Origin of the sequence: Opitutus sp. GAS368 (assembly GCF_900104925.1) — a bacterium.
Lineage (GTDB): Bacteria > Verrucomicrobiota > Verrucomicrobiia > Opitutales > Opitutaceae > Lacunisphaera.
The window spans coordinates 3,978,603-4,034,041 of sequence record NZ_LT629735.1 but is presented as its reverse complement, the minus strand read 5'-3'; the positions used below and the strand labels follow the sequence as shown (position 1 = coordinate 4,034,041).

53 protein-coding genes and 1 tRNA gene (2 of these 54 cut by a window edge) are annotated in these 55,439 nt (G+C 66.5%); 20 read left to right on the top strand and 34 right to left on the bottom strand.

All coding sequences use genetic code 11. From position 1 onward, the window contains the following. The 18 genes from BLU29_RS17225 to BLU29_RS17145 all read right to left on the bottom strand — a co-directional run. Positions 1-519: the 5' portion of a PIG-L family deacetylase gene (locus tag BLU29_RS17225; RefSeq protein ID WP_091060562.1), read on the bottom strand. It extends 207 nt beyond the left edge of the window; the window shows 519 of its 726 coding nt (coding positions 1-519); the start codon lies at positions 517-519; the stop codon falls past the left edge of the window. After that, positions 516-1,880 carry a glycosyltransferase gene (locus BLU29_RS17220; protein WP_091060560.1) on the bottom strand — a complete coding sequence of 455 codons (1,365 nt, stop codon included), beginning with the start codon at positions 1,878-1,880 and terminating at the stop codon, positions 516-518. The genes BLU29_RS17225 and BLU29_RS17220 overlap by 4 nt, the downstream gene beginning before the upstream one ends. 14 nt (positions 1,881-1,894) lie before the next feature. Beyond that, entirely contained in the window at positions 1,895-3,109 is a 1,215-nt protein-coding gene (locus BLU29_RS17215) for a glycosyltransferase (RefSeq protein WP_172830292.1), read from the bottom strand. A 4-nt stretch (positions 3,110-3,113) separates the two neighbouring features. Next, complete coding sequence (locus BLU29_RS17210; RefSeq protein WP_091060555.1) at positions 3,114-4,076, bottom strand: glycosyltransferase family 2 protein; 963 nt, start codon at positions 4,074-4,076, stop codon at positions 3,114-3,116. Continuing rightward, the gene (locus tag BLU29_RS17205) at positions 4,073-5,050 is read right to left on the bottom strand and encodes a hypothetical protein (protein ID WP_091060553.1); all 978 of its coding nucleotides are present in this window, start codon (positions 5,048-5,050) and stop codon (positions 4,073-4,075) included. Before BLU29_RS17205 ends, BLU29_RS17210 begins: the two co-directional genes overlap by 4 nt. Continuing rightward, the gene (locus BLU29_RS17200; RefSeq protein ID WP_091060550.1) at positions 5,047-6,270 is read right to left on the bottom strand and encodes an acyltransferase; all 1,224 of its coding nucleotides are present in this window, start codon (positions 6,268-6,270) and stop codon (positions 5,047-5,049) included. Before BLU29_RS17200 ends, BLU29_RS17205 begins: the two co-directional genes overlap by 4 nt. Further along, a complete protein-coding gene (locus BLU29_RS17195; RefSeq protein ID WP_157693967.1) occupies positions 6,267-7,424 on the bottom strand; it encodes a glycosyltransferase in 1,158 nt (385 codons plus the stop codon). The genes BLU29_RS17200 and BLU29_RS17195 overlap by 4 nt, the downstream gene beginning before the upstream one ends. 11 nt (positions 7,425-7,435) lie before the next feature. Next, positions 7,436-8,149, bottom strand: coding sequence for a hypothetical protein (locus tag BLU29_RS18225; protein WP_157693966.1), 714 nt, complete (start codon positions 8,147-8,149; stop codon positions 7,436-7,438). Positions 8,150-8,153: 4 nt separating this feature from the next. After that, entirely contained in the window at positions 8,154-9,107 is a 954-nt protein-coding gene (locus BLU29_RS17190) for a glycosyltransferase family 2 protein (RefSeq protein WP_091060545.1), read from the bottom strand. After that, positions 9,104-10,165: a hypothetical protein gene (locus BLU29_RS17185; RefSeq protein ID WP_091060543.1), complete on the bottom strand. Its 1,062-nt coding sequence runs from the start codon at positions 10,163-10,165 to the stop codon at positions 9,104-9,106. The genes BLU29_RS17190 and BLU29_RS17185 overlap by 4 nt, the downstream gene beginning before the upstream one ends. Then, on the bottom strand, positions 10,162-11,142 hold the full coding sequence (locus BLU29_RS17180; RefSeq protein WP_157693965.1) for a glycosyltransferase family 2 protein: 981 nt from the start codon (positions 11,140-11,142) through the stop codon (positions 10,162-10,164). The genes BLU29_RS17185 and BLU29_RS17180 overlap by 4 nt, the downstream gene beginning before the upstream one ends. Continuing rightward, a complete protein-coding gene (locus tag BLU29_RS17175) occupies positions 11,139-12,065 on the bottom strand; it encodes a glycosyltransferase family 2 protein (RefSeq protein ID WP_091060538.1) in 927 nt (308 codons plus the stop codon). The genes BLU29_RS17180 and BLU29_RS17175 overlap by 4 nt, the downstream gene beginning before the upstream one ends. 80 nt (positions 12,066-12,145) lie before the next feature. Further along, entirely contained in the window at positions 12,146-12,625 is a 480-nt protein-coding gene (locus BLU29_RS18770; RefSeq protein WP_091060535.1) for a DapH/DapD/GlmU-related protein, read from the bottom strand. Further along, entirely contained in the window at positions 12,622-13,860 is a 1,239-nt protein-coding gene (locus BLU29_RS17165) for an ABC transporter ATP-binding protein (protein ID WP_091060532.1), read from the bottom strand. The genes BLU29_RS18770 and BLU29_RS17165 overlap by 4 nt, the downstream gene beginning before the upstream one ends. A gap of 2 nt (positions 13,861-13,862) precedes the next feature. Then, positions 13,863-14,693 carry an ABC transporter permease gene (locus BLU29_RS17160; RefSeq protein WP_091060530.1) on the bottom strand — a complete coding sequence of 277 codons (831 nt, stop codon included), beginning with the start codon at positions 14,691-14,693 and terminating at the stop codon, positions 13,863-13,865. A 4-nt stretch (positions 14,694-14,697) separates the two neighbouring features. Next, the gene (locus BLU29_RS17155; protein WP_091060527.1) at positions 14,698-15,777 is read right to left on the bottom strand and encodes a glycosyltransferase family 4 protein; all 1,080 of its coding nucleotides are present in this window, start codon (positions 15,775-15,777) and stop codon (positions 14,698-14,700) included. Beyond that, on the bottom strand, positions 15,774-17,669 hold the full coding sequence (gene asnB / locus BLU29_RS17150; protein ID WP_091060524.1) for an asparagine synthase (glutamine-hydrolyzing): 1,896 nt from the start codon (positions 17,667-17,669) through the stop codon (positions 15,774-15,776). Before asnB ends, BLU29_RS17155 begins: the two co-directional genes overlap by 4 nt. Before the next feature lie 162 nt (positions 17,670-17,831). Continuing rightward, the gene (locus BLU29_RS17145) at positions 17,832-18,371 is read right to left on the bottom strand and encodes a DJ-1 family glyoxalase III (RefSeq protein WP_091060522.1); all 540 of its coding nucleotides are present in this window, start codon (positions 18,369-18,371) and stop codon (positions 17,832-17,834) included. A 185-nt stretch (positions 18,372-18,556) separates the two neighbouring features. Between BLU29_RS17145 and BLU29_RS17140 the strand changes: the two genes are divergently transcribed. From BLU29_RS17140 to BLU29_RS17120, 5 genes are all read left to right on the top strand, one after another. Beyond that, on the top strand, positions 18,557-19,465 hold the full coding sequence (locus BLU29_RS17140) for an NAD-dependent epimerase/dehydratase family protein (protein WP_091060519.1): 909 nt from the start codon (positions 18,557-18,559) through the stop codon (positions 19,463-19,465). A 267-nt stretch (positions 19,466-19,732) separates the two neighbouring features. Then, entirely contained in the window at positions 19,733-20,041 is a 309-nt protein-coding gene (locus BLU29_RS17135; RefSeq protein ID WP_091060516.1) for a YbaB/EbfC family nucleoid-associated protein, read from the top strand. A gap of 107 nt (positions 20,042-20,148) precedes the next feature. Next, positions 20,149-20,742: a recombination mediator RecR gene (gene recR / locus BLU29_RS17130; RefSeq protein WP_091060513.1), complete on the top strand. Its 594-nt coding sequence runs from the start codon at positions 20,149-20,151 to the stop codon at positions 20,740-20,742. A 154-nt stretch (positions 20,743-20,896) separates the two neighbouring features. Continuing rightward, positions 20,897-20,970: transfer RNA gene (locus tag BLU29_RS17125), tRNA-Gly, on the top strand. Between the two features lie 81 nt (positions 20,971-21,051). Continuing rightward, positions 21,052-21,270, top strand: coding sequence for a hypothetical protein (locus BLU29_RS17120; RefSeq protein WP_091060510.1), 219 nt, complete (start codon positions 21,052-21,054; stop codon positions 21,268-21,270). 137 nt (positions 21,271-21,407) lie between these two features. Here the strand turns inward: BLU29_RS17120 and dxs are convergent, their stop codons facing one another. Continuing rightward, positions 21,408-23,339: a 1-deoxy-D-xylulose-5-phosphate synthase gene (gene dxs, locus BLU29_RS17115; protein ID WP_091060507.1), complete on the bottom strand. Its 1,932-nt coding sequence runs from the start codon at positions 23,337-23,339 to the stop codon at positions 21,408-21,410. A 21-nt stretch (positions 23,340-23,360) separates the two neighbouring features. After that, entirely contained in the window at positions 23,361-23,609 is a 249-nt protein-coding gene (xseB, locus tag BLU29_RS17110; RefSeq protein WP_091060505.1) for an exodeoxyribonuclease VII small subunit, read from the bottom strand. Between the two features lie 278 nt (positions 23,610-23,887). On the opposite strand from xseB, the gene BLU29_RS17105 reads away from it, so the two are divergent. Together BLU29_RS17105 and BLU29_RS17100 are read left to right on the top strand one after the other, a co-directional pair. Beyond that, complete coding sequence (locus tag BLU29_RS17105; RefSeq protein WP_091060502.1) at positions 23,888-25,126, top strand: M48 family metallopeptidase; 1,239 nt, start codon at positions 23,888-23,890, stop codon at positions 25,124-25,126. Positions 25,127-25,398: 272 nt separating this feature from the next. After that, positions 25,399-26,292 carry an endonuclease/exonuclease/phosphatase family protein gene (locus tag BLU29_RS17100; RefSeq protein ID WP_091060499.1) on the top strand — a complete coding sequence of 298 codons (894 nt, stop codon included), beginning with the start codon at positions 25,399-25,401 and terminating at the stop codon, positions 26,290-26,292. On the opposite strand, the gene BLU29_RS17095 is transcribed toward BLU29_RS17100, so the two are convergent. Then, positions 26,270-26,725 (bottom strand): hypothetical protein, encoded by a 456-nt coding sequence (locus BLU29_RS17095; protein WP_091060497.1) that lies wholly within the window; start codon positions 26,723-26,725, stop codon positions 26,270-26,272. The genes BLU29_RS17100 and BLU29_RS17095 overlap by 23 nt on opposite strands. Positions 26,726-26,798: 73 nt before the next feature. After that, positions 26,799-27,197: a hypothetical protein gene (locus BLU29_RS18220; RefSeq protein ID WP_157693962.1), complete on the bottom strand. Its 399-nt coding sequence runs from the start codon at positions 27,195-27,197 to the stop codon at positions 26,799-26,801. Positions 27,198-27,360: 163 nt separating this feature from the next. Here BLU29_RS18220 and BLU29_RS17090 point away from each other — a divergent pair, with 163 nt between their 5' ends. Both BLU29_RS17090 and BLU29_RS17085 read left to right on the top strand, forming a co-directional pair. Continuing rightward, positions 27,361-28,596, top strand: coding sequence for an MFS transporter (locus tag BLU29_RS17090; RefSeq protein ID WP_091060495.1), 1,236 nt, complete (start codon positions 27,361-27,363; stop codon positions 28,594-28,596). 168 nt (positions 28,597-28,764) lie between these two features. Then, the gene (locus tag BLU29_RS17085; RefSeq protein WP_172830291.1) at positions 28,765-29,454 is read left to right on the top strand and encodes an energy transducer TonB; all 690 of its coding nucleotides are present in this window, start codon (positions 28,765-28,767) and stop codon (positions 29,452-29,454) included. Positions 29,455-29,635: 181 nt separating this feature from the next. Here BLU29_RS17085 and BLU29_RS17080 read toward each other — a convergent pair whose 3' ends face one another. Both BLU29_RS17080 and mntR read right to left on the bottom strand, forming a co-directional pair. Then, positions 29,636-31,330: an iron ABC transporter permease gene (locus BLU29_RS17080; RefSeq protein ID WP_172830290.1), complete on the bottom strand. Its 1,695-nt coding sequence runs from the start codon at positions 31,328-31,330 to the stop codon at positions 29,636-29,638. Positions 31,331-31,498: 168 nt separating this feature from the next. Next, positions 31,499-31,942, bottom strand: a complete 444-nt coding sequence (mntR, locus tag BLU29_RS17075) for a manganese-binding transcriptional regulator MntR (protein WP_231962270.1) — start codon at positions 31,940-31,942, stop codon at positions 31,499-31,501. Between the two features lie 68 nt (positions 31,943-32,010). On the opposite strand from mntR, the gene BLU29_RS17070 reads away from it, so the two are divergent. The 3 genes from BLU29_RS17070 to BLU29_RS17060 are packed head-to-tail and all read left to right on the top strand — an operon-like array spanning position 32,011 to position 34,579. Beyond that, entirely contained in the window at positions 32,011-32,754 is a 744-nt protein-coding gene (locus tag BLU29_RS17070; RefSeq protein ID WP_157693961.1) for a transporter, read from the top strand. Positions 32,755-32,768: 14 nt separating this feature from the next. After that, positions 32,769-34,130: an Nramp family divalent metal transporter gene (locus BLU29_RS17065; protein WP_091060484.1), complete on the top strand. Its 1,362-nt coding sequence runs from the start codon at positions 32,769-32,771 to the stop codon at positions 34,128-34,130. A gap of 2 nt (positions 34,131-34,132) precedes the next feature. Beyond that, entirely contained in the window at positions 34,133-34,579 is a 447-nt protein-coding gene (locus BLU29_RS17060; protein ID WP_091060482.1) for a universal stress protein, read from the top strand. Between the two features lie 130 nt (positions 34,580-34,709). On the opposite strand, the gene BLU29_RS17055 is transcribed toward BLU29_RS17060, so the two are convergent. From BLU29_RS17055 to BLU29_RS17040, 4 genes are all read right to left on the bottom strand, one after another. Then, positions 34,710-35,153 carry a hypothetical protein gene (locus tag BLU29_RS17055; RefSeq protein ID WP_091060480.1) on the bottom strand — a complete coding sequence of 148 codons (444 nt, stop codon included), beginning with the start codon at positions 35,151-35,153 and terminating at the stop codon, positions 34,710-34,712. Positions 35,154-35,282: 129 nt separating this feature from the next. After that, entirely contained in the window at positions 35,283-36,683 is a 1,401-nt protein-coding gene (locus BLU29_RS17050; RefSeq protein WP_157693960.1) for an adenosine deaminase, read from the bottom strand. 183 nt (positions 36,684-36,866) lie between these two features. Next, positions 36,867-38,201: an NCS2 family permease gene (locus BLU29_RS17045; protein WP_091061259.1), complete on the bottom strand. Its 1,335-nt coding sequence runs from the start codon at positions 38,199-38,201 to the stop codon at positions 36,867-36,869. A gap of 15 nt (positions 38,202-38,216) precedes the next feature. Next, complete coding sequence (locus BLU29_RS17040; protein ID WP_091060476.1) at positions 38,217-39,290, bottom strand: purine nucleoside permease; 1,074 nt, start codon at positions 39,288-39,290, stop codon at positions 38,217-38,219. Positions 39,291-39,417: 127 nt separating this feature from the next. On the opposite strand from BLU29_RS17040, the gene BLU29_RS17035 reads away from it, so the two are divergent. The 3 genes from BLU29_RS17035 to BLU29_RS17025 all read left to right on the top strand — a co-directional run bounded on the left by BLU29_RS17035 (position 39,418) and on the right by BLU29_RS17025 (position 44,310). After that, complete coding sequence (locus BLU29_RS17035; protein ID WP_157693959.1) at positions 39,418-41,763, top strand: TonB-dependent receptor; 2,346 nt, start codon at positions 39,418-39,420, stop codon at positions 41,761-41,763. A 181-nt stretch (positions 41,764-41,944) separates the two neighbouring features. Continuing rightward, positions 41,945-42,862 carry an S-adenosyl-l-methionine hydroxide adenosyltransferase family protein gene (locus BLU29_RS17030; protein WP_091060471.1) on the top strand — a complete coding sequence of 306 codons (918 nt, stop codon included), beginning with the start codon at positions 41,945-41,947 and terminating at the stop codon, positions 42,860-42,862. Positions 42,863-42,963: 101 nt separating this feature from the next. Then, complete coding sequence (locus tag BLU29_RS17025) at positions 42,964-44,310, top strand: solute carrier family 23 protein (RefSeq protein ID WP_091060469.1); 1,347 nt, start codon at positions 42,964-42,966, stop codon at positions 44,308-44,310. A gap of 15 nt (positions 44,311-44,325) precedes the next feature. Here BLU29_RS17025 and BLU29_RS17020 read toward each other — a convergent pair whose 3' ends face one another. From BLU29_RS17020 to BLU29_RS17010, 3 genes are read right to left on the bottom strand one after another with little or no spacing between them, the layout of a single operon-like run. Continuing rightward, entirely contained in the window at positions 44,326-45,336 is a 1,011-nt protein-coding gene (locus BLU29_RS17020) for an aromatic ring-hydroxylating dioxygenase subunit alpha (protein WP_091060467.1), read from the bottom strand. Between the two features lie 6 nt (positions 45,337-45,342). Beyond that, the gene (locus tag BLU29_RS17015) at positions 45,343-46,917 is read right to left on the bottom strand and encodes a hypothetical protein (protein ID WP_091060465.1); all 1,575 of its coding nucleotides are present in this window, start codon (positions 46,915-46,917) and stop codon (positions 45,343-45,345) included. Further along, positions 46,914-47,960 carry an aromatic ring-hydroxylating dioxygenase subunit alpha gene (locus BLU29_RS17010; protein WP_157693958.1) on the bottom strand — a complete coding sequence of 349 codons (1,047 nt, stop codon included), beginning with the start codon at positions 47,958-47,960 and terminating at the stop codon, positions 46,914-46,916. The genes BLU29_RS17015 and BLU29_RS17010 overlap by 4 nt, the downstream gene beginning before the upstream one ends. Before the next feature lie 98 nt (positions 47,961-48,058). On the opposite strand from BLU29_RS17010, the gene BLU29_RS17005 reads away from it, so the two are divergent. Continuing rightward, positions 48,059-48,913 (top strand): amidohydrolase family protein, encoded by an 855-nt coding sequence (locus BLU29_RS17005; RefSeq protein ID WP_091060460.1) that lies wholly within the window; start codon positions 48,059-48,061, stop codon positions 48,911-48,913. Positions 48,914-48,940: 27 nt separating this feature from the next. On the opposite strand, the gene BLU29_RS17000 is transcribed toward BLU29_RS17005, so the two are convergent. Next, positions 48,941-50,293 carry an amidase gene (locus BLU29_RS17000; protein ID WP_231962268.1) on the bottom strand — a complete coding sequence of 451 codons (1,353 nt, stop codon included), beginning with the start codon at positions 50,291-50,293 and terminating at the stop codon, positions 48,941-48,943. A gap of 69 nt (positions 50,294-50,362) precedes the next feature. Here BLU29_RS17000 and BLU29_RS16995 point away from each other — a divergent pair, with 69 nt between their 5' ends. The 4 genes from BLU29_RS16995 (at position 50,363) to BLU29_RS16980 (ending at position 53,700) form a co-directional block, all read left to right on the top strand. Continuing rightward, positions 50,363-51,139, top strand: a complete 777-nt coding sequence (locus BLU29_RS16995; RefSeq protein WP_091060456.1) for an ABC transporter ATP-binding protein — start codon at positions 50,363-50,365, stop codon at positions 51,137-51,139. 157 nt (positions 51,140-51,296) lie between these two features. Next, positions 51,297-52,058 carry an ABC transporter permease gene (locus tag BLU29_RS16990; RefSeq protein ID WP_157693957.1) on the top strand — a complete coding sequence of 254 codons (762 nt, stop codon included), beginning with the start codon at positions 51,297-51,299 and terminating at the stop codon, positions 52,056-52,058. A gap of 15 nt (positions 52,059-52,073) precedes the next feature. After that, on the top strand, positions 52,074-53,120 hold the full coding sequence (locus BLU29_RS16985; protein ID WP_091060451.1) for an ABC transporter substrate-binding protein: 1,047 nt from the start codon (positions 52,074-52,076) through the stop codon (positions 53,118-53,120). Positions 53,121-53,208: 88 nt separating this feature from the next. Next, a complete protein-coding gene (locus BLU29_RS16980; protein ID WP_091060449.1) occupies positions 53,209-53,700 on the top strand; it encodes a RidA family protein in 492 nt (163 codons plus the stop codon). Positions 53,701-53,780: 80 nt separating this feature from the next. Here BLU29_RS16980 and argA read toward each other — a convergent pair whose 3' ends face one another. Together argA and BLU29_RS16970 are read right to left on the bottom strand one after the other, a co-directional pair. After that, positions 53,781-55,079 carry an amino-acid N-acetyltransferase gene (gene argA / locus BLU29_RS16975; protein WP_091060447.1) on the bottom strand — a complete coding sequence of 433 codons (1,299 nt, stop codon included), beginning with the start codon at positions 55,077-55,079 and terminating at the stop codon, positions 53,781-53,783. Positions 55,080-55,146: 67 nt separating this feature from the next. Further along, positions 55,147-55,439 carry the 3' portion of a GIY-YIG nuclease family protein gene (locus tag BLU29_RS16970; protein WP_091060445.1) on the bottom strand. 46 nt of this gene lie beyond the right edge of the window, so the window shows 293 of its 339 coding nt (coding positions 47-339); its start codon lies beyond the right edge, outside the window — the gene reads right to left on this strand; its stop codon occupies positions 55,147-55,149.

The following is a 55,439-nucleotide window of genomic DNA, read 5'->3' as shown; positions in this document are numbered from 1 at the left end:
CCACACGGGATACTCCCAGACCCGCGGGGACATTCCCGCCGACGCGAGGGCCACCCGGGCAAGCTGGACGGTGGCATCGTGCTCGCTGCTGCCGCCGCCGAGATAGGGGACGAAGACTTCCGCGGGCTGGAGTTTTGCCAGCAGCGCCGCGAGGGCGGCGGTCAGTCTCGCCCCCTCCGCCGGGGCCAGAGAGTTCAACCGCCCGTCGGGGGCGCCGAGGAAATGAGCGCAGTCGTGCGCGAGCCCGAGCGTTGCCAGCGCGGCGAGGGCCTCGTCCCGGCGCCGGGCGGACAGCCCGGGCACCGCCGGCGAGCCGGCGCTGTCCGTGACAAATACCACCCGGACCGCGTCGCCCCGCGCTTGCTTGAGCGCCAGCAGGCCGCCGCATCCGAGGGTTTCGTCATCCGCATGCGGAGCCAGCACGAGTGCCACCCCGGGCGGAAAGGGATAGGGCTGGCTGCGCAGGCGCAGCAACCAGGCCAGTCCGACGCCGAGCACCCGACGGAGGACGTTCTTCATGGCTGGAGGGGCGGCAAGGTGGGCCAATATTCCGCCACTGGCAGAGGGGGTGGGGTGGTGCGGGATCGCGCAATCAAGCGGTTGAAAACCTCCAGCTGGCGCCGGGCGATGGCGGCCGCCGAATATTGCTGCTCCAGCACGGCCAGCTGCGGAGGGGCGCCGAGCGGCCGGCCGGGATTCCCGGCGAAACCGGCCAGCAGCGCCGACAGGTTTTGCGCGGCGTCGGCCGCCCCGCCCGCGCCCGGCGCAAAGGTGATCAGCGCCGCCCCGCCCAGTTCCTGGATCTTGGCTTCCAGCACGCTGTTGGCGGGGGCGACCGCCAGCGTCGGCCGGCTCGCGAGCAGCGTGGGATAGACCTTCGAAGGAGAATAGGCGCGATCTTCGGAGCCGAGCAGGAGCGCCAGATCGGTCTCCAGCATGATGCGGAGCGAATCGATGTAGCCGATGCGCGCCGTTTTTTCGTGCACGAGGTGGCTGATGCCATGGCGGGCCGCCAGGTCGGTCGTCGACGCCGCGCCCTGGCCCGCCGGAGCATAGGAAGTGCCGAAAAAGAACAGCTCAAACGGCCGGGGCGCGTCCTTGAATCGCGCGATGGCGGCAAAGAGGACGTCGAGGGCCGGGCGCATGTCCGGGCCCAGCCGGCCGGCGTAGGCGATCTTGATGCTGGCGGTGGCGGGCAGCAGGGCCGGCGCTGTCGTCCGTTTTTCCCGCGCGACGGCAAAATCCTCGTCCGGCGCGCCAAAGGTCAGCACGGAGCCGGAATCCTCGTGAAACCAGCGGTAGCGCTGGCGCAGGGCGAGCAGGTAATGCCCGGAAACGCTGACGACGTGCGCGCACTGGCGCAGCGTCCAGCGCTCGAGGTGCTTGGCCAGTGCATGCGAGAAGTGGTATTTCCAGCCGCCCGGCGGCGGTGGCGCGCCCGGCTGCTGGTAGTAGTCGCTCAGCCAGGGATCCTGCAGGTCGATGACGTAGGGCGTGTCGAATTCCATGTGCCAGACCCGGCCGAGGACGCAGACGATGAACTGGGTGGTGGAAAAATAGACGAGGTCGAAGGCTTCCTTCTTGAGCAGCTGCCGGCCGCGGAGGTAGAGGTGAGGCAGCGTGCGCAAGCCGAGGTTGTTCATGCCGAGGTAACGCGACCAGTTGCGGGAAAAGGCCCCCGTCCGCACCACGCGGACCGGCCGCGGCACGGTGGCGAGCAGGTCGGGCTCCACGGGAGCGAGCGGCTGCCGGTCGTCGACGGTGAGGACCACCACCTCCCAGCCCGCATCGACAAAATACGGCAGGCTCATCCGCACGCGCTGCATGTCCGGCGTGTTCACCGGGGGAAAGTGCGGGGAGACAATCAGGAGCCGGGGCATGGTCCGGGGTAATGTCAGGGTTTGCGGCGGGGCGGCGCAAGCGCCGCCTCCACCCGCGCGATCAGCCGGGGCGATTCTTTTTCCCAGCAATAGACGGTCTCAGCGGCCCGCCGGGCGGCGGCGCCCATCGCTCCGATTTGCGCCCGGTCGGCGAGCAGGGTGTCGAGCTGCCGGGTGAACGCCTCGCGCTGGGCCGGATCCACGGCCAGGCCCGCACCGGGGGCGCGGGCCAACACCTCGCGCTGGCCGGCCGTGCCCGAGGCGATCACCGCCAGGCCCGCATTGAGGTATTGCAGGATCTTGTTCGTGATCGTGAGGTCGCGGCTGGGAATGGCCGGCTGCTCGAGGGCGAGGCCGATGTCGTGCCGGGCGATGACCGCGGGCAGATCGCCGGGGGGCACCAGCGGCAGGAACGCGAGGCGGGGGCGGAAGGCCGCCGGCAGGCCCGCCCGCAGCCGCTCGGCGAAGCTCCCGCGGATTTGCCCCAACAGCACCAGACGGCTGGGATGCGTCGTCCGGGCCCACGCGGCGCAAAATTCCTCGAGCCCCCGCCCGGGCCCGATGGTTTGGGAGAACCAGAAAAACGCAGGCGGCTGGCCGGCCGGCCCGGAGCGCGGCTCCGATTGGAGCGGGAACGCATTGGTGATCACCACCGGCGGCGGACTGTCGTAGCGCGCCGCGAGCGCCGCGCTGAGCGCCGCGGACGTGGTCGAGACGTAGGCGGCCTCGTGCAGCAGCCGGCGCTCGACTTCGCGCAGGCGTGCAAGCGGCCGGCCGCGGCGGTCGGCCGGCAGCAAATCCTCGGAGTGCCAGTCCTCGAAATCCGCGGCGACGCGGCGGCCCTCGTCCAACAGGATGCAGCCGATCCAGTGGGGCAGCTCGTTGTGCACGATGGTCAGGTCGGCGGGAATGGCCCGGGCGCGACGGCGCAGCGCCGCGACCGCGCCAAGGGCATGGAGCGTCTCGAAGCCGGCGATGGTCGCCTGCACCGCCAGCCGGATGCCCACCCGCTGGAGCAGCTTCGCCACACGAGACGGGTCCCGGCCGACCGTTTCGTGCCGGTAGGCCGCACCCGCGGTGAGGTTCTTTTCCAGGACATCCAGCTCGGGCGACTCGCTCACGGTAAGCAGCACCACATCATGTCCGGCCGCGCCCAGCGTCTGCGCCTCCTTGACGGGGCGCGGATTGCGGCACGGGCTGCCGGGGCTGACAATGAGGATGCGGGCCATGCGGCTATTTTTTCTCCCGGAGACGGCGCCACCAGCGGCGCTCGGCGAGCCGCTGCCGGCCCTCGGACCAGTCGACGAGCTGGTCGCAGACGTCATGGAAGCCCAGCTGCTCCGGTGGCATGTCGCCGGCTTCGACGCGGCGGACCAGTGCCGGCAGTTTCGCAAAGAAGTCCGCGCCACGGTAAGGGGGATGCAGCGACCACATGCCGGGGGCCTGGCCGAGAAAATCGATCCGGCGCAGGTGGCGGCGCTCCAGCTCGGCCGCCAGCAGCCGCTCGGGCAGCTGCCGCGGGGGGTTGCCCTCGAGGAGCGCCAGGATGAATCCGCGGGGCGCGGCCAAACCGGGCCGCAGTGCGCCGAGCCGGTCGCGCCACCGGTTGCGGTCCAGCAGGAACACCCGCGTGCTGACGTCGGGAAACTCGTAGGCAAACTCCGGGCGGGCGAGCCGCCGGCCGGGCAATTCGCGCAGGCGGCCGTCCGGCGCCGGAGGTCCCGGCAGCGGCGCCGTGAGCAGCACGTCGGGGTTTTCGTCGAGCAGGGCGCAGGCCTCGGCGACCCAGGTCGGCGAACCTCCGCCAAACATCATGTCGGCGTCGCAATGCAGCACCCGCGGGTGAGTCGCGGCATGCAACGCGAAGAAATAGGAATAATAGGGCCCGCCGCGGTGATCCTTGCGCGGGATCGGGCGGCCGCCGAAGAACTCGCGCGAAACCGCCGCCATGGCCTCCGGGCCGTCGTCGACCGCGACCACCCGGGCGCCCGCGATGGAATTTGCCAGCGCGAGGATGGCGTCGCGGCCCCCGGCCCAGCCGTCGGCGAACCGCCCGCGGCTGCGGTGCAGGTCGATGGTCAGGAGGATTTCCGCCACCTGCCCGCGCCACGTGCGGATCTGGTGCGGCAGGATTTCAGCGGCCAGCCGGTGGTCCGACGGGGCGAGGCTGATCTGGAGGGTGACGGGCGGCGTCATGGGCGGGCGGCTTGCGCGGCATCGACGATCCCGACGAAATGGCGTGAACACTTCTCCAGGGTCAGGTTTTCCAGGATGTAGTCGCGGGGCGAGAAGCGCGTGGCAAGAAACGCCGGCAGTTGCGCGGCGAATTCCCGGGCGTCGCGAAACGTGAGACCGCAGCGCGCATCGAAATACGGCACCGAGGTCGCGGGGATCTCGGCCTGGCCCCACCGGAAGCGCTCGGGATCCTCCAGAAACCCGGGGTCCCACGCGAGCAAGGGGACGCCGGCGGCCATGGCCTCCTCGGCCGCGATCCCCTGGCTTTCGTGGGCGGAGAGGAAGAGCATCGCCCGGCAACGCTGGAGCGATTCGCGATAGGCGCCGGGCTGGTAGAAGCCGTAGCGCAGCGTCTCATGGGTGCAGCCCCGCCGCGCGAGTTCCGCGCGCAGCGGCGCCAGCAATTCGGTTTCACGTCGTTCCCGGTCCCAGTGGATCTTGTCGTAGATCAGGAAATCGGTCGTCTTGGCGCCGGCCGGTCCCGGTTGCCAGCGGTCGGTGTCGATCCCGACCGGCCAGATCGCGCAGCGGTCGCCGAAGAAGGGCCGGTAGACGGCGTCGCACCAGGCGCTGTGCTGCAGGTAGCGCACGACGGGATAGTCGGTGCAGAGGGTGGGCCATTCCGAGGGATGCGTCATGAGCCCGATGCCGGCGACGATGGGGTTGGGCTGGGCGTAGCCGTCGAGGCAGTGGCGGCCGAGGCCGAGGATGGCGACACGGTCGTCCCCGCGGAGCTTGCGAAAGGGAAGATTAACCTCGTGGCGCACGCCGAGGCGGTCGAGCCCCAGCCGGAGGTTGAGGAAGACCTTGGCCAGGCCGCCTGGCCGCGGTTGGCCGCGGACCAGCCGCCGCACGACGGGACGCACGAAGCGGTCGCCGGGCACCCAGCGATCGCGCTCGGGCTCGGGAACATAGTAGAGGCAGAGGCGGCTCACGTCAGGGCAGAACGGGGCGGGGACAGGCGGGCCTTGGCCCAGGGCTGGAGGCGTAGCTCGAGGAAACAGGCCAACGCGAGGGAGGTAACGGCCCAGACAAGCACGCGCCCCAGATAGGCGGGCAGGGTGCCGCCGGGCAACGGCAGCAGGAGCACGAGGAAGAGCATCGGAAAGTGCACCACGTAGAAGGCGTAGGAAATGCGCCCCAGCCCGGCCAAGGATTTCAACCAGCCCGTGCTCCGGATGGGAAGCGCCGCGACGGCGAGGAGGACCGCGATCCCGCCATTGATCCAACCGGGCTCGCTCCACAGCCGGCCCGTCCACAACATGCCGGCCAGCGGTACCACACAGGATATCCAGGCCAGCGCGGCGAGCCAGACCGCACCGGGCAACCGGCGCCGGGTGACCGCCGCGAGCAGCAGCAGGATCGCCGGCAGCCCCCCCAGCTGGCCCAATGTCACCATGCCGGCATCCTGACTGTGCAAGCCGAGGGCATTGAGGACACGCACCATCCCGCCGATCTGGTGGCCGGCAAAGACCAGCAGCAGCCAGGTGACCGCGGCCGGGGCCGGCGCGGTCGCCGGCAATTCCGGCAGGCGGGCGAGCCACCAGCCGGCGGCCCAATACAGCCAGCCGCAGGCATAGCTGGCGAGGAACAGCGGCATCCATTGCGGCGTGAACCAGCCGAGCACCGTGGCCACCGCCGCCGGGAGAAAAACCCAGCCCAGGCGCGGTGAGAAACGCCACAGGAGGATGAACAGGCCGTAATACAGGATTTCGTAGTTCAAGCTCCACAGCGGACCGTTGACCATCGGCGGAGGCACATGCAGGCCGAAGTAGTCGTTGAAATTATGCGCGCCGGCCAGCAGCGCGATTACCATGGAAGGAGGCGCCGGGTCCCGGCGCCAGAAAAGCACCGCAAATGTCAGGGCCAGGGCGGCGTAGTAGATGGGGCCCAATCGGACGAAGCGACGCCACAGGTAGGCGCGGCGATTCTCCGCCGTGCAGTCGCCGGGATTGGTCCAGCTGATCAGGTAACCCGAAAGCACAAAGAAGACGAGCACACCGGTCTGTCCGGCCTCGAGGTGGTGCAGCCAGCCCGGCAGCGTCACCGTCGGGTCGAGATGGGTGACATAAAAGACGTGGCTGCAGGCGACCATCAGGCAGGCCAGCCCGCGCACTCCTTCCAGCTCGGCATTGAGAGGACGGGCCGCGGTCATGCGGGAAGACCGAGACGTTCGCCGATGCGGGTGAGGGTGCGGGCCAAAGTGTGATCGGACAGCGCGCGCCGCTGGCCGAGGCGGCGCAGCCCAGCCCGCAATCCGGGATCGCGGGCGAGCCGGCCGGCCTTCTCGACGAGTTCGGCGGCGTTGTCGTAGGTCTCGATCTCCCGACCCGGCTCATAGAGATCCTCCAGGCCCGGCGCTTTTTCCACCAGATAGCAGGCGCCCAGCATCGGCGCCTCGATGTCGCGCAGGCGGGAATAGCGGCCGGGATGGGAAAACGAATGCCGGAAGCTTGGGTAGCGGTTGATGCCGATGACCACGGCGCTCTCGCGGGTGCCGCGGAAATAGTCGTCCCCCAAGAGGGCCGGCTGCCAGCAGCGGTCGATCCAGGCGGGATTTCGCGGACGGTGGTGCTGGTAGGTGGCGCGCATCGCAAGGCCGCGCAGGCCGTGGTCCCGGAGAAAGGCGAACTGGTTCTGGAGCGTCCGCCACGGGGAGCCGCGGGGCGGGGCGGACGTGGTGCCACCATCGCGCCAGCCGGCGCCGTGCAGGCGCAGCGGCAGGCCGCGTTCAACGGCGTCGCCGAGCAGGTCCTCGCGGAGCAGGTCGTGCGAACCGAGGAAGATGATGTCGGATTCCTCGCGCTCCGGCGGAGTGCGGTAGGCCGGCGGAATCCACAGCGCCATCGGGGCATAGATGAGCGGCAGCCCGGCGTCCGCATACATGGCCCGCGCCCCGGCTTCCGGCACCCAGTGCAGGTCGAAGGGCCGGAAGCTGGCGGGCACGCGCGTGAACTCGCGGACGTTGTCGCAGAAAAAATTCACGCACGGGATGCCCAGGACGCGGATGGCATCTACGGCGGACGGTTCCACCTGGTTGGGGAAAAGGTAGCCGAGAAACATCCCGATGGGCCGGCGGGCATGTTCCGCCCGGATGAAATCCACGGTGCGTCCCCAGGTGTCGGCCAGCCAGCGCTGCCGTGCCACGGGCGCCATGGTCGTCAGGCCTTCAGCCCAGTCGACGCCGGGGGCCTCGACGATCTCGTGACCGGCTTCGAGCAGGCCGTTCCGGAAATAGTATTCCCAAAAGGCGTAGGCCGGCACGGCGTGCCGGCGGAGGGCCTGCTGGCTGGAGAGAAAGATGCGCATCGCGCGGGGCGTTATTCCGTCACGACCTCGTTGATCCAGCTGCCCATGATGCCCTCGACGTCGAGGTGCTCGACCTCGCGCAGGCGCAGGGACAGGTGGCGGATGGCGTGGTAGATCGCCGTCTCGACGGCCGCAGTCGGATCGCCATAACGCAGCCGGTCCCGGGCCGGCCGCAACGAACTCTGCAGGATGCGCAGCAACGAGCGCGGGCCGTGGATGCGGGCCGCCTCGGCGTAGATTTCGTCCAGCGTCCGTTCCCATAACCGCGCCGCGACCGCCCGGTCGCGCATCAGGTAGCAACGCGTGGAAAGGCTGCGCACGCGGCCGTGGACGTAGAGCTTGCCGACGACGTCGTCGCCCTCGCGCAGTTTCAGTTCCGTGGCCGGGCCGACCCGGTAGCGGCCGGAGATCTTCAGGACCGGCTCGTTTTCGGGCAAGTGTTGGAGGACGCCGAGCAGCAACCACATCTCGCCGATACCCTTGTTGCGGATGGGTGGTTGCGTGAAGGGGATGATGCGGGCGGGCGCAAGTTCGGCGGCGCGGTCGACCAGCCACGAACCGGCGGAGTTGTCCGTGACGAAGATCTGCTTCACGCCGAGGGCGAGCAGGGAGTCGACCGTGCCGCGCGTGTGCTGGAGCCGGACCTCGGGGGTGAGCGTGGTGCGCGCGCCGTCATGGCTCGGGAGCACACTCGGTGCGACGCAGGAGGAGACGACGGCGATCATGGAATCAGCGTTTGAAGAGGCGGCGGCCGAACACCTGGGCGCGGCGGGCGGGTTTCCAGCCGAGGACACGGCGCAGGACCTGGAAGACGGGCCCGCCGCCGATCTCGAGTTCGCAGCCACCGAGGCGGCGAACTTCCGCTTCGCCCTTCCGGACCAGATCGGGCACGAAGGGATAGGCCGAGTAGATCAGCCGCTGCCAGTTGATGGCCGCGGCGGCACGCGTGCGCGGGCTGTCCTCGCGGGCGAGGAGCGACTTCGTGCCGAGCTCGGTGGAGAGAAAGGCCGAGTCCCAGGCCCGCCGGCTGGTGCTGGCGCTCAGGCTGCCGGCCAGGCCGGAGCGGTAGTAGGTGCGGGCCCGGGCACAGAACGCAATTCCCTGGCTGGCCAGAAGGACGCGGGAGAAATAATCAAAGTCGTTGATGAGCGAAAGCCGTTCGTCCCACAGGCCGGCGGCCTGCGCCACCGACCGCGGCACCAACCAGGCGGCCCCGTGCATCATGCCGCCGCCCTGCCAGGAAGTGACCAGCCATTCCACCGGCGACAGGTCGCGCCACACGGCCTCGGGTTCGAACTTCGTCTCCGCGGGATTCTCCGCGAAACGGCCCCAGGCGCCGGAGGCGATCCAACCGGGCGGCAGCTGCTGCAGGCGCTCGATCTGGATCTGCAGCTTGTCCGCTGCGAGCAGGTCGTCGGCGTCGAGGTATTCGATGTAATCCCCCTGGGCGAGGGCCAGCCCGCGGTTGAACGCCGCGCATTGGCCCGCATTGGCCTGGTGCACCACCTGTAGGTCCGGGCCGGCCAGCCGGTCGGCGATTTCGCCGGAGCCGTCCTTCGAGCCGTCATTGACCAGGATGATCTCGTAGCGCCGCCACGTCTGGGCCCGCACGGAGGCGATGGTGCCGGCCATCCAGGGCGCCGCATTGTAGCAGGGAATGACGACGGTAATGAGCGGGTTCATGGCGCGGGCCCGGGTTCCGGCCGGGTGTCGCGAAAAGCCAGCCACGCGAGCAGCAGCGTGCTGACCACGAGCGCCGGGATGTTGATGCGCAACTCGTCGATGTTACCGTAGAGCACCGAGACCACATACAGCGCCAGGGCGGTCCATCCGAGCCGGCGCAACTCGGCCGGCAGCCGGGACCAGCTGGCCGCGGCGACCAGCCCGACGAAGGCCAGATAGGCGCCGAGGAAGAACAACGGATTCGCGTAGTTCGGGTGCCGGAGAAACTCCACGACCATGTTCCAGTGCATGCCGAACAGCATCGCCGGCTCGAAAGGCTGCAGTCCGCTGGATCCCGGGGCAGCGACCATGGCGTTGGCCTGGCGCACGCCCATCACCAGCGCCGTGCCGGCGACGCCGAGGGTGAGGCAGAAGGCCGATTCGCGCAGGAAATTCCTCCGGGCGAAGGGCCACGCGTGCACGGCCCACCAGGCGATGAGCGCGAAAATGGCGGATTCCCGGTTGAGCAGCGCCAGCAGCAGGCAGCCGGCGAAAACCAGCCGGCGCCTTTGCAGCAGGCAGCCGAGGAGCAGGCTGAAAAACGCCGCGTCGAGGAAATCGGAGGGCACCTCATAGAGATGCAGGAAGGTGGGGAACAGGCTGAGCGCGAACACGAGGGCGGCTCCGCCGCTCAGCCACCAGCCCGCCCGGGTCGCGGTGCGCACCAGCCAGGTGAAGGCGGCGAGCGCCGCACACGCCGACGCCCAGCGGACGAGCAGGTAGGCCTGGCTGGACGACGCGGGCGTGACAGCGGTGATGGCCCGCATGGCCAGTGGCACCAGCACGCGGTTCCGCCAGGAGGGAAACTCGACCGGGACGCCCTCGAAGACAAAAACCCGCCGCTCGAGGATGGCATTCTGGCTGTCGACCGACCAGGGCAGGTGCAGGAAGCGCGGATGCGTCGCCATCGAGAAATGCGCCAGCACGGCGCCGCCGAGCGCCAGACCCAACAGGGCGGCGGCGCGCAGGAGCCAGGGGCGCAGCGGCTGGGGTGGTTCGGTGGACAGCGGGGCGTTCATGTCCCGGGGCGGATTTTGGGCGCGCGCTGATAAACCGGTTCGGCGCGGGCCGAGGGCCGGAACAGGCGGATAAGCTTTTCGCGGAGCCGCAGAGTCAGCCGTGGGAAATGGCGGGCACCGAACCGCATGAGCGGGCCGCCCACCGGCGGCAGGGCCGGGGCGATGCGCCGTGCCAGCGCCGCGGCGCGGTCGGCGTTCTCCCAGTCATTGTAGGCGCCGGAGAACCCGGCCGTGATCCACAGGCGGCGGGCGATGATCGGGAGATAACGCGCCGGTGCGGCAGCGGCGCCCTTCGCGAGCACGTGGTAAGTGGAACGCTGGGCGCCGGCGAGATTGCTGGTCGTCATGGAGCCGGCCCGGATGTAGTTGATGACGGTGTAGGTCGGATCGGCGTCGAAGCGCAGGCCGGCGAGCGCGAGGCGCAGGTGGCCGGCCTGGTCCTCGCTCTGCAGCACCTGGTAGTCCTCGTCCCAGCCCCCGGCGGCGAGGAAGGGTTCGCGGCGGTAGAGGCCGCAGAACGGGTTGATCTGCTCGGCGAGGCAGTAGGCGAGGGCATCGGCGCGCAGGGCGGCGCCGTCGAACTCGCGGATGCCGAGCGGGCGCTCGGTCCCGTCCTCCAGCGTGCGGTAGTTGAAAAGCACCACGTCGGGCGCATCCGGGCGCTCCATCCAGCGGCGGGCGGTCGCGACGAAGTTGGGCTCGAGCGCGTCGTCGGCGTCGTGGAAGTGCAGCCAGGTGCTGGTGCAACGGGCGGCGACGGCGTTCTTGCCGTGGGAGCAGCCGGCGTTCTTTTCCCCGCGCACGACGCGCGCGCCCAGTTTCTCGGCGAGAGCCGCCGTCCCGTCCGTGCTGGCGTCGTCATAGACCCAGATCTCGTCGAACGGTATCGTCTGTGCGCGCGCCCCGGCCAGCAGGCGGCCGAGAAACCCGGTGGCGTTATACGCGGGAATGCAGAGGGCGAGCGTCGGACGGCTCATGGCAGGGTGCCGCGCCAGCGCGGCGTGGGCCACTGGCAGGCGGCGAGCAGGGCGTGCTTGGCGGGCCGGTTGCGGCGGCGGGTGAACCACTTGAACAGGCGCTGGCTCCAATTGAACCAGCGGCGGTAGATCCGGCTGCGGGTCGGTCGGCCGTGGCGCGCCCAGATGCGCTCGTCGTCCTCCTGCCACTTCTTGCGCCACTGTTCCGCGTTGCTCTTCGTCTCGCCGTGGATGCGGCAGACCCCGAGCGGCAGCGGCAGGTAGCGCAGGTGGCGGCCGGGCACGAGGCGCTGCCAGAGTTCGCCGTCGACGTTGCAGTTGAGCTCGTCCCACAGCCGTTCGTGGACCGCCCGGCGCCAGAAGATCGCGTGGGAGGAGAACAGGCCGCCGAATTGGAGGAAGCCCCGGCTGATCCAGTAGCCCTGCCAGTATTGGAACGCGCGCCCGTCCTCCTCAAAGAGGTTGAGGGCGTCGCCGTAGACGATGTCCGGCGCGCCGCGGAGGAATTCGCGGGCGGTGGCGAAGAGCACGCCGGGAAGGTAGAAATCGTCGCTGTTGAGCCAGCCCACGAGCTCGCCGGTGGCGCGGTCGAAACCCTGGTTGATCGCGTGGCCCTGGCCCCCGTCCCGAGCCGATTGCCAGTGGGCGAGGAACGGGGCGTAGCGCGCGATGATTTCCGCGGAACCGTCTTTGGAGCCACCATCGTTCACGATGAACTCGAGGTTGGGATAGTTCTGCAGGAGCACCGAGCGCAGGCCTTCCTCGAGAAAGGCCGCCTGTTGGTAACTGGGCATGACAATCGTGATGCGCGGCCAGGCGACCGTCGCGGCGTCCGCCGGCGGCGCGGTTTCGACCGTCCACGGCCAGCCGGAGCGCCCTGCCGGCGGGGCGGGCAGCTGGGCGAGGAGGCGGGGAAGATTCATGCGAACGGGCGGGGTGGGCCGCGGAGCGGCCCGGGACCGGACACTTTCTGAGTGGGACAGATCAGGAGACGAACGGGGAATCACGCACGCGGCCGGGCGGGCACCCCCACCACCACGGCGCCGGGAGCGACATTTTTTGTCACCACGGCGCCGGCGCCGATGATCGCGCCGGCGCCAATCGTGACCCCGGGCAGGATGACGGCGTGCGCGCCGATCCAGACGTTGCGGCCGATGACGACCGGACGCGTCAGCGCCGAGGCGGAGAAAAGCCGCGCCTGCGGGTCGTGGGTCAGCGATGTGATGGCCACATGGCTGGCAATGAGCGTGTCGTCGCCGATGGTGACGCCGCCCAGCGCCCAGATGTGCACGAAGGCGTTGAGCGAGACGCGTGCGCCGACCCGCAGATGGTCGGGGTGGTTGATCACCACAGGGAGCTGGATCGAGACGCCCTCGCCGCACTCGGCGAACTGGCCCAGCAAAGCGGCGCGACGTTGCGCGTTCAGCCACCGGTCGAGGCGGCCGATCAGGCGCGGGAGGAACGTGGGTTGCGCGGCGCTCATACGGACCACTCGGGCAGGATTGAGACACGGCCGAGGCGGTTGTCAAAGGCGCGGCCGTCGGCGAAGCTGGATTCGACCTGGAAGCCCTCGGCGAACTCAACCCAGTCGAGGAACTGCCGCGAGCGGTCGAAGATGCCGGCGGAGACGAGGTAGCGGCCGGGCAGGAACATGTTCTTGAAGGCCACGCTGACCGTCCCGGTGCCGCTCGCCGGCTGGTGGAAGTCGACCGTGTCCCGTTGGAAGCTGGAGGCGAGGCACTCGCCGTCCTCGCCGTAGATGAGGAGGAAAAATTCCAGCGGCCCCGCGTCGGGTTTCACCGCGAAGTCGATCTCGAGGCGGATCGGCTCGAAAACCGCGTAGAGCGGCTCGGTGCCGCCGGGGACGTTGAGCCGGAGGGAGGTGATGAGGGCGCGACCGTCGCCCGCGATGTGGCGGTAGCCCGCGGCGCCGCGGTCGCGCGGCATGAGGCTCATGTATTGGGCGATGGCCTCGGGCGGCGGGCCGTCGGCCACGAGCCGGCCGGCCTGCAGCACCAGCGCGCGGCTGCAGAGCTGGCGGACGGCGGCGAGGTTGTGGCTGACGAACAGGATGGTGCGGCCCTCGTCGCGCGTGGCGCTCTGGAGCTTGGCCAGGCACTTGCGCTGGAAGGCGGCGTCGCCGACCGCGAGCACCTCGTCGATGATGAGGATCTCCGGGTCCAGGTGGGCCGCGACGGCAAAGGCCAGGCGCACATACATGCCGCTGGAGTAGCGCTTGACCGGGGTGTCGAGGAACTGCTCGACCTCGGCGAACGCGACGATCTCGTCGAGGCGCCGCCGGATCTCGGCGCGCGTCATGCCGAGGATGGCACCATTGAGGAAGATGTTCTCGCGGCCGCTGAGATCGGGGTGGAACCCCGTGCCGACCTCGAGCAGCGAGGCCACGCGGCCGCGCAGCCGGATGCGGCCGGCGGTGGGGTCGGTGATGCGCGAAAGCATCTTGAGGAGCGTGGACTTGCCGGCGCCGTTGCGGCCGATGATGCCGACAATCTCGCCGGGCTGGACCGTGAACGACAGGTCGCGCACGGCCCAGAAATCCTCCGCCGCGCCGGCGCCGGCCACGGCGCCGCGCAGCATCCGCAGCGGGTTCCGCAGCGCGCCGCCCAGGGTGTCGCGCAGCAGGCCGGAACGCGCGGCGGGCGCGCGCAAGGCGTAGCACTTGCCCAGGTTTTCGACGGCGATGATCGGTTCGGGCATGGTCAGATGACGTCGGCGAACGAGCGTTCGGTTTTCCGGAAATAGGCCAGACCCGACCACAGCAGCACCGCGGCGAACGCCGCCGACAGGGCCAGCCCCGCGGGGTTCAGCGCCTGGCCGCCGCCGAGCAGGCACCAGCGGAAACCGTCGATGACGGAGACCATCGGGTTGAGGCTGTAGAACAGGAACCATTTCTGCGGCACGAGGCTGCTGTTGAAGGCGACCGGCGACACATAGGTGCCGAATTGCAGGACGAACGGCAGCACGATGCGGAAATCCCGGTAGCGCACCATCAGCGCGGTCAGCCACAGGCCGCCGCCCAGGGCGCAGGCGAAGGCGAGGAACGTGAACAGCGGCAGCGCCACGATCCGCCAGTCCGGCACCAACCCATACCACAGCATGAGCAGGGCGAGAAACACGGCGGAGACGAAGAAGTCGACCAGGCTCACGAGGATCGCGCTGAGCGGGACGATGAGGCGCGGGAAATAGACCTTGGAGATCAGGTTGCTGCTGTTCACGAGGCTGCCGCTGCAGGCGCTCAGCGCGGCGGAGAAAAACTGCCAGGGCAGCAGGGCGGCAAAGACCATCACCGGCCGCGGCACTCCGCCGGTCGGCACGCCGAGCAGGCCGCCAAAGACGACGAAGACCGCCATCGTCAGCAGCGGCTGCAGGAGCGCCCAGGCCACGCCGACGGCGGTCTGCTTGTAGCGCACGACGAGGTCGCGCCACGTCAGGAACGCCAGGAGATCCCGGTAGCGCCAGAGATCCCGCCAGTAATTGCGGCTGGCGCGGCCGGCTTCGAGGACGAGTTCGGGCGGGGCGGGTTTCTCCATGAGGTCAGGCAAGGGCGGTGGCGAGGCGCCGCGTGAAGGCGGGGAAAGCAAAGGAGTCGGCGTGCCGCCGCACAACCTCCGAATCGCGCGGGTGGCGGACCAGGTCGGCCACGGCCGCGGCCAGGTCGGGGATGTTCCCGTATTCGACCAGCTGACCGGTGGCGTCGGTGATGACCTCGGGGGTGCCGCCGGCGCGCGCGCCGAGACAGGCCTTGCCGTAGGTCATGGCCTCGAGGAAGACCAGGCCGAAGCCTTCCTTGCGGCTGGGCAGCGCGAAGAGGTCGCACCCGGCGTATTCGGTGCGGAGCGCCTCGTCGCTGAGCGGGCCGGTGAAGTCGACCGCGAAGCCGACGCCGCAGCGCTGGACGATCGCCTGCAGGCGCGGGAGGTCGTCGCCCTGGCCGACCACGCGCAGCCGCGCCAGGGGGAATTCCTGCCGCACCAGCGGCATCGCCTCGATGAGGGTGTCCACGCCCTTGTAGGTGTCGGTCGCCGCGAGCCGCGAGACCGTGAGGATGCGCGGCGTGGCGAAGGGCGCCTTCGACAACCGGTCGTTGAGGGCCGGGGCGAAGTAGGGATCGAGCGTATTGGGCACGACGACGAGGCGCTCCGCCGGCAGACCCGGGAAAAACCGCAGCATCTGGCGGCGCGTGTATTCGCTGATGCAGAGGATGCGGTGGGCACCCAGCAGGGCCCGGCGTTCGAGCAGGCTGTAAGGCCGCCAGACCTCGATGCCGTGGGCCACGAGGTAATAGCGGAGCCCGGGGTTGAGGAGTTTGGCGAGCCGGGCGATCGCGAGCTGGTGCAGGTGGCCGCAGACGAGCACGTCGGCCCGCCGGCCGAGCCGGATGGTCTCGCGAATGAAGCGCAGTTTGCTCCGGCTGCACCCGACCGGCTCGCCGAACTGCGGCCCGCTGTAGCGCGGCAGACGGGGGTCGCGGCCGGGTTGGTCGTTCAACACCAGCGAGTCCACCCGGCCCGCCGGCCCGGCGATCTCGCACAGCGCCTTGAGGTAGAGCCGCATGATGCGCGCGATGCCGCCTTCGTTCAGGAACAGTTCGGGCGAGAGGAGGAGGGCCTTCATGGGGCGCGGCGGTTGGCGAAGGCGATGAGCACGGCGAGGGTCCAGACGCGCGACCACGCGCGGGGGTCACGGCCGGTCTTGTAACTGGCCCACACCTGCTGGACCTCCGCGGCCTGGAGCCAGGGGCACGCACCCAGCGAGGCGGTGGAGAAGGTCTCGTCGAGGAACGGCCGCAGCTCGGCCAGCATCCAGAGCGCGAAGGGCAGGGTGAACCCCTGTTTGCGGCGGTTGCGGATGGCCGCGGGCACCAGGTCGGCCGTGGCGTCGGCCAGCGCGCGCTTGGACCGCGCCGGGTCGTATTTGAAGTAAGATTGCTGGGGCCACAGCCATTCGAGCAGCTGGCGGTCGACAAAGGGCACGCGCAGTTCCAGCGAGTGCGCCATGCTGAAGACGTCGCTGTCGCGCAGCAGCACGTCCGCCATGTAGGTACGCAGCTCCCAGGCGCTGATAATCTGGAAGGGGTCGGCGCCGATCAGCTCGAAGGCGAAGTCCTCGAGCATCGGGTGGTTGGGCCCGAGCCGTTCCGCCTGGGCCCGGGCCTCCGGCGCGAGCAGGGCGAGGCGGGCCGTCTCCGGCAGCACCCGGCGCTGGAGCGAGGCGAGCTCGTGCAGGTCGCGGGCGTGGGCGAGGAAATCGGCCAGCTTGCGGGCGCGGGCGCCGGGGCGCTCGCGCAACTGCGCCACCACGGTGCGGCGCAGCCCGCCCGGCAACCGCCGCCAGAACGGGAGCAGCCGCTGCAGGCGCGGCAGGTCGCGGAACGACGGGTAGCCGCCGAACAACTCGTCGCCGCCCAGACCGGACAGTGCCACCGTCACGCCCCCGCGGCGGGCGGTCTGGCTGGCGTAATAGGTGTTGATGCCGTCACCGGTCGGCTGGTCGAAACTGGCGAGCAGGTGCGGCAGGTCCGCGGCGACCCGGGCGCCGGTGATGAGTTCCTCGTGGTGTTCCGTGCCGAACGCCGTCGCGGCGAGCCGCGCGCTGGCCTGCTCGGAGAAACCGGCCTCGCCGAAGACCAGTGAGAAGGTCTTCAGCTTCGTCGCGCCGCTGCGGGCCATCAGGCCGACGACGGCGGTCGAGTCCATGCCGCCCGATAGGAAGGCGCCCACGGGAACGTCCGCCACGCGGTGGGCCCGGATGGAATCCTCCAGCTGGTAGCGCAGGCCGCTGACGAAGTCGTGGTAGTTGGTGGCGATGCGGCCCGGCTGCGTCGGCGCGGGCAGCTGCCACCACTGGCTGGTCTGCACCCGACCCGCGGCATCCACCGTGAGGCTGTGTCCCGGCGGCAGATTGGCGATGCCCCGGTAAAGCGTGCGCGGCGCCGGCACGCTGAACCATGCGAGGTATTCGCCGACGGATGTGGGGTCAATCTCGCGCGGCACCGCGCCGCTGGCGAGGAGGGCGTTCAGTTCCGAGGCCAGCACGACGCCCTCGTCGGGCAGCCGGGCAAAATAGAGCGGCTTGATGCCCAGCGGGTCGCGGGCGGCAAAGAGGGTTTGCTCGTGCGCGTCCCAGACGGCGAAGGCGAACATGCCGCGCAGCCGCCGCAGGCAGCCGGCGCCGTGCCGGGCATAGGCCGCGAGCAGCACCTCGGTGTCGCAGTTGGTGCGGAAATTCCAGCCGCCGGACGCGAGGTCGGTCTGGAGCGCGCGGTAGTTGTAGATGGCGCCGTTGAAGACGAGGGTGAAGCGCCCGTCGGGACTGATCATCGGCTGGTGACCGTTGGCCGGGTCAATGATCGCCAGCCGGCACATGCCAAGGGTGGCGGGGCCGTCCGAGTGCACGCCGCGGTCATCCGGTCCGCGGTGCTGCTGCCGCTGCACCATGCGGTCCACCGCGGCCTCGCGGTCCGCGCGATCACGCTTGGGTGAGACCATTCCGGCTATGCCGCACATAAGGAAAACACACCAGGGACAGCTTCGCCGCGTCGCTTCCGTTCACGGGAGGCGGCGAGTCGGCATTCAGCTCTATTCACTCGCAAATCATCGGCCGGAAAGCGGCCGCCCTCATGCAACGGCAGAGCCTCCGGCGTGGCAATGCCGATTTTACGCAAAGCCTTAGAAGCAAATAGCTTTGCTAATTTCCGCCGCTTTGTCCGCGGTGGTCAGCAACGCAACCAGATGCAGGCCGAATTCCACCGCGGTGCCGGCGCCCCGGGAAGTGGTGATCCTGCCGTCGGTGACAATGCGCTCGCCGGCGAGGATGGCGGACAACTCGTTGGCCACGGAGAAATGCGCCGTGTAACGCCGGCCGGCCAGCAACCCGGCATCGTGCAACACCGTGGGCGCGGCACAGATCGCCGCCAGCCAGCGGCCGGCCGCGTGTTGCCGGCGGATTGTTTCCACCACGCGCCCGTCGGCGCGAAGGTTTTTGACCCCGGCGCCACCGGGCAAAAATACAAGATCGAAGGCCTGCTCCAGCACCGCGGACAGGGCCGCATCCGCATGGGTGGTGATGCCGCTGCGGCCGGTGGCGTGGCGGTTCTCGTTGAGCGAGGCGACCGTGACTTCGATCCCTGCGCGCCGCAGCAGATCGACGGGCGCCAGCGCCTCGATTTCCTCGAAGCCATCGGCCAACAGCACAAGCACGGTGGGCATGGACGGAGTGTTTAACCACCAATCCACACTAATGGGACACTAATTTTGGAGGGAGCCACCAAGGCATTTGACCATTGCACGGATGAACATGGATGGATTTTTATCCGTGCTATCCGTGTAATCCGTGGTCTCTGCTGCTGGGTTGAGATTAGTGGGGCATTAGTGTCCATTAGTGGTTTCAAAGCATGGCTCCTCTCAACGGCAAACGCCTCGTCATCTTCGGCTGCGGCTACGTCGGCTCGGCTTTGGCCCGCGCCGCGCTCGCGGCTGGCGCGCAGGTCGAGGCCCTGACGCGCAACCCGGAGAAGGCCGCGGCCTTGCGTGCCGCCGGCCTGGCAAAAGTCGCGGTGGCGGACCTGTCCTCGGCGGATTGGCACGGACAGATCGCGGGCGGCGCCGACCTGGTCGTCAATTGTGTCAGCTCAGGCGGACCCGAAACCTATCGCCAATCCTATGTTGGCGGCATGCAGTCCGTGCTGACCTGGGCGGCCCGGGGCCCGGCACCGGTCGGCACCCTGGTCTACACCAGCAGCACGGCGGTTTACCCGCAGGGCGCAGGTGCGGTGCTCGATGAGTCCGCCACCGCGGACGGGGCCACGCCCAACGGAGCCATCATCCGGGAATCCGAAGTTCTCCTGCAACAGGCGCGCGCCGCAGCCGTGCACCGGCACTTCATCCTCCGCCTGGCCGGCATCTACGGTCCGGAGCGGCATCACCTGCTGGACCAACTGCGCGCGGGCCTGCCGGTTCTCGGGGGTTCCGGCAACCACCGGCTGAACCTGGCCCACCGCGACGACATTGTCTCCGCTATTCTGGCCTGCCTCACCGCGCCGGCTGCAATCGGCAGTGGCATTTTCAATGTCGCCGACAACGCGCCCGCAGCACGGACGGAGGTGGTAGCCTGGCTGGCGCAGCACTTGGGGCGCCCAGCGCCGGGCTTCGACGGCTCGACCACGACCCGGCGGGGCGGGGCGCCGATGCCCGACCGGACCATCAGCAATGCCCGCATCCGGCAGGTGCTCGGCTGGCGGCCGCATTATCCGGACTACCGCGCGGGCTTTGAATCAATCCTTGGCACCACTAATCCACACTAAGCTCTCACTAATTGCCCTAGCCGCAGAGACCGCGGATTACACGGATGAACACGGATAAGGACCAAGGCAGGGTTTTCACAGGAGCACGCAGGGAAAGGTAAGAAAAGTGAGTCTCTGTTACCTCCGCGGCCTCCTGTGAAATGATTGGGCTGTTTTCAATCCGTGATTATCCGTGTAATCCGTGGTTAAAAAGAATTTCCGGAAATTATGCGTGATTAGTCACGGTTAGTGTCCATTAGTGGTTCCAAAACCCAACCCAATCCAATCATGGCCGGCGTAGGCAAACTCCTCAAACAGGCGCAGAAAATGCAGAAGCAGATCGAGACGTTGCAGTCGACGCTCGAGACGCAGGTGATCGACGTGTCCAGCGGCGGCGGTGCCGTGCAGGTCAGGATCAACGGCGCGGGAAAATTTCTGGCCATCAAACTGGACCCCGAATTCCTGAAGGAGGACGTGAAACTCATCGAAGAGACGCTGCTGCAGGCCACCCAGGAAGCCGCCGCCAAGGCCAAGGAACGCAACGAGGCGGAGATGCAGAAGATTTCCGCGGCGTTCCAGATGCCCGGCATGTTCTGAGGCATCAAACCGCAGCACACCGCGGATGACGCCGATGAACGCGGATCGACTGAAGGATTTGGTTTTATCCGTGCCTTTATCCGCGTAATCCACGGGAAATCCCTTTCATGACCCCCGCCCTTGAAACATTGCAGAAGCAGCTGAAGCAGCTGCCCGGTATCGGCTATCGGTCGGCCGAGCGCATCGCGCTCCACCTGCTGGTCGAGAAACCGGGCCGGCTGCCCGAGCTGGTCATGGCCCTGCAATCCGCCGCGCAGAACGTCCGCCGCTGCACCGTGTGCGGTAACCTCGCGGAGCAGGAGCACTGCGCGGTGTGCGCCGACGAACGCCGCCGCACCGGCCAGGTGTGCGTGGTGGAATACGTGCCGGACCTCGCCGCCATCGAGCGTTCGGGCGCCTTCCGTGGCCGCTACCACGTCCTGCACGGCAAGCTTTCCCCGATCCGCGGCGTCGCGCCGGAGGATCTCAATCTTGCCGCTCTGCTGCAGCGCATCGAATCGGGCGAGATCACGGAGGTCATCCTGGCGCTGTCGAATGACGTGGAGGGCGAGGCAACGTGCCATTACCTGACCGAACGCCTGCCGAAGACGGGGGTGAAGGTGACCCGCATCGGTTTCGGCCTGCCCAGCGGCGGCGGGGTGCTTTATGCCGACGCCGTCACGCTGAAGAGCGCACTCGAGGCGCGGCGGGATTATACCTGAGATCGAAGGTGGAGCGCGGCCTCCGGACGCGCTTTCAGGATTCACACTGGCAAAAACCCGTCCGGAGGCCGGGTTCCACCCAAGCTGAACCCCGGTCAGTATTCATGACTTGCAGCCCGGCCACCGGCCGCTTTTAGTGCCGCCTCGGTTCCTTGCGGGCGTAGTATATCGGTATTATGCGTGCTTCCCAAGCATGAGAGGCGGGTTCGATTCCCGCCGCCCGCACCAATTTTCTTTCCGACCCGGAAAGAAAATTGCCCTCCGCAGCCTTGGCGAAGGAGGGCTATTAAATTCCCCTAAACACACGCCATGAAATCCCTCCGCTTTATTCTCGCTCTCGCCTTTGCCAGCGCTCTCACCCTTCCGGCCGTGCGTGCCGCGGATGACAAGTCCAAGGATAAGCCCACCGAAAAGTCATGCGATTGCGCCAAGGACAAGGACGACAAGGTCTGTGGCCAGGACAAAGATTGCTGCTGCACCGGCGAGAAAGCCAAACCGGCCGAGAAGAAGGACGCGCCCAAGAAGTAAGCCAGGCTCCTTTGGTCACCGCGCCGCGCACCCGGAAGGGGCGCGGCTTTTTCTTGGTGGAGCCCGACCTCCGGGCGGGCTGGGAACGGGTGCAAGGAAAACCGGCCCGGGAGGTCCGGTTCCACCTCGATCCGGTTTTACCCCCGATCTGCGGTGACCTTGTCCGGCTGGAGACCGCGCCAGCGCTCGATGACCCGCTGGAAAATCGCGCCCGGGGCGAGACCGTAGCTCGCGCGGAGGATCTCCACGCTGCTGCCGTGCTCGACGAACTTGTCGGGCCAGCCGATGCGCTCGACCGGCGTGGCGCAATGCGCCTCCTGCAGGGCCTCGAGCACCGCGCTGCCGAAACCGCCGGCAAGCACGTTGTCTTCCATCGTGACGAGGAGTGGAACGACGGCGGCCTGGCTGAGGAGCAGGTTGCGGTCGAGGGGCTTGATGAAGCGGGCGTTCACCACACCGACGGAGATGTGCTCCTCGCGTTCGAGGCGCTGGGCCAGCTTGAGGGCGTCGGCCACCATGTTGCCGATGGCCCAGATGATGATGTTGGTGCCGACCTTGAGGATCTCGGCCTGGCCGACGGGCACGAGCGCCAGCTCGTTCTTGATCGCAGCGCCGGTGCCGGCGCCGCGCGGGTAGCGGATGAAGCCGGGGCCGGGCAGGTGCAGCGAGGTGTGCAGCATGTCGACGAGCTCGTCCTCGTCCTTCGGCTGCATCACGGTGGCGTTGGGCACGCAGCGGAGGTAGGAAATGTCGAACAGGCCGTGGTGCGTCGGGCCGTCGTTGGGCGACAGGCCGGCGCGGTCCATGCAGAACGTCACGGGCAGATTCTGCAGGCAGACGTCGTGGATGACCTGGTCGTAGGCGCGCTGCAGGAAGGTCGAGTAGATCGCGCAGACCGGACGGAAGCCCTTGGTCGCCAGGCCGGCGGCGAACAGCACGGCGTGCTCCTCGGCGATGCCGACGTCGAAGAACTGGCCGGGCACCTCGCGCGCGAGCTGCGAAAGGCCGGTGCCGGCGGGCATGGCGCCGGTGATGCCCAGCACCTTGGGATTCGAGCGGGCGAAGCGCGACAACGCGGCGCCAAAGACGTCCTGGTAGTTCGGTGGCGTGCCCGGGATGGCCTTCACGCTCTCGCCGGTTTCGGGGTCGAACGGGCTGGCGCCGTGGAATTTTTCCGGGTGGGCGAGGGCGGCGTCGAGGCCCTTGCCCTTCTTGGTCAGCACGTGGATCAGCACGGGCACGTCGCAGTGCCGGGCGAACTCCAGGTTCTTCTCCAGCGCCTCGAGGTTGTGGCCGTCCACGGGTCCGAGGTAGCGCAGGCCGAATTTCTCGAACAGGGACGACTCGACGAAGAAGTCCTTCGTCTCGCGCTTCCACTTGTGGTAGACCTTGTTCATCTCCACGCCGGTCGGGAAGCTCTTGAAGAACGCCTCGATGTCGTGGTGCAGCTTGTTGTAGGTCGGGCTGGTGCTGATGCGGTTCAGGTACCCGGAGATGGCGCCGACGTTCTTGGCGATGGACCACTCGTTGTCGTTGAGAATGACGATCAGGCGCTTGGTCGAGCTGACGACGTTGTTCATCGCCTCGAGCGTGATACCGCAGGTGAAGGCGGCGTCGCCGCACACCGCGACGACGTGCTCGTTCGAGCCGCGCAGGTCGCGCGCCGTGGCCATGCCCAGGGCGGCCGAGAGCGCGGTGCCGGCGTGGCCGGCGCCGAACGCGTCGTGCGGGCTCTCGCTGCGATAAAGGAAACCGGACGCCCCGCCGGTCTTGCGCAGCTTGTGGAAAAACTCGCCCTGGCGGCCGGTGAGCAGCTTGTGCACGTAGCCCTGGTGGGCGACGTCGAACACGAACTGGTCGTCCGGCGTGTTGAACACGCGGTGCAGCGCGATGGTCAGCTCGACCACGCCGAGGTTGGGGCCGACGTGGCCGCCGTTGCGGGCGGTCACCTCGATCAGCTCGTCGCGGATTTCCTGCGCGAGCTGCGGGAGTTGAGCGGGCGCGAGGGCCTTGAGGTCGGCGGGGCTGGCGATGCGGGAGAGGAGGGTGGTGGACGGAGAGGTGCTCATCGGGAACGGGACGGACCGTGCTTATTCGCTGCGGCTGGATTCAAACGGCTCGAAGGCGGCGCTGCCGTCCTTGGCCTTCTTCAGCTTCTCGATCTTGAGCTCGGCCTCCTTGAGGCGGCCTTCGCAGACCTTGAGCAGCTTGCTGCCTTCCTCGTATTTGGCCAGCAGCTCGGCCAGCGGCACCTCGCCCGATTCCATCGAGTCGACGATGGCCTCGAGCTTGGCGAGCGCGGTTTCGAAACTGAGTTTGGCGGTCTTGTCAGAATCCACGCCGCCAATGTGGGCCGGGAGGCGGCGATTTCAACCAAACTTTGGCGAGGAAAGGAAGGCGCTGCTATCGCGGAAACACGGAAGCGTGGAAGTTCTTGTGGGAGGGGCTTTATGCCCCGACCTCTTTGGGTGGAACGCGCTGACCTCAGCGCGTTTTCGGCAAGCGTCTTGAGGTCAAGCCGCTCCACCGGTCGGGGCATAAAGCCCCTCCCACCAGATCCCCCAGTCGCTTCTTCAAGCTGGCACCGCATCGAAAAGCTGTTCTCCATTTCACTCTCATGGATTGGCTGCTCCCCTCGGTCGTCGCCCTCATTTTTCTCCGCTTCCTCGCCCAGCAGGCGCTGGAGGCCCTCAACCGCGCGGAGGTTCGCCGGCATGCCGGTGCCCGGCCGTCCGCGCTGGCGGGCGTGATGGACGACGCCACCTACGCCAAGTCCGCGGACTACACGCTCGCGAAGAGCCGGTTCAGCTCGGTCGAGACGGTGTGGGAGGTCGCGGTGCTGTTCGCCGTGCTGTTCAGCGGCGTACTGCCGTGGCTCTGGACGAGGTTCAACGGCCTCGCGCCGGGCGCGGCGTGGAGCGGCGCGCTGTTTCTCGTCGGCACGATGATTTTGATCGGCCTGCCCAATCTCCCGTTTGAATGGTGGGCGCAGTTCCGCCTCGAGGCGCGCTTCGGTTTCAACAAGAGCACGCTCGGGCTGTGGGTTACCGACCATGTGAAGGGTTGGCTGCTCGGCCTGCTCATCGGCTTCCCGCTGGCCTGGGCGCTGCTGGCGCTCGTCGGCTGGGTGGGAACGTATTGGTGGGTGTGGGGCTTCGCGCTGCTGTTCGGCTTCCAGCTGCTGATGATCGTGCTCTACCCAAAGCTCATCCTGCCGCTCTTCAACAAGCTCACGCCGCTGCCCGAGGGCGATGCCCGCGCGCGGCTGCTCGCGCTGTCCGAGCGCACCGGCTTCCGCGCCCAGACCATCGAGGTGATGGACGGCTCGAAACGCTCCGGCCACTCCAACGCCTTTTTCACCGGCTTCGGCCGTTTCCGCCGCATCGTGCTCTTCGACACGCTCATGGCCCAGCTGGCGCAGGACGAACTTGAAGCAGTGCTCGCGCACGAGATCGGCCACTACAAGCGCGGTCACATCCCAAAGCGGCTCGTGACGGTCGGCCTGATGCAGCTCGCGGCCTTCGCCGCCATCGCCTGGCTGAGCCAGGCCGCGTGGTTCAACGCCGCGTTCGGGCTGCCGGCCGGTGCTACGGCGCCGACCTTCCTGCTCTTCGGCCTGCTTGGCGGGCTCGTGACGTTCTGGTTTTCCCCGATCGGCAACCGGGTGTCGCGGAAGCACGAGTATGAGGCCGACGCCTTCGCCAAGAACGCCATGCGCAGCGCGGCCCCGCTCGTCGGCGCGCTGCGCAAGCTCTCGCAGAAAAACCTCTCCAATCTCACGCCGCACCCGCTCTACAGCGCCGTGTATTACTCGCACCCGACGCTGGTCGAGCGCGAGCGGGCGCTGCAGGGATAGTTTGCACAGGAGGTAACGGAGAAAAGACAGGAGGTTTTAACTACAGATGGAGCCCGGATTATCACGGATTGAGGCTTGCCCGCGGCTTGAGCCCCATCCGTGTCAATCCGTGTAATCCGTGGTCAAAACCGTATTCTCCGTTCCCTCTGTTACCTCCTGTGAGGATTCCGCCTGGTCGCCACTCATGACCACTAATTAGGCCCTAATCAGAATTGGGATTGGGACTACCTGCCATTAGTGAGTCATTAGTGTGGATTAGTGGTGACTATCTTTTGCGTCTTCTGCGCCTTTTTTCGACCATCAGCCTTCTGGCAGTGGCCGCCTCGGCGGCGATCACGGTCGCGGCCTACAACGTCGAGAATTACACCGTGGCCGACCGGATGGTCGATGGCGTCTACCGTTCGGCCTATCCCAAGCCCGCGAAAGAAAAATCGGCGCTGCGGGAAGTCATCACAAGCATCAACCCAGACATCCTCGCTGTCGAAGAGATGGGTGCGCAGGCTTATCTCGACGACTTCCAGCGTGAGTTGAAGCGAGCCGGACAGGACTTTCCCTACACGGTGGTGTTGGAGGCAGCCGATGCGGACCGCCACGTCGCACTATTGTCGAAGCTGCCGTTCAAGGAAGTGCGGCGGCACGCCAAAGTGCCCATCCGGTATTTCGGAAAGAATGACTTCGTGAAGCGCGGCGTGCTGGAAGTGATCTTCGCCACGAACGAAGGCGATTTCTCGGTTTTCGTCGTCCACCTCAAGAGCAAGCGCACCGAGCGGAAGGACGATCCCGAATCGGCGCAGCAGCGGGCGCTCGAGGCCGAGGCCGTGCGCGACCTGGTGTTGTCCCGCTATCCCGACCCGGCGAAAGGGAAGTTCATGGTCGTAGGCGATTGGAACGACACCCGTGGCACCCGGCCGGTGAAGGCGATGCAGAAGCGCGGCGACAAGGTGATCGGCGAGCTCGCCGAAGCGATTGACTCACGCGGTCAGCTCTGGACGCATTTCTACCGGCGCGAGGCCACCTACAGCCGGATCGACTACCTGCTGGTGTCGCCGGGACTGAAGCCGTTCGTCGTCCCGGGCAGTGCGAAAATCTGGGACGGCCCGCGCACCGCCGACGCCAGCGACCACCGCCCCGTCTACCTGCAGCTCAAACTCGAGCCGGCCAAGTGACCCTTAGGCTGACCGGAGCTTTTTTGCTGCGCACCCGGATGAACCACTTCGGTTTCATGCGTCCGAAATCAGTGCGGCGATGGGTGTGCAGCGACTTCTTCGGATCGAGCACGTAGGCGCCGGCAGCATCGCGGACGAACACGACCCAGTGCCAGGCCGGTCCGGTCTTCTCCCGGTGCCATTTGATCGCGAGCAAGGCGCAGCCGGGGAGGGAACGCCACGAAGTGAACTTCTCCTCGGTCTTTCTGGCCTGCAGGCGAAAATGGGCCAGCAGCCGCCGGACGTGCCCGGTGTCGTGCCAAAGAGTGGGATCGCTCGCCGCAATCCCGAGCCGCGCGGCCTCTCGCTTCACCGCGGAATAACTTTGTCCCGTGAGCGCGGCGACACCGGCGATGCCGCACCCCGTGCGGTCCTGTTGAACAACGGGCTTCATTTCTTGGCTAAAGTTCGCGATAAGCCACGGCTGCTTGAGACCATGGGCTCTGGCGACTTGCCCGACCTTTCTTTCATAAGGCGCCTATAAGCGAGTCAATGCGCTCTAAAAGGTCCTGCCTTCCTGCTGGTGGTCGCTTAGAATCTCGATTTAAGGCAACCCTTTCTTCATTTGTGCCTTTGTAATTACGCCACGCTTTATCTAGGCCATTTTTCTTCCAAAAAGGTGACCATAAGTAATAGGCGTGATATATCTCCCAAAGATCGGCGAGGCTTCCGTCCCAGTCTTTAAAAACATTATCGTCCTTGATATCCCACCAGACGTGATGACGGAACAAAGTGAGCTTGTTTTTCAAACGTAGACGCGCGGAAGATATATTCGAATGCCAGTAGACGACCACGGTAGTGAATGAGCCTGCGACAGCGCCGACGACAGCACCCACAAAACCTGAAAATAAATTAGGCCAATTCATCTTTCTTGCAGACAGTGTTATTTGGCTGAATTCAAAGGCTGAACCGCGTTTGGTTTCATAGGGACAAAAACGCGGGAAAGGCCTCCGTTCAAGTGCTCAGATTCCTGACCTGGTGTTTTTGCGGTTGCGGTGGGCACCGGTAAAAGCCGGAGTCGCGCACGAGATGTCCGAGTCCCGCGACCAACCTACGTCAGCCCTGCGTGTCTATTGGACGGCGTTCATCGGGTTGTTCTTCGATTGCTACGACCTCTACCTCTTCATCTACCTGGAGAAGGTGCTGGCGAAGGAGTTTGCGCTGACGGCCCCGCAGAGTGGCTGGCTGCAGTTCACGGGGCTCGCCGGAGTCGGTCTGGGCGCGTTGATCTTCGGCTACCTGGCGGATCGCTTCGGCCGCGGGCGGATGATGCTGGCGGTGTTCGGCGTCTATGTGGCGGGCATTGCGGGGCTGAGCCTGGCGTGGAGCTACGAAAGCTTGGTCGCGTTCCGGTTGCTGGCGTCGCTGTCGCTCGGGGCGGAGTGGGGTATCAGCCACACCTATCTGGCGGAGCGGGTGAGCGGTGAGCGGCGGTATCGTTTTTCCGCGCTGCTGCAGTTTTCCATCTTGGGCGGGTTGCTCGCGGCGATGATGTCGCGGTATGCGCTACCGGTGGTGGGTTGGCGCTGGTTGTTTGCGGGGTCGATCGTGCCGGTGGTCATCCTGTCGCTCATCCGCTGGCGCGGACTGATCGGAGAGGGTTCGGCTGTAGGAGCGGGTTTATCCCGCGAGTTGGATCCGGTATCGGGGCGTAAAGCCCCTCCTACAGTTACTGAACGGACGGCGGGGTCGCCGTCCCTCCAGGAATCGCGTGCGAGCACGCTCCTACAGGCGATCCGCGAGAATGGGGGCCTGTTCCTGCTCTGTTTCGGTCTGGCGAGCCTGACGATCGCCAGCGGGACCATGAATGTTTTTTATGCGAAGGAGCTGCCGCAATCGCCCATCTACACGGTGCTGTTCTGGGGCAACGTCGCCCCGGGCATGCTGCTGGGCGCGTGGGTGGTGCGCCGCTGGGGCGTGGCCCGGGCCCTGACGCTTTACGCCGGCGGTTTGCTGGCCCTGTCAGCCGGGGTGTGGTTTAGCGCTTCGACGCGTTCCGGACTGGTGTTCGCCTTGGTTTTACCCCTGCTCAACGGGATTCCGTTCGGACTGATGGGGGCGTGGTTCAACGAGGTTTTTGGGGCCTGGCGAACCATGCTTTCCGGCGCCGCCTACAACCTCGGGCGCATCCTCGCCGGTTTCGCGCCGGTGCTGATCACGGCGCTCGGCCTGCACGAAAACGGGCGGTATTTCCTCTTCAGCGCCCTCTTGGGGCTGGGGGTGCTGGGATTAGCCGGCGTTATTGGTGCGCGGCAGCGGGCCTGACCTCATTGTTTTCCGGGCCGGTCGGGCGTATACTCCCGGCACAAAGCCATGAATGCTGTAACTTACCCCGCAGCATACTGCGGGACTTCCATGGGGCAATTAGGACAACGCCCGTTGCGGGCGTTGTTCAATGCTACCCCTCCGCTTGTCGCGCGGCTTTGCGCCGCCGTGGTGCTCATTGCGCCGCTGTCGCTCCTCGGGACGACGAATCAGGAGACCTTCAAGCAACTCGGACTGACGCGTTTCGCCGAACCCGTGTTCCCCGAGGCGGTCAAGTTCGACGGCGTGGCGGAAGGACACGTCACAATCGCCCTCAGCCGCGACGCAGCCGGCAAGCCGGCTGACATCCTGGTGCTCGAAGCCACGCATCCGGGCCTGGCCGAGGCGGCCGTCGAGGCCGTGCGCATGTGGCGCTTCCAGCCCTCGAACAACCCGGACGATCTCAAGAGCCACACCCTGCGCATCGGTTTCAAGCTGCAGGGCATCGTGGTCTTTCCCTTCGGCAAGGACCCGGCGCAGGCGGCGCAGTCCGAAACCGGCGGCTTCAGGCTGACCGAGCCGGTGAAGGTGCCGCAGATGCAGGCGCTGGCGCAGGCCCCGAAAGCGCTGACGCAGCCCATGCCGGCCTACCCGGCCACCCTGCGAGCCCGCGCGGTGGATGGGACGGTGGCGGTGCGGTTCTATGTGGATGAGGATGGCCGGGTGCGGCTGCCCGAGGTGATCGAGGCCACCACCCCGGAGTTTGCCGACGCCGCGCTCGCCGCGGTGTCGCAGTGGCGCTACGAACCACCGCAAGATGGTGGGCGGCGCATCGTCGCGAGCGAGCACTGGCAGTTCCAATTCAAGGCGAACAATTGACAGACAGAAACAAAAACCGCCACGGATTCCACTGATAGCACGGATCAAACCTTGTAGGAGCCTGCTTGCAGGCGATTCACCATCCAGTCAGTGGCTGGGCCTCGGGATCGCCTGCAAGCAGGCTCCTACAGGCCGACTATCCGTGACCATCCGTGTAATCCGTGGTTAAAAATTCCGGGCTTTAAACCCGGAAGATCGCCCCGAGCTTCTTGCCGAGCAGGATGGTCATGCCGGCGATGGTGATGCCGAGGAAGGCCATGGCCCACACGCCGAGGGCCGAGGCGATGAACTTGCCGTCGCCGAGCAGCTGGAACAGTTCGTAGATGGCCTTGGTGATCGGATAATACAGCTGCTTCTGCGCGAGGATGAGCGAGTCGGACACCTCGAGCATGGCGAAGGAGAACGCCAGCAGGCCGCCGGCGATGAGGTTGGCGACGATGAGCGGCAGCGTGATCTTGAAGACGGCCTTGAGCGGGGGGCAGCCGAGGTTCTGCGCGGCCTCCTCGAGCGTCTCGCTGGTCTGCTGGAAGCCGGCGGCGGCCGAGCGGACGACGTAGGGCAGGCGGCGCACCGAGTAGGCGATGATGAGCAGCACCGTCGGGTCGCGCACGGGATTGATGAACGAAAAGAATTTCCCGTCTTGGCTCATGGCGAGGTAGCCGAAGGCCAGCACGAGGCCCGGCACGGCGAGCGGCATCATGGCGAGGAAGTCGAGGATCTGCCGGCCGCGGATCTTCGAGCGGACGATCACGTAGGCCAGCGCGATACCGAGTACGAGATCGATGACGGTCGCGAGGCTCGCGTATTTGAGGCTGTTGGCGATGGCCGGCACCGTGAGGTCGTGGCCCAGGGCGATCTCGAAGTTGTGCAGGTTGAAATTTTTCGGCAGCACGCTCGCATACCAGTCGCTGGAGAACGCCACGAGCACCACGCCGAGGTGCGGCAGCACGGCGATGAAGGTGATGCCGGCGAACAGCGCGGTGCAGATCCAGGCCCGGCCGCGCGAGAGCCCCTGCGGGCCGCCGGAGGACGTGGCCTTGGCCATCATGGCGTAGGCGTCCCGGCCGAACAGGCCCTTGCCGAGCCCGTAGAACACGACCGAACTGAACAGCATGACCGCCACGAGCGCGTAGGGGAACGGGTTGCCGCCGATGTCCTTCAGGCCGTAGAAGATCTGCACCGAGGTCACGCGGTCGTAGTCGAAAATCAGCGCGACGCCGAGGTCGGTGAAGGCCCAGATGAACACGATGGTGCCGCCGGCGAAGAGGCCGCTTTTGATGAGCGGCAGCGTGATCTTGAAGAAGCGGCGCAGGCCGGTGCAGCCGAGGTTCTCGGCCGCCTCCTCCATGGCGGGGTCGATGTTGGCGAGCGCCGCGACGGCGTTCAGGTAGATGATGGGGTAGAGGCTGAAGGCGTTGACGAGCGCGATGCCGAGAAACTGGTTCGCCCCGAGCCAGTCGAAGGTCCAGCCTTCCGGCCGCAGGCCGAGGTTGATGATGAGGGCGTTCAGCGCGCCATATTGCCCGAGGATCTGCTTGATGCCGATGGCGCCGACGAAGGGCGGCAGGATCATGGGCACGAGGATGAGCGAGCCGAGGAAGCCCTTGCCCGGAAAAAGGAAGCGGTCGGACACGAACGCCAGCGGCAGCGCGATGAGCAGGGCGAAAATCGTGGTCGTCAGCGCCAGCAGGAAGGAATTGGCCAGGCCGCCGAGGTAGATCGGGTCAGTCAGCAACGAGGCAAGGTAGGCGAAGGTCAGCTTGCCGTCGGCGTCGATGAACCCGCCCTTCAGGATCTGCAGGATCGGCCACAGGAAGAAGGCGCAGAAAAACAGGAGCGTGAGGGTGAAGACCAGGCGCGCGAAGTTCTTCGACATGCACCTGCTGAGATGCACGGGCGGCGCGGCGGTGACAAGGTGGAACCGGGCCTCCGGACCGGTTTTTTGGACGCACGCCGCAGCCAACCCGTCTGGCCTGTCGGCCATGGCCTTGGCGGCGGCTGAAGGCCGGGTCCACCTCGTGAGGCGCGGAACGGAGTCCGCGCCCTACCTTGCCGTCTGCCGGGCAAAGGCGGCCAGCGTCTCGGGGCTGACGTGATGCTCGATGCCCTCGGCGTCGATTTCGGCGGTCTTTTCCGGGATCCCGAGCGACCGCAGGAAGGCGACGACGACGCTGTGGCGATGCTGGCACTCCTCGGCGAGCTTGCGGCCGGCGGGGGTCAGGAAGATGGCCCGGTAGGGCTGGACCGAGACCAGGCGCTCGCGCTGCAGGCGAACGAGGGTGCGGTTGACCGTCACATGCGTCACGCCCAGCCGCCGGGCCAGGTCCACGACGCGGGCCTCGCCCTGGGCGGCCGCCAGGTCGGCGATGGCCTCCACATAGTCCTCGGCGGTCTCCGCCGCATGCTCGCGCCGCGTCTGGCGCAGGCTCTCGGCCTGGAGGGCGGAGGGGCGCACGGGCTTGGCGGCGGAGCGGACGGCTTTTTTCACGGGCACGCCGCCTTTGCTGATGGGAAGCGCTTGACATGTCGAGCTCCAAGTGTAGCCAAAGCTACATTATGTATCAATTCCTACGGACGACGGGACTGTTGCTGTTGCTCGCCGTCATGGCGCGCGCCCAGATCACCGAGACGCCGGTGACGGTGCAGCCGGGGCGCTTCCTGCTCAGGATGAACGCCATTGCGGTGACCGTCGACCGGGAGTCGGGCCGGAACTATACGGGTTTCGGCGCCGCCACGACGTTCCTGACGACGGGCCTGACCTCCAGCTGGGACGTGCAGGCCGGGGCGGAGGTTTTCGTCAGCCAGAAATATGTGGCCGGCACCTTCACCGACCGCCGGAGCGGCATCGGCGACGTGTATTTCCGCACCAAGTGGCGGTTCTACGAGTCGCCGGATAATTACACCACGATTGCCCTGCTGCCCTTCGTGAAGCTGCCCACGAATTCGGGTGGCGTCGGCAACCACGCCATGGAGGGCGGCCTCATCGTGCCGCTGCACACCGAACTGGCCGGCGGCTTCAGCCTCGACGCGATGGGCGAGGTGGATTTCCTGCGGAACGCCGCCGCCACCGGCTATGACAACAAGTTGTTCGGCTCGGTGGCGGTGAAACGCTCGATCCTGAAGGCGATTGAGGTCTACGGCGAGGCGACCATGGGCAAATCCACCGGCGGTCTGCCGTGGGCGGGGACCGTCGGTCTGGGCGCGACCCTGCACGTTTCGGCAGATACTTGGTGGGATTATGCCATCTATCGCGGTGCGGCGGACTGGAACCACGTGCTGCGCTTCAATTATGGCTTCTGAGGATCCGGCCATCCATGAGTGAAGCCACTTCCAAGCCCCCCGGAGCAGAGCCGGGCTGGCGGCACGCCCGGGTGGCGCTGAGCCTGCCGGAGTCGCACGGCAGCGTGGCCGTGCCCGTCACCGCCGGCTTCTGGCGCAAGGTGCTGGCATTCTCCGGGCCGGGTTTTTTGGTGGCGGTGGGTTACATGGATCCCGGCAATTGGGCCACCGACCTCGCGGGCGGGGCGAAATTCGGCTACACCCTGCTGTCCGTCATCATGGTTTCGAACCTGATGGCCATCCTCCTGCAGCACCTGAGCATCAAGCTCGGGGTCGCCACCGGGCGGGATCTGGCGCAGGCCTGCCGCGACCACTATTCCAAACCCACGGTGTGGTTCCTTTATATACTCTGTGAAGCCGCCATTGCGGCCTGCGATCTGGCGGAGGTCGTCGGATCGGCCATCGGGTTGCAACTCCTGTTCGGCATCCCGCTGATGTGGGGCTGCGTGATCACGGCGTTCGACGTCATGATCGTGCTGCTGCTCCAGCACCGCGGATTCCGCTACATCGAGGCGTTGGTCATCACGCTGATCCTCACCATCGGCGGCTGCTTTGCGGTCGAGCTGTTTGTCGCCCAGCCCGACCTCGGCGGAGTTTTCCGCGGTTTCATTCCGCGGCTGGAAATCCTCCGCAACTCGGAGATGCTCTACGTGGCGATCGGCATCCTCGGGGCGACGGTCATGCCGCACAACCTCTACCTGCACTCGTCGATCATCCAGACACGGAAATTCGCGCAGAACCCGGCCGGCAAGCGCGAGGCGATCAAGTTCGGGACCATCGACTCGACCTTCGCGCTCATGTTTGCGCTCTTCATCAACGGGGCGATCCTCGTGCTCGCCGCCGCGGCGTTCCACGGCAACGGCCACGAGCAGGTCGGTGAGATTCAGGAGGCCTTCCATCTGCTCGACGGGGTGCTCGGGGTGACGTTCGCGAGCACCCTTTTCGCCCTGGCCCTGCTGGCCTCCGGTCAGAACTCGACGCTGACCGGCACGCTCGCCGGTCAGATTGTCATGGAGGGATTCCTGAACATCCGCCTGCGGCCCTGGCTGCGCCGGCTGATCACCCGGGCCATCGCCATCGTGCCCGCCTTGGTGGTCATCGGCTGCTTTGGCGAGAGCAAGAGCACGCAACTGCTGCTCGCCAGCCAGGTCTGCCTGAGCATGCAGCTGGGTTTCGCCTGCTGGCCGTTGATGCGCTTCACGGGGGAGAAGGCCAAGATGGGCGAATTCGTCAACCCGTGGTGGATAAAACTGCTCGGCTGGACGGTCACTTTGGTTATCATCGGCCTCAACGTGAAACTGCTGCTGGACATCGCCGGCGTGACCGGGGGGAACTGACCATGTATACCAAGATCCTGGTCGCCCTCGAGAACGGCCCGGCCGACGGGCACCTGCTGCCCCATATCTGCCAGCTGGCGCGCCAGGTCAACGCGGAGCTGCTGCTGCTGCACGTCGCCGACGGCTGGGCCGCGCGCAACTTCGAACAGCTCAAGCTCGCCGAGTCCGATGAGATGCGCGCCGACAGCGAATACCTTGAAAGCACCGCCGAGCGGCTCCGCCTCGGCGGCCTGCGCGTCGACACGCTGCTGGCGCTGGGCAATCCACCGACCGAGATTGTCAAGATTGCCGCGAGCTCCCACTGCGACCTCATCGCGCTGGCCTCGCACGGCCACAAACTCATCGGCGACCTGCTGCACGGCAGCACGATCGACAAGGTGCGGCACAACACGACCATTCCGCTCCTCGTGGTCTGTGCGTCGCGGGCGGCGACCAAGCCGCCCTTTTAGGACTCATCGTCCGATTTGACCCAGGTGGAACCCGGCCTTCAACCGTCGCCAAGGCTATGGCTGGCGGGCCGGGCGGGTTGGCCTCGCCCCAGAAAACGCGTCCGGAGGCCGCGTTCACCTCAAGACAGTTTCACTTCCGCCAGCGAAAGATGACCTGGGCGTGGTCCTTCTCTCGGTAAATTTTCCAGGGCGACCACGTGAAGACGAAATCCTTGAGCAGGTAGCCTGCGGTCATCGTGCCGAAAACGATGGCCGCCAGACCGGAGGCGTGCAGGAAAACGGTCCGGGCAAAGCCCAGCCCGACCAACCCGATGCCGGCCACGATGCCGGTGAGCCCGAGCGCGGACTCGACACACATGCACCTGGCCTCGCGGGCCGGGGCCGCGGCCTGACGTCGGGCCTGGCGGAGCAGCCACAGGTCGCGAAAGAAACCCTGGACCAGAATCAGAAGGGCCACGCCGGCGATGAGTTCGCCCGCCTCCAGCGTCACACCGGCGTGCGGTGCCAGCCAGGCCACCCCGGCGGTGACGACGGGAATGGCGGCCAGCTCGAATTTTTCAGCCGGGGAGAACATGGTGCAAATCAACTTACGCACCACATGTGAGTCCGGATGCCCGGCTATATTGCAGAAAAATTGTAGGGTCGGCGCTTGCCGCCGGACCGGTCCGCCGCCGAGCGGCGACCCTACATTTGCCGAGAGGGCTTATTGCGCGAAAGGGAAGCCCCAGTTGCGCTTCGCGTAGCCGTAGGTGACCGGCTTGACCGCTGCGAGCTGGCTGAGCGAGTCCGGCGGCGTGAATTTCGCCTCGAACGCGGCCACGGCCCGGTCGTAGTCCGCCAACAGCCTTGCCTTCACGTCGGGCTGGACGAACGAGAAGGTGAGCGAGTTGCGGCCGAGCTGGACAATCTCGTCCCAAGACAGGTTGTAGGTGGTCACGGCGGTGTAATATTCGTCGGTCAAATTGCTGTCGAACATGCCGCGGTCGTCGGTGTTGAGGCAGACCGGCACGCCGGTGCGGAGCAATTCCGGGAAGGGATGCTTCGCGAGGTCGGGCGTGTATTCGAGGAGCCGGTTGGAAATCAGGTTGATCTCGATCAACACGCGGCGGGTCTGCTGGAGCAGGAGCAGGGTGTCCGGATCCTTGAGGATGTTCACGCCATGGCCGATGCGGCTGGCACCGAGGAGGAGCGTGTCGCGGATGTGCGAGTCGTTGCCGTCCATCTCGCCCGCGTGGATCGACAGCGCCAGGGTCGGGTAGCGGACACGGAGGGCCCGGAAGGCCTCGAGGAAGCGCGCAGGATAGCCGTGGCCGTTTTCCTCGATGCCGACCATGTTGAGGCCGACCCAGAGGTCGCGGTGGGCGTCGACGAACTCGTAGGCCCGGGCAAGATGCTGCTCGGAGCCGGGCAGGAAGCGCAGGATGGCCTTTTGAAAGCGCACGGTCACGCCGCTGTTGGCGACATCGGGCTGGGCCAGCCGGCGCCGGACGAAGGCGACCGCGTCTTCGATGGGAATCACGCTGCCGTCGTTGGCCCGGACTCCGCCAACGCTGAACTGGGTCTCGAGATAGGCGAGGTGCTCGGCGCCGAACGCCTTGATGTTCTCGACGAGTGACTCGGTGACGACCGGCAGACAGTTTTCGATGTCCCCGCGGCGCGGCCAGATATTGCTGAAGAATTCGTCGCGGCCCTCGCCCGGGGCGTCGAGGCGGAGGCTGTTGCACCAGGCGGCGCGTTCCTCGGGAGTGAGGTCGGTGAGCCTGACGTATTCCTTGCGCACTTCGGGGGTCAGCCCGTCGTAGGTATGCTGGCGGATGTTGTAGAACCGCTGGGCGGGCGCGATGGCGTCAGGCGCGGCGGCGAAGCGGGCGCGGGTGTAGAAGGTCTCGCCACCGTTACGCGCCGGGTCGGTGCAGATGGCGTAGATCCACTCGGGGCGCTCGGAGCCGCTGTGGTTGTGAAGATCACCGCCCTTGGGCAATGCGTAGAGGAACGTGTAGAGCTCCGCCGGCTTGGCGGTCTTCTTGATCTCCTCGAAACGGTCGGCGAACGGAACCGCGTGGGCCGCGAGAGTCAGGATGGACAGGAGGGCGAGGTGTCGCATGACATGAGTTAGGCGACGCGACGCGGCGGCGGGCAACCAGAAACTTGCGGCCGGAGTCGGTCGGCGGATGTCAACTAATAGTATACTTAAGTCCCATGCCGGCCGGGGGCGAGAAGGCGGGTGCCCAAGCATACCATTGGTTAACATCGAGGTGCCGGCGCCGCGCCGGCAACGGCAAAACGGTCAGAACAGGCGGGCGACGATGGCGCGCAGCAGGTGCAGGCTGAAGATGAGGGCCAGGACGTAGGTCAGGGGCGAGGTCTGCTTGGCCCGGCCGGTGGCGAGGCGGAGGACCGCGTAGGCGATCAGGCCGAGGCCGATGCCCTCGGCGATGCTGAAGCTGAGCGGGATGCCGGCGATGATCAGGAAGGCCGGCGCCGTCTCGGCGAAGTCGTCGAGCTTCAGCTGGGCGACGGACTGGAACATGAAGATGCCGACGATGACGAGCGCCGGGGCCGTGGCCGCGGCGGGAATGGCGAGGATCACCGGGGTCAGGAAGAGGGCGAAGAGGAAGAGGACCGCGGTCGTGGCACCGGTCAACCCGGTGCGCCCGCCCGCCTCGACGCCCGAGGCGGACTCGATGTAGCTGACGACCGTCGAGGTGCCGAAGAGTGAGCTCAGGATGGCGGCGATGGAGTCGGCCACGAGCGCGCGGCCGGCCTTGGGCAGCTTGCCGTCCTTGTCCAGCAGGCCGGCGCGCTGGGTGACGCCGATCAGCGTGCCGATGTTGTCGAACATATCGACGAGCAGCAGGGTGAGGATGATGGGCAGGGCCTTGGCGAAGTCGTGCAGCAGCAGGTCGAAGTTCAACTGGAACATCGTCGGCATGGGCGAGGCGGGCAGGGAAAACAGCGACCCCGGCATGGTGGTGACGGTGCCGCCCTTGCCGTTGGAGACGAACAGGCCAAGGAGCGTGACGGCCAGGATGGACAGGATGATGGCGCCGGGGATGCGGCGGGCGATCAGCACAGCCGTGAGCAGGATGCCACCGAAGCAGAGCAGCACGGCCGGCGTGCCGAAATCACCATGCGTGACAAACGTGGCGGGACTGGAGACGACGATGCCGCCATTCTTCAGGCCGATGAACGCGATGAAGAGGCCGATGCCGCAGGTGATGGCCAGCTTCAGCTGGTGCGGGATGGCTGCGATGATCTTCTCGCGCACGCCGGTGACCGACAACGCGAGGAAGATGCAGCCGTTGACGAAGACGAGGCCGAGGGCGGACTGCCAGGAGACGCCCAGGCCAAGGCAGACGGTGAAGGCGAAGTAGGCGTTGATCCCCATGCCCGGGGCGAGGGCCAGCGGGTAATTCGTCAGGAAGCCCATCAACAGGGTGCTGACGGCGGCGGTCAGCGCCGTGACGGTGATGAGCGCGGCCTGCGGCATGCCGGCGGCGGACAGGATCGCGGGATTGACCGCGAGGATGTAGGCCATCGCCGCGAAGGTCGTGGCGCCGGCCTGGAGTTCGCGGCCGACGGTGGTGCCGGACTGGTCGAGTTTGTAGAGGCGGTTAAGCAACATGGAAAGCGGGGCTCAGCGGACCGGGGCGGAGGGTGGGGTGGCCTCGTAGACGCTCCAGCCCCCGACCAGCGCGTGTACGACGCGGCTGCCGACCGCGTGGGCGGCCTCAAGGGAGGGGAGGTAGGCGGAATAGTGCCCGATCTTCTCCCCGGCCAGGCTTTCGGCGGCGGTGACGCCCGGGGGCGGCATGTCGTGATTGCTGGCGGTGCGCAGCAGCAGCACACGGTTGACGTCGACGCGGCCCGCCCGGGTGAGATTGGTCAGGGCCCGCAGGGTGCCGGTGTCTTCCATGGCAGTGGTGGCGAAGCGGCCCCGGCCGGCGGTGTAATAGACGACCCAGTCCTCCGCCCACTGGTTGAGAAGCCGGCCATGCCAATAGGTGCTGGAGGCAAGGTTGGAGCCGATCAGCACCGAAGGCGGGCGCAGGGCGGCGGGGGTGTCAGTGTAGCGGGCGCGAAACGCACGCAGCGCCTCGCTGTCCGCGAGCGGGGTGTCCTTGGTCAACTCATAGGCCCAATGCAGCAGGGCCGGGTTCAGTTGATAGCAGTGGTCCGCCAGCTCCTCCGGGGGCTGCAGGGGGAGCTCGTAGGGTTCCTTTTTCCTCAACGGCACATAGCCCGTTTTCCAGCCGGCCGGAATCTCCCGGGCGTCGATTTCGTGGCCGAGGTCGCCCTCCACGGCGAAGTCCGCCCAGACGGCGGAGCCGACCGAGGCGACCTGCGGGTCGACGCCCGCGATGCCGGCGATGAGCCAGTAGCTCTTGCTCAGGTCGAAGCGCGGATCGAGTCCGAGCGCCATGATGCTGGCGGCGGCGTTGGTGTTGCCCACGCCCGTGACGATGCCGATGACGGAGCCGTCGGCATTGGCGCGGATGGCATGGTAGGCGGCGGGGAGCGGGAGGACGCGGTCCAGTTTCTCGCGTTCCACCCAGTATTGAAATTCGCCCGGCTGGTCGCCCGTGTCCGCGCCGATCTCGAACATGGCGACAATCACGACCTTGGGGCGGATGATTTCGGCCGCCGGCAAGACGACCGAAAGGGCAAGCAGTCCGGCGGCGAGCCGGTGGGCCAGAATGGACACGTGCATGTGGTGGCGATTCAGCAGAGCCCATACCGCGTTGGCAATTTTATTGGTCATCAAACTGCTGGCCTAGTGGCATATGGCCTGCTTTAAGGGTGGCGTGGCCTGTGCCACCACCTTAACACCATATTCCATGAAACCTAACTCGCTACGCCTGTCGCTGGCCGTGCTCCTTGCCGCCTGCGCCACTGGACTGATGTCCGCCCAAACCACCGACACCAAGACCGCACCTGACGAGGTGCTCGAGCTGGAGAAACTCAGCGTCAACGGCGTCGCGCCCGCCAAGCAGATCCTGCCGACCGCGCGTCCGTTCAGCTCGGTGTTCGGCACCGACGACAACATCGTCGACGTGCCGCGCAACGTCACGATCATCTCCACCCAGCAACTGAGCGACATCAACATCTCGAGTGTGCTGGACTTCACGAAGCTGACCTCCAGCTCCTACACCACGACGAATTTCGGCGCGCCTTCCAACCCGTCCATCCGCGGCCAGACCGCCGACCTGTTCATCAACGGGGTGCGCGGCCGCATCACCTCCAACGGCAACGGCCTGCCGCTCGACTTCAACTCGGTCGAGTCAGTCAACATCGTCAAGGGCCCCGCCACCGCGGTGCAGGGCACCTCGATGTATGTCGGCGGCTACGTCGACCTGGTGACCAAACGCCCGTTCTTTGACGCCTTCAAGGGCAGCATCAGCGCGACGGTCGGCTCGTATGGCGAGAAGGAATGGACGATCGACGTCGGCGGCCCGCTCTCGAAGCAGCTCGCCTACCGCTTCAGCTACTCGGGGGTGGACAGCAACGGCTACTGGCATGACTACTACAACAAGAACAACTCCTTCTACGGCGCGCTGACGTTCCGGCCGACCGACAAATACGAGCTGTTCGTCAACGCCTCGGCCAGCTGGTATCGCTATACCGAGAATTGGGGCCTCAACCGCCCGACCCAGGATCTGATCGACAACGGCAACTACATCACCGGTATCAACAACAACAACGCGCCCGGTGCGCCCTCCGACCCGCAGAATTCGGTCAATGTCAACGGGGGCCCCAACAGCCTGGCCCTTGGACCGACCGTGCAGATTGACCGGCACGACCGGCTGCTGAAACCCGGTGACCACTCCACTGGGCGCGAGTTCAACGCCCAGGCCATCCAGACCTTCCTGGTCGGCGATGGTTTCAAGGTCGTGAACAATTCCTTCTTCAGTTACACGGCCCGCAACACGCTCAGCTCGTATTACTATTCCGAGATCATCGATCCCTCGTGGTTCATGGAGAACCGGACGGAGTTCATCATCACGAAACCGTTTGTCTCCCTCAATGCGGGTCTTGATCTGCGCTACCAGCGCACCAAGGCCTACGACGACTACTTCTTCGAGCCGGCCAACGTGTGGGATCTCACCAAGGATACCAACTACATCAATGTTTACAACGCCACCGCCTTCTACGGCCGCTTCGTCGGCCAGCCCGTCCCCGGCTGGCCGGGGCGCTATGCTACCCAGGGCGCGATCAACGGCGACACCAACGACAGCCATGGCACCACGGTCGGCCCGTTCATCCAGGCCACCTGGAAAGTAAGCGACAAGTTCAACATCGTGACCGGGGCCCGCTACGACCACCTGAGCGCCAACGTCAAGGACCCGCTCGGCCCCTTCTACGCCCATGGCACCATCAGCGTCTGGGATCCGAACTATAACGCCAGCTTGGTCTACAAGATGACCCCGAGCTCCAGCGCCTACGTGACCTACAACTATAGCAAAAACATCTCCGGAGCGGTCGGCAATGGCGGCGGCATCACCGGTTGGGACGGCACGGGCACGTCCTTGGACAAGGGGAATTTCATGCAGCCGGCCGAAATGTTTGAAGTCGGCACGAAGTTCAACCTGAACCACGACAAGGTGTTTCTGAACTTCGCCTACTTCGACCAAACCCGCACGGCCAAGCCGGCCAGCAGCACCGCCCTCCAAAAATTCAAGGCGAGCGGCTTCGAGACCGAATTGAATTACCAACCGGACAAGCACCTCTATGCGACGGTTTCGTTCTCTTACATCAAAGCCACGACCTCCAACACGGCAGGCGCGGCGTTTATTGATTATCCGTTCGGTGGCCCCAGCGAACTGGTGGGAAATGAGGCCCAGTTGCCCGGCAGCGTCACCTCCTGGCGCACCGCCGGGTTACCGGAGCTTTCGGCCAATGCGCTGGTTTCCTACTCGTTCGACAACGGTTGGGGCCTTTCCAGCAATGTGCTCATCACCGGCCCGATCAACAACAACAATGCCGGCACCCTCGTCATCCCGACCCAATACGAGCTCGATGCCAGTTTCTGGTATCACTACAGTAAGAAATGGGAATACCGGGTCAGCCTGGGCAACGTGACCAACCAGAAGAACTGGGCGCCGCCGAATCCGGTTTACGGCAATGGCTCGCTCCTGCCGCTGGCGGGCACGACCTTGTCCTTCACCGCCAAGTATAGTTTCTGAGCCGGGCTCCTTTCGACCTGAACCAGCAAAGCACGACCGCCGGGAGCTTGTCTCCCGGCGGTTTTCTTCTGGGCCATAATTGATTGCCTGTCATTCTGAGCGCAGCGAAGAATCCATGCGCACGAACGTCCTATGGATTCTTCGCTGCGCTCAGAATGACAAACCCACCGGGAACCCATCCATGAAGTCTCGCTTCCTCCTTGGCACGCTGCTCGTCCTTTTCCCTCTCACTTTCACTCTTACTCGTGGCTCCGGGCCGGAGCCAAGGGCCCTCGTCATCCAGACCGACTTCGGCACCAAGGACGGCGCGGTCGCCGCCATGAAGGGCGTGGCCTTCGGGGTTGATCCGCACCTGGCCATCTTCGACCTCAGCCAGGAGAACACGCCCTACGACATCTGGGAGGGCGCCTACCGCCTCAAGCAGACCGCCCCTTACTGGCCGGCCGGCACCGTCTTTGTCTCGGTGATCGATCCCGGTGTCGGCACCGAACGGGCCTCCATTGTCCTCCAGACCAAGACCGGGCATTATTTCGTCGGTCCGGACAACGGCACGTGGACGCTCGTCGCCGAGGAAATGGGCATCGCGGCCGTGCGGCGGATTGACGAGAAGGTGAACCGCCGCCCCGGCTCGGAGAAAAGCTACACCTTCCATGGTCGCGATATCTACGCCTTCACCGGGGCCCGTCTGGCCTCCGGCACGATCACCTTCGAGCAGGTCGGGCCGTTGCTCGAGCCCAAGGTGGTCAGCCTGCCCTATGAGAAACCGGCGCTGGAGAAAGGTGTGTTGCGCGGGACCATTCCGATGGTCGATTTCCACTACGGCAATGTCTGGACCAACATCCCCGATACGCTCTTCAACGAGCTGAAGCCGGCGTTCGGCGACAAGTTCACGGTCACGATCCTCCACGACGGCAAGGAAGCCTACCGGGGCGTCATTCCCTATGCCCGAACCTTCGGCGACGTGCCTGAGGGCACGCCGCTGCTCTACCTGAACAGCCTGCTGAACGTCGCCTTTGCGCTCAACCAAGGCAGCTTCTCCGCCACGCACGGCCTGTCCTCCGGCGGCGGCTGGACCGCCCGCATCGAGCGCGCGCCGTAGCACTATCTTGTAGGGGCGGCGCCTGATGACGCCCGCGGGCGCCGACGAGCAGCGCCCCTACAGCAAACAACTGGCCCGGCCCCTGCTAACCTCTAGCCACCATGGAAGTCCTGCCCCCGCCGGTCACGCCGGATAAATCCCCGGCCAGCGCGATCGTTTACAGCCTGGAGGAGCACATCCCGCTGGGCCCGGCGGTGCTCGTCGGCGTGCAGCACGTCTCGGCCATGGTCGTGGGCACCATCACGCCGCCGCTCATCCTCTCTGGGGTGCTCAAGTTTTCCCAGGCCGACACGGCCTACCTGGTCAGCATCGCCTTGCTGGCGTCGGCCTTCGGCACGTGGCTGCAATGCCGCCAGCGCGGTCCCGTCGGCTCCGGGCTGTTGAGTGTCACGGGAACGAGTTTCGCCTTCCTGCAGCCGCTGACCCAGGCCGGACAGGCGGGCGGGCTCGCACTCATGCTGGGCCTGTCGTGCGTCACGGCACCGTTGCTGATCGTGCTGGCCCCGTTCATTTCCCGGTTGCGCAAGGTCTTCACGCCGCTCGTCTCGGGCGTCGTCGTGCTCCTCATCGGCACCTCGCTGATCCCGACGGCCTTCTACGGCCTGGCCGCGCCGCTGCGCCCGGATGCCCCGCCGTGGCTCGGCCTGATGGTGGGCGGCGTGGTCATCGCCGTGATTGTCGGCGCCCAAGCCACGGGCCGGGCCTGGGCCCGGATCGCCGGCGCGGCCTTGGGCGTGCTTGCCGGCTGCATCGTGTGCGGATTGGCCGGCGGGCTGCATGCCCCGGAGCCGGGCGCCGGCGGCTGGTTCACCCGGCCCCAATTGCTGCCGCACGGCTTTGCCTTCGATTGGAAATTCGTGCCGCCGTTCGCGTTCATCTACCTCGTCTCATTGCTGGAGGCCATGGGCGACATCGCCGCCACGTCGCAGCTGTCCGGCCTGCCGACGGAAGGGGAGGCCCACTGGCGGCGTTTGTCGGGCGGCGTTCTGGCCGACGGCATCACGAGCACGGTCGCCGCCCTGTTCGGCGGTTTTCCCAGCGCCACCTACGCGCAGAACAACGGCGTCATCCAGATCACCGGCGTGGCGAGCCGTCGGGTCGGCTATGTGATGGCCGTCATCCTGGCGCTGCTAGGCCTGTTTCCTGCGGTGGGCCGCTGGGTTACCGTCCTGCCGCCGCCGGTGCTCGGCGGACTGGCGCTGCTGATGTTCGGGCTCGTCGCCGTGGCGGGCGTGCGGCTGCTGCTCACCGCCGGACTCGGCCAGCGCGAAGGCGTGATCGTGGCCGTGTCGCTCGGCATGGGCCTCGGCCTGCCGACGCAGCCGGGGCTGCTGGCCAGCCTGCCCGGCTGGCTGCAGGCTTTGCTGGAATCGGGCATTTCCGCCGGCGGATTGACGGCGCTGCTGCTCACGCTCGTCTGGCCGGCCAAAATTGCGGCGGCCGACTGATTTCCGGCCGATGGCTCAGGCGGTGAAGTCGCGCCCGAGGCCCAGGCGCCCAAGCTGCCGGCGGTATTCCACGGAAGTGCGGTCGGCCTTCACGTGCACCTCTTCGCTGAGGTCAATGGGCAGGTCCTCGGGGTTCTGCCGTTCGACGATGCGTTGGTCCTCGGCGTAGACCTTCTGTTGGAACGCGATCAGGTCCGCGACCGGCTGGTCCCGGTCGAAGTTGCGCGCCGCCACGGCGAACACCCGGGTGCGGCGCGCCGAGACCGGACAGGCGGCGTTGAAGACCACCAGCCGGCCACCGGCGGGAAAATCTATCGACAGGTGCGCCGTGAAGGGAAGGTGCAGCTGATAGACGCGACGCCACGTCTGTTGCGCGGCGGCGGGATCGCTGACGTTGCCGATGCGGCTGGCGAAATCGGCGCGCACTCCGTTGGGCGTGGCCTCGACTTCGTAGCGGGGCACCGCCGGGTCGCTGGCGGCAAAGGTCGTCGGATGCACGAAGGTGAAATGAGCGACGTCGCAGAAGCTCTCCACCTGGCGGCCGGCGGACGCGGCCCAATCGAACGGCGGCAGGTGCACGATTTGAAAGGCCGGGTCCGCGTGCTCCGGGAAAGCCGGCAGGTTTTCCGCCTTGGCCGCCGGGTCCAGACTCACCCAGATGAGACCGAAGCGTTCGACGGCCGGGAACACCTTGAGGGCGAGTTTGCCCGGAATCGGCGCCCGGGGATGCGCGGGGACCAGCGTGCAGCGGCCGGCGCCATCGTAGCGGTAGCCGTGGTAGGCGCAGGCGATGGCGCCGTCCCGCATGCAACCGAGGCTGAGCGGCGAGCCGCGGTGCGCGCAGAGGTCTGCCGCGACGGTGAGGCCGGCGGGCGTCCGGTAAAGCACAAGGTCCTGGTCGAGCAACCGCGCGGCGAACGGCGCGTCGGCGGTCACGCCGGCGGACAGCGCCACCGGGTGCCAGCACGCGGCCAGCACCGCCCAGTCGGTGACGGGAAAAGTGCAGTTACGGGGCGGCGTGGGCATGGGTTTTCAAAGCATCGGGCCGTCGGTGGGCCGGGCGATCAACGGCATCGCCGCGAGCACCGCCGCCATGGCCAGGTAGCCGGCCACCCAGGGCCACGCCGGCTGCACGGCGCCGATCACGTCGAACGGGGTGATGATCGTGGCGTGCATGAAACCGAGCGCGGAGAAGATCGCCGCGACGACCAGCCACAGCGCGGCGCGGGTGAAGCGCCGCTCGGTCATTTCCACGACCGCCCCGGCCCAGAGGATGGACATGAAGATGTAGCCGGCATCGCCGGCGAAGACCCCGCGCAGCGCATAGTTCCGGGTTTCCGAGATCCGGCCGAGCAGCTCGGAAGAGAAGGGGACGCCGGCGCCCGCCAGGGCGTGGCGGGTGACCAACGCGGCGAATCCCGCCACCGGCGGCAGCATCCCGATCGCCACGGCGGGGTAGTGCTTCACCGACACGGAGGAAAACGCCTGGATGAACATCGTCGCGCCGATCCACACCAGGATCGCCATGCCGGCCTCGACGGGCACCGCGTAGGCGATGTAGCTGAAGGTGCCGGTCAGCAGCACGAGCGTGAAAAACGCGGCGTTGAGGGTGGAATAGCCCGCCCGCGCCCCGATGGCCTTCCAGCCGGGGTGTCCGTAATAAAGCGTCGTGGGGTAGGGCGAACCGCACAGGGCGGCGGCCAGCGTGCCCAGGCCGTTCATCACGAGCGCCGGGCGCCCGGCGAACCGGTCCCCGGCCGCCTCGGCCGATTCCAGGCATTGCAACGAGCCGACGAGGCCGAGCAGCCCCATCGGCAGGCTCACGGCGAGATAGGGCACGATGTAGCGCAACGAGGCCGCAAGATCACCGATCACCGGCACGGGAAAATGAAAGCCGACATGCTCGGCGGCCAGCCGGCCGACGGGCACGAGGGGCGCCTCGGAGGCCCCCTGCCGGTGCCACAGCCACGCGATCAGCGTGCCGAGCACGATCACCAGCAGCGACGCCGGCACGCCGCCCTTGAGCTTCATCCGGCCGTAATAGATCGCGCAGATCAGCCCGAGGGTCACGAAGCCGATGTCCGGATAGGCGATGCACTTGAAGAAGAAGTCACCGGAGATGAACAGCAGGCCGACCATGGCCGGGGTGGCCAGCAGCGCGGCCCGCGGGATGTGCCGCCGCAATTTGTCCACCCACAGGCCGCCCAGGAGCTCGATGACGCCGGACGCGAGGCAGGCGGCGATGCCGGCCCGCCAGGCCTCGAGGTCGGCGGCGGGCTTGGCGAGCCCGCGCGCCAGCGCGGCCTGCTGCGCGGGTAGCATGACGAGCAGCGAGTAGGCGAGCACGGTGAACAGGCTGATGCCGTAGGGCAGCGCGCAGACATCGTCCCGCTGTTCGCGCCGGGCGAGGACCCGCGCCTGCCGCGCATAGAACAGGTTGCCGACGAGCAGCGAGACCGCCGCGGCCGGCAGGATGTGGTCGTAGAAGACGGCCGCCGAGAACTTCAGCACCCCGAGGCAGAAGCTCGAGATGAGGAGCAGGTTGATGAGGTTGTCGAGCGCGAGGGCGAAGAACCCGTCGAGGTCGCCTTTGACGAAGGCTTTCACGCGGAATAATGGGCCCCCAGCTCCAGCGCCTTCATGGCCGAGCGGAACTGCGTGGCAAACCGGTCGGAGCGGATGTGGAACTCCTCGCTCAGGTCCACCGGCAGTTCCTCGGGTCGCTGGCTCTCGACGATCGGCTTGTCCTCCGCGAGGATGGCGTTCTCCCAGTCGAGCAGCTGCCGGGCGGGCACGTGATGGTCGAAGTTTCGCGCAATGAAGAAAAAGATGCGGGTGCGGCGCCGCGACACCGGGGTGGGCGCGTCGAAAATGAGATGCCGGCGGCCCCCGCCGTAGTCCACCGCCAGCCGGCAGGCCAGCGGCAGGTGGAGGTCGTAGGTCATCCAGCGCCGGATGGTGGGCGAGGCGCCCAGCGCCGAGGCCGCGGGGTTGGCCGCCTCGTAGGGATACTCGACGTGGAAGCCGTGCGGCGTGCGGACAACCTCGTAGGGCGCCACCACGGGCTGCCCGCGGTTGCCAAAGGTGCCGGTGTGGATCCAGGAAAAATGGCCGACATCGATGAAGTTTTCCAGCTGTCGGCCGGCCGTCACGTCCCACTCGGGCGGCGGGTCGTGCATCATCTTGAACGCAGGATCCTCCAGCTCCGGCCAGTCGGGAATCACGGCCGGCCGGGCGGGATCGGAGGCGAGGCAGGCCCAGATCAGGCCGTAGCGCTCGACGGAAGCATAGGTCTCGAGGCAGAGCTTTTTCGGCACGGGCAGGTCGGGTTGGGCGGGGATCCGCGTGCAGCGTCCGTCGGCACCGTAGCGGAAACCGTGGTAGGCGCAGACGAGCTCGTCGCCTTCCTGCCAGCCGAGCCGCAACGGCACGCCGCGGTGGATGCAGAGATCGTGGGCGACGACGACCTGCCGGTTGGTCGTGCGGTAGAGAATGAGCGGCTGGTCGAGCAGGGTGCGCGCAAGCGGTTTGTCCGTCACCTCGTCACTGTAGGCTACCGGATACCAATGTCGTGCCAGAGCGCGCCATTCGGCTTCGGGGAAGGTGCAGTGACGCGGCAGGGGTTTCAGGGCAGGGGCTGGAGGGTTCATGAGGGACCGGACGGCCCGCATTCAGCACGAATCAGGCCAGTGCGTCACGCGCTACTTTCCCGGCTTGCCCGGGTGTCGCGTCCGGTGAAGCGTGGGGCGTGACCATTGTCGACGCCCATGTGCATCTTTACCCGCCCGAGGTGAACCGCGACCCGGCGGCATGGGCCGCCGCACACGGCGAGAAACACTGGGCCGAACTCTGCACGCGCCGGCGGAAGGACGGAAAGCCCGTTCAGACTTTCCCGTCGGTGGACCAGCTGTTGCACGACATGGACGCCGCCGGCGTGGCCAAGTCGATTCTGCTCGGCTGGTATTGGGAGAACCACGCGACCTGTGTCGCGCAGAACAGGTTTTATGCCGATTGCATCCGCGCACATCCGGACCGTCTCGCGGCGTTCGCCACGGTGCAGCCCAAGGCCGGACCGGTGGCGTTTGAGGAGGCTGTCCGCGCCAGGGACGACGGCCTGGCCGGCTTTGGCGAACTCTCGCCGCACTCCCAGCACTTCGGCATCGACGACCCGGTGTGGCGGCAGATCCTGCGGCTGGCCGCCGAGTGGAAGGTGCCGGTCAACCTTCATGTCACCGATCCGGCGAGCCGTAAGTATCCGGGCCGGGTGGAAACGCCATTGGCCGACTTCGTCCGGCTGGTGCGCGAGTTCCCGGCGACGACTTTCATACTCGCGCATTGGGGCGGGGGGCTGGCGTGGGCGTCCGACGCGCTGGCGCTGCCGAATGTGTGGTTCGATACGGCGGCTTCTCCGCTGCTCTACGGTCCGGAAGTGTGGGCAAAAGCAAAGACCGAACGTGTCCTGTTCGGCTCGGACTACCCGCTGATCCTTTATCCGCAGACCGAATCTGCACCCGGCGCCGGGGGATTGTTGAGCGAGGCCCGGCAGGCCGGAGCATCGACTGCGGTGTTGGGCGACAATGCGGAGATATTGTTCGGCCTGTAGCGGCGCTCTGTGAGCGCCGGACGGCGGTCATAGACCGCCGCTACAGATCCACGGCACGACCGGACTGTCTGCCGCCGGCAAGACAATCTGCAACCCGGTGGTCAGGCCCGAGGGCAGTGACACGGGGATGCTCAGCACCGGCAAGCCGCCCAAGCTGGCGGGCGTCGTGAGCGTGAGCAGCGCCTTGCGCGCCTCGGGAGTGCAGTCGGCCTTGCGCAGGGCGGGGAAGGGCGTGGCGGGCAGGACCAGGTAGTCGTAGCTCGCAAAAAACTGCCGGAAGGCGGCGCGCACCGTCTCGAAAGTGGCGGCGGCCTTGGCCAGTTGCTCCGCCGGATAGCGTCCGCCGTCCGAGAACCGCTGCCAGATGCTGGCTTCATAGTGTTCGTGATAGGGCGCGAGCCAGTCGCGGTGAACCGCGTGCGCCTCGCTCAGGGCCGTGACGGTGTAGGCCTCGATGGCGTCGGCCCACGCGGATTTCAGGGCTCCGGCCGTGGCGGCATCGGCGGGTTTGGCCAGACCGGCGGCAGCGCGGTCGCAAGCGGCGGCAGTATCAGGATCGAACGACAAGCCCAGTGACTTGGCGGGAAGAAAGCAGCCGCGCGGCTCCTTGGTATTAAATGTAGGGTCGGCGCTTGTCGCCGGACCGGTCCGCCGGCTAGCGGCGACCCTACGAGGAACCAGCGCTTCCCATGTCGTCAACATGTCGGCGGCGTTGGCCGTGAACCAGCCCGCCGTGTCGAGCGAGGGCGCCAGCGGCATGGCGTCGCGGATGAAATCATCGCGCGGGCTGAGTCGGAAACCATACAGGCCGCAGAACGCCGCGGGCACCCGTACCGAGCCGCCCGTGTCGGTGCCGACGGCCAGCGGCACGACGCCGGCGGCAACCAACGCCGCCGAGCCGCTGCTCGAGCCGCCGCTGAGACGGTCGGGAAAGTGCGGGTGCGGGCAGTCCCCGTAGTGCGAGTTGTCGCCAAACAGCCCGGCGGCGAACTCCACCAGGTGGGTTTTGCCGGCGCAGGCGGCGCCGAGTTCGCGCAGGCGGAGGGCGATGACGCTGTCGCGCGTGGGCGTGCCGCGCGCGCGGTCGAGGAAGGCCGAGCCGGCCTTGGTCGGCACCCCGGCCAGGTCGAAAAGGTCTTTCAGCAGGTAAGGCACGCCATGCAACGTCTGTTCTATTGTAGGAGGGGCTTTACGCCCCGATTCGGTCGGCGTGGCTGCGATCCCATCGGGGCGTAAAGCCCCTCCTACAGGTCCAAACATTTCCAGTTCCTCAGCCAACTCGCGCTCCGGGCGCAGCCAGGCGAGCGCGGCGGCGCGCAGTTTCTCCGGCAGTGCCGCGATCCGCGCGTGCACGGTGTGCGCGGCCTCCGCAGCTGACATCGATTGCCACGCGGCAAACGGCAAAGCGGCTGGCGTTTTGGGCGCGTTTGTATCCATTCGTCAGCATTCATGGAGCCACTCGCGCCCATCGTCAAATTTACCTCGCTGAAAAAGCGTTACGGGACGGGTCCGCTGATTCTGGACGACATCAACCTCGCCGTGGCGCCCGGCGATTTCGTCAGCCTCATCGGCCCGAGCGGCTGCGGCAAATCGACGATCCTCAAGCTGGTTTCGGGCCTGAGCCCGGGCACGGAAGGCGGTCTGACCGTGCTGGGCACCACGCCCAAGCTGGCGCGCGACCGGCAGGCCTTCATCTTCCAGGACGCCACGCTGCTGCCCTGGCACACGGCGCAGCGGAACGTGGAGCTGCCCCTGCGGTTGCGCGGTGTGGCCGGCGGCGAACGCGCGGCCAAGGCGCGGGAAATGCTTTCCCTTGTCGGCCTGGACAGGGCGCGCGAGTATTACCCGCGCCAGCTGTCGGGTGGCATGAAGATGCGGGTCTCGATCGCGCGGGCGCTGACGCTCTCGCCGCAGCTGCTGTTGCTCGACGAACCCTTCGGGGCGTTGGACGAGATGACCCGCAACCGCCTGAACGAGGAACTGCTGGCTTTGCGCGAGCGGTCGCGCTTCACGGCGTTGTTTGTCACGCATTCGGTGAGCGAGGCGGTCTTCCTGTCGAATCGCGTGCTGGTGATGGCGGCCAACCCCGGCCGGTTCCACGCCGAGGTAAAGGCCGATTTTCCGTATCCCCGCACCCCGGCGCTCCGCGAACGGCCGGAGTTCCAGGCCAAGGTCAACGAGGTCTCGCGCCTGCTGCATGAGGTGGAGGCGACCATCAGCGCATGAAGACCCGATTCTGTCAGTCCGAGCGCAACGAAGAATCCAGCGGGATGTCTGCCGGCGTGCATTACTCTGGATTCTTCCCTTTGCTCAGAATGACACGCAGAGGAAGGCCAGAGGAGAAGCGGACATGAGAAAATCCCCTCCCTGGGTTCTATGGTTCATGCCCGTGTTGAGCGGGTTGGTTTTCTTCACCTTGTGGTATGGGGCCAAGGCGGCGCTGCACGCGAGCGACTGGCTGCTGCCCACACCCGTGCAGATCCTGCAGGCGGCCTGGCAGGAGAAGGCCCGGTTGTTCAATGCAGCCCTGAGCACCGCCGGCGGGGCGCTGGGCGGCTTCGTCCTGGCCACCACCATGGGTTTTGTCTCGGCGCTGGTGCTGGCGCTGTCGCGGAAACTGCATGCGGGGCTGTATCCCTGGCTGCTGGTGCTGCAGATGACGCCCGTGATCGTGCTGACCCCGATCATCCAGCTGTGGATCGGGCCCGGCACCCCGGGCATCATCACCGTGACGTGGCTCATCAGTTTTTTCCCGATCGTGGCCAATACGACGCAAGGCCTGCTCTCCTCCGACATGAACCACGTGGCGCTTTTCCGGATGTGCAACGCGAGTCGCTGGCAGGAGGTCTTCCTCCTGCGCGTGCCGGCGGCGCTGCCCTATTTCCTGACGGGTCTCCGCATTGCGGCCGCGCTCGCCCCGATCGGCGCGATCTTTGGCGAATACATGGTCGGCAACGCCTCCGGGGGCAGCGGCGGGCTGGGCTTCCTCGTCTACAGCTACAATACGCAGATTAAGATACCGGCACTGTTTGCGACGGCGTTGACCAGCTGTCTGCTCGGCTTCATCTTCGTGGCCGCGGTCGCCTGGTTGAACTGGGCCGTGCTCCACAAGTGGCACGATTCCTTTGAACGCAACGACCACTGATATTTTTAACCACGAATGAACACGAATAGACACGAATCGGTCCACACCGCACCCCGGGTCCTGATGGGTGTGCATTCGTGTGCATTCGTGGTTGGGCTTGCCTTGGCTCTTCTCGGCATCGGTTGCGGCAAGAAGGCCGAGACCGCCGCCGGGCCGGCCGCCCTCACCAAGGTGCGCTTCCAGACCGACTGGTTTCCGCAGCCGGAGCACGGCGGCTACTACCAGGCGCTCGCGAAGGGCTACTATGCCGCCGAGGGCCTCGACGTGGAGATCATCCCGGGCGGCCCGAACGCCCAGGTGATGGCCAGCGTCGCCACCGGCCGGAACGACCTCGGCATGACCAACGGCGACGACGTCATCGTGGCGGTCGCGCGCGGCGTGCCGGTCAAGATGGTCGGGGCCGAGATGCAGCGCGACCCGCAGGGCATTCTCTTCCACAACGAGCACCCGTTGCGCAGCCTGCAGGACCTCGAGGGCAAGACGCTTATGGCCGGCGCCGGCTCGACGTGGATCCAGGTGGTGCAGAAAAAGCTCGGCGTGAAGTTCAACCTGCTGCCGCTGGTCGGCGACCTGGCGCGGTTCATGAACGACCAGACCTTCGTCCAGCAGTGCTTCGTGACCAACGAGCCGTTCTTCGCGCACCAGCGCGGCGCCGACGTCGGGGCGTTGCTCATCGCCAGCGACAGCTACGAGCCCTACCGCGTGATGTTCACGAGCCAGAAGTTCCTCAGCGAGCATCCCGGCATCGTGGCGAAGTTCGTCCGCGCGAGCGTGAAAGGCTGGGTGGATTACCTGACGGGCGACCCGGCACCCGCCAACCGGCTGCTCGCCGCCAAGCGCAACGATCTTTCCCCCGAGTTCATGGCCTACAGCATCAAGGCGATGAACGACTACCAGCTGGTGACCGGCGACCCCGCGAAAGGGGAGCACGCCGGCCAGCTCACCGCGGCGCGCCTTCAGAAGCAGATCGACCTGCTGCAGACGATCGGTGTGCTCGACAAACCCGTGAAGGTGGACGACGTTGCCACCTTCGATTTCCTCCCCAAACCTCAAGCCCATTGAACCACGAAGGGCACGAAGTGACACGAAGCAAGGCAGGCAGATTAGTGTTCATTAGTGTGAATTAGTGGTTACCTCTGGATCCAACCCCATGAGCATCGAAGCCAAACTCGCCGAACTCGGCCTCCAACTTCCCGATCCGCCCGCCGTCGCCGGCAGCTACGTGCCTTTCGTCCGCACCGAGAACCTGCTATATCTGGCGGGCACCATCAGCTCCTTCAACGGCAAGATGACGCACACCGGCCAGGTCGGCAAGGAGCACACCGTGCAGGCCGGTTACGAGTCCGCGAAGATCTGCGCGCTCAACACCCTGGCCAACATCAAGGCCGCCACCGGCAGCCTCGACACGGTGAAGCGCTTCGTGATGGTCACCGGTTTCGTCAACGCGGTCGACGGCTTCACGGACAGCCCCGCCGTCATCAACGGCGCCTCGGAGCTGTTCGGAAAACTTTTCGGCGACGCCGGCAAGCACGCCCGTGCTGCCGTGGCGGTTTGCGGCCTGCCGAAGGGCTCAACCGTCGAGATCCAGGTGATCGTGGAACTCGTGGGGCACCGGCTGGAACGCGGCACACCGACGGGTTGACCGGGTAGGGGCGCTGTAGGGTCGGCGCTTGCGCCGACCTAACGCGCGAGGTCGCCGCCAGCGGCGACCCTACGGCTCAATCACAGCTTCTTCGTCAGCACCTTCGAATTGCGGCCGCTGTCCTCGTAGGCCTTGAGGCGCGACTCCGGCAGCGCCTCCTTGTCGGCTTCCTCGAAGCCGACGACGGAAGTGAAGAAGGTGAAGGCCTGGGTTGAGAGGGCGATGACGTTGGTCGCGCCGCGCTCCTTCGCCATCAGGCAGGCGTAATCGACCATCTTCTTGCCGATGCCGCGGTGATGGTAGAAGGGCATGACGTAAAGCGACCCGATCTCGGCGAACTTCGGCTTGTCCGGGTAGGACACGAGCGAGACGCACGCGATGATGTTCTCGTCGATCTCGAACACGTAGAACTGCTCGACGTTTTTCTCGATCGCCGCCTGGGTGCGGTAGACGAGCTCCTCGCGTTTCACCGCCTGGCGGGTGAGGTTGTAGATGGCGCGGACGTCGCGCTTGGTCGCCTGCCGGATCTGCTGGTATTCGTTGCCGTGGATGAGCGTGCCGACGCCCTCGTTGGAGAAGATCTCGTTGAGCAGGCCGTCCAGCAGGCGGCCGTCCAGCAGGTGGATGCGCGGCGTGCCGGTCTCGACGGCCTTGACGGCATGGGCGGCGGGGCTGCGCATCGGCTCGTTGATGGACTCGGGCTTGTCCTCGAGAATGCCCTTGAGCGTGGCGGCGGAGATCTGGTGCTGGAGCTTGCCGTTGATCTCGAGGCCCTCGTGCGGGGTGAGGTAGATGATCTTGGTGGCGCCGAGCGCCTCGGCCAGCTCGGCGGCGAGCAGGTCGGAGTTGATGCGCAGCGGCCGGCCGTCGCGGTCGAAGCCGATGGGGTTCACCACCGGCACCACCTGCGAGGCGATGAGCTGCATGAGGAACTCCTTGTCCACGCGATCGACGCGGCCGGTGAACTGGTGGTCCACACCCTTGATGATGCCGAGCGGGGCGGCGCGGATGGCGTTGGTCAGCGCGGCCTTCAGGCTGTTCTGCGTGAGGCCCTCGATGATGAGGTGGGTGACGCGGGACGAGGCGCGGATGGCGAGGTCGAGGGTGGCGGCGTCCGCCACGCCCTTGCCCTGGACGTCGGTGATCGGGATGTTACGCGCCTTCGACAGCTCCTCCAGCTGGTGGCCGATGCCGTGGATGATGATGATCTTGATGCCCAGGCTGCGGAGCACCGCGATGTCGGTCAGGATGTTCGGGAAGTTGTCATCGGCCACGATAATGCCGTCGAGCGCGATGACAAAGGTCTGGCCCTGAAACCGGGGGACGTATTTCAGGATGCCGCGCAGGTCGGTGGGCTTGATGTCGGAGCCGTTGCTCATGGATGCAGGTGCGCTTTAATCGGGCATCTGACGGCGTTCGTCAATGGGGGATTGTATCCCGTTCATGTCATTCTGAGCGCAGCGAAGAATCCAGCGAACTACCGAACCAGCCGGCACTCAAGTCGGTCCACTGCGGGTTAGCTTCTTCAATCAGTGCCAGCTTCCGTCTCCGAAGCCAGCCCTTGATCTCCTTTTCTCGGGCGATGGCCGTGCTCACGTCACGGAATGATTCGAAGTGAACCAACTGAGTGAGACCGTATTGCTTGGTGAATCCTTCAATCGCCTTGGTCTTATGTTCCCAAATGCGTCGTTCGAGAGAATTGGTCACCCCGACATAGAGTGTACCATTACGTTGGTTGG

Excerpts from the sequence above, each read along its gene's own strand:
- BLU29_RS17135 (WP_091060516.1), top strand. The coding sequence starts at position 19,733 with ATGGCCGGCGTAGGCAAACTCCTCAAACAGGCGCAGAAAATGCAGAAG.
- BLU29_RS17195 (WP_157693967.1), bottom strand. The coding sequence starts at position 7,424 with ATGCGCATCTTTCTCTCCAGCCAGCAGGCCCTCCGCCGGCACGCCGTG.
- BLU29_RS17155 (WP_091060527.1), bottom strand. The coding sequence starts at position 15,777 with ATGAAGGCCCTCCTCCTCTCGCCCGAACTGTTCCTGAACGAAGGCGGC.
- BLU29_RS17165 (WP_091060532.1), bottom strand. The coding sequence starts at position 13,860 with ATGCCCGAACCGATCATCGCCGTCGAAAACCTGGGCAAGTGCTACGCC.
- BLU29_RS17120 (WP_091060510.1), top strand. The coding sequence starts at position 21,052 with ATGAAATCCCTCCGCTTTATTCTCGCTCTCGCCTTTGCCAGCGCTCTC.
- BLU29_RS17160 (WP_091060530.1), bottom strand. The coding sequence starts at position 14,693 with ATGGAGAAACCCGCCCCGCCCGAACTCGTCCTCGAAGCCGGCCGCGCC.
- BLU29_RS17140 (WP_091060519.1), top strand. The coding sequence starts at position 18,557 with ATGGCTCCTCTCAACGGCAAACGCCTCGTCATCTTCGGCTGCGGCTAC.
- BLU29_RS17095 (WP_091060497.1), bottom strand. The coding sequence starts at position 26,725 with ATGAAGCCCGTTGTTCAACAGGACCGCACGGGGTGCGGCATCGCCGGT.
- BLU29_RS17025 (WP_091060469.1), top strand. The coding sequence starts at position 42,964 with ATGGAAGTCCTGCCCCCGCCGGTCACGCCGGATAAATCCCCGGCCAGC.
- BLU29_RS17030 (WP_091060471.1), top strand. The coding sequence starts at position 41,945 with ATGAAGTCTCGCTTCCTCCTTGGCACGCTGCTCGTCCTTTTCCCTCTC.
- BLU29_RS18225 (WP_157693966.1), bottom strand. The coding sequence starts at position 8,149 with ATGATCGCCGTCGTCTCCTCCTGCGTCGCACCGAGTGTGCTCCCGAGC.
- BLU29_RS17105 (WP_091060502.1), top strand. The coding sequence starts at position 23,888 with ATGGATTGGCTGCTCCCCTCGGTCGTCGCCCTCATTTTTCTCCGCTTC.
- BLU29_RS18220 (WP_157693962.1), bottom strand. The coding sequence starts at position 27,197 with ATGAATTGGCCTAATTTATTTTCAGGTTTTGTGGGTGCTGTCGTCGGC.
- BLU29_RS17050 (WP_157693960.1), bottom strand. The coding sequence starts at position 36,683 with ATGCGACACCTCGCCCTCCTGTCCATCCTGACTCTCGCGGCCCACGCG.
- BLU29_RS17220 (WP_091060560.1), bottom strand. The coding sequence starts at position 1,880 with ATGCCCCGGCTCCTGATTGTCTCCCCGCACTTTCCCCCGGTGAACACG.
- BLU29_RS17065 (WP_091060484.1), top strand. The coding sequence starts at position 32,769 with ATGAGTGAAGCCACTTCCAAGCCCCCCGGAGCAGAGCCGGGCTGGCGG.
- BLU29_RS17145 (WP_091060522.1), bottom strand. The coding sequence starts at position 18,371 with ATGCCCACCGTGCTTGTGCTGTTGGCCGATGGCTTCGAGGAAATCGAG.
- argA (WP_091060447.1), bottom strand. The coding sequence starts at position 55,079 with ATGAGCAACGGCTCCGACATCAAGCCCACCGACCTGCGCGGCATCCTG.
- BLU29_RS16990 (WP_157693957.1), top strand. The coding sequence starts at position 51,297 with ATGCCCGTGTTGAGCGGGTTGGTTTTCTTCACCTTGTGGTATGGGGCC.
- BLU29_RS16995 (WP_091060456.1), top strand. The coding sequence starts at position 50,363 with ATGGAGCCACTCGCGCCCATCGTCAAATTTACCTCGCTGAAAAAGCGT.
- BLU29_RS17035 (WP_157693959.1), top strand. The coding sequence starts at position 39,418 with ATGAAACCTAACTCGCTACGCCTGTCGCTGGCCGTGCTCCTTGCCGCC.
- BLU29_RS17040 (WP_091060476.1), bottom strand. The coding sequence starts at position 39,290 with ATGCACGTGTCCATTCTGGCCCACCGGCTCGCCGCCGGACTGCTTGCC.
- recR (WP_091060513.1), top strand. The coding sequence starts at position 20,149 with ATGACCCCCGCCCTTGAAACATTGCAGAAGCAGCTGAAGCAGCTGCCC.
- BLU29_RS17000 (WP_231962268.1), bottom strand. The coding sequence starts at position 50,293 with ATGTCAGCTGCGGAGGCCGCGCACACCGTGCACGCGCGGATCGCGGCA.
- BLU29_RS17090 (WP_091060495.1), top strand. The coding sequence starts at position 27,361 with ATGTCCGAGTCCCGCGACCAACCTACGTCAGCCCTGCGTGTCTATTGG.
- BLU29_RS17185 (WP_091060543.1), bottom strand. The coding sequence starts at position 10,165 with ATGAACGCCCCGCTGTCCACCGAACCACCCCAGCCGCTGCGCCCCTGG.
- BLU29_RS17190 (WP_091060545.1), bottom strand. The coding sequence starts at position 9,107 with ATGAACCCGCTCATTACCGTCGTCATTCCCTGCTACAATGCGGCGCCC.
- BLU29_RS17210 (WP_091060555.1), bottom strand. The coding sequence starts at position 4,076 with ATGACGCCGCCCGTCACCCTCCAGATCAGCCTCGCCCCGTCGGACCAC.
- BLU29_RS17200 (WP_091060550.1), bottom strand. The coding sequence starts at position 6,270 with ATGACCGCGGCCCGTCCTCTCAATGCCGAGCTGGAAGGAGTGCGCGGG.
- BLU29_RS17175 (WP_091060538.1), bottom strand. The coding sequence starts at position 12,065 with ATGAATCTTCCCCGCCTCCTCGCCCAGCTGCCCGCCCCGCCGGCAGGG.
- asnB (WP_091060524.1), bottom strand. The coding sequence starts at position 17,669 with ATGTGCGGCATAGCCGGAATGGTCTCACCCAAGCGTGATCGCGCGGAC.
- dxs (WP_091060507.1), bottom strand. The coding sequence starts at position 23,339 with ATGAGCACCTCTCCGTCCACCACCCTCCTCTCCCGCATCGCCAGCCCC.
- BLU29_RS18770 (WP_091060535.1), bottom strand. The coding sequence starts at position 12,625 with ATGAGCGCCGCGCAACCCACGTTCCTCCCGCGCCTGATCGGCCGCCTC.
- BLU29_RS17055 (WP_091060480.1), bottom strand. The coding sequence starts at position 35,153 with ATGTTCTCCCCGGCTGAAAAATTCGAGCTGGCCGCCATTCCCGTCGTC.
- BLU29_RS17080 (WP_172830290.1), bottom strand. The coding sequence starts at position 31,330 with ATGTCGAAGAACTTCGCGCGCCTGGTCTTCACCCTCACGCTCCTGTTT.
- BLU29_RS17010 (WP_157693958.1), bottom strand. The coding sequence starts at position 47,960 with ATGAACCCTCCAGCCCCTGCCCTGAAACCCCTGCCGCGTCACTGCACC.
- BLU29_RS17020 (WP_091060467.1), bottom strand. The coding sequence starts at position 45,336 with ATGCCCACGCCGCCCCGTAACTGCACTTTTCCCGTCACCGACTGGGCG.
- BLU29_RS16980 (WP_091060449.1), top strand. The coding sequence starts at position 53,209 with ATGAGCATCGAAGCCAAACTCGCCGAACTCGGCCTCCAACTTCCCGAT.
- BLU29_RS16985 (WP_091060451.1), top strand. The coding sequence starts at position 52,074 with ATGAACACGAATAGACACGAATCGGTCCACACCGCACCCCGGGTCCTG.
- BLU29_RS17070 (WP_157693961.1), top strand. The coding sequence starts at position 32,011 with ATGTATCAATTCCTACGGACGACGGGACTGTTGCTGTTGCTCGCCGTC.
- BLU29_RS17180 (WP_157693965.1), bottom strand. The coding sequence starts at position 11,142 with ATGAGCCGTCCGACGCTCGCCCTCTGCATTCCCGCGTATAACGCCACC.
- BLU29_RS17060 (WP_091060482.1), top strand. The coding sequence starts at position 34,133 with ATGTATACCAAGATCCTGGTCGCCCTCGAGAACGGCCCGGCCGACGGG.
- BLU29_RS17215 (WP_172830292.1), bottom strand. The coding sequence starts at position 3,109 with ATGGCCCGCATCCTCATTGTCAGCCCCGGCAGCCCGTGCCGCAATCCG.